Origin of the sequence: Pseudoalteromonas sp. S408, from assembly GCF_005886645.1 — a bacterium.
Classification (GTDB): Bacteria; Pseudomonadota; Gammaproteobacteria; order Enterobacterales; family Alteromonadaceae; genus Pseudoalteromonas.
The window spans coordinates 1-57,671 of sequence record NZ_PNDY01000001.1; the positions used below are offsets into that span (position 1 = coordinate 1).

The 57,671-nt window shown below is 40.1% G+C and carries 49 protein-coding genes and 19 tRNA genes (1 of these 68 running past the window's edge); 36 read left to right on the forward strand and 32 right to left on the reverse strand.

Annotated features, from left to right (window positions below; translation table 11 throughout):
- Positions 1 to 197: 197 nt before the first annotated feature.
- Positions 198 to 273 (reverse strand) — tRNA-Glu (locus tag CWB62_RS00005).
- Positions 274 to 307: 34 nt separating this feature from the next.
- Positions 308 to 383, reverse strand: a tRNA-Ala gene (locus CWB62_RS00010).
- A 735-nt stretch (positions 384 to 1,118) separates the two neighbouring features.
- On the opposite strand from CWB62_RS00010, the gene CWB62_RS00015 reads away from it, so the two are divergent.
- The 8 genes from CWB62_RS00015 (at position 1,119) to CWB62_RS00050 (ending at position 4,062) form a co-directional block, all read left to right on the forward strand.
- Positions 1,119 to 1,194 (forward strand) — tRNA-Val (locus CWB62_RS00015).
- Positions 1,195 to 1,342: 148 nt separating this feature from the next.
- Positions 1,343 to 1,418, forward strand: a tRNA-Val gene (locus tag CWB62_RS00020).
- Positions 1,419 to 1,572: 154 nt separating this feature from the next.
- A tRNA-Val gene (locus CWB62_RS00025) sits at positions 1,573 to 1,648 on the forward strand.
- Positions 1,649 to 1,684: 36 nt separating this feature from the next.
- A tRNA-Val gene (locus tag CWB62_RS00030) sits at positions 1,685 to 1,760 on the forward strand.
- 47 nt (positions 1,761 to 1,807) lie between these two features.
- A tRNA-Val gene (locus CWB62_RS00035) sits at positions 1,808 to 1,883 on the forward strand.
- Between the two features lie 33 nt (positions 1,884 to 1,916).
- Positions 1,917 to 1,992 (forward strand) — tRNA-Val (locus CWB62_RS00040).
- Positions 1,993 to 2,021: 29 nt separating this feature from the next.
- Positions 2,022 to 2,097: transfer RNA gene (locus tag CWB62_RS00045), tRNA-Val, on the forward strand.
- A 327-nt stretch (positions 2,098 to 2,424) separates the two neighbouring features.
- Entirely contained in the window at positions 2,425 to 4,062 is a 1,638-nt protein-coding gene (locus CWB62_RS00050) for a response regulator (RefSeq protein WP_138530475.1), read from the forward strand.
- Here CWB62_RS00050 and msrB read toward each other — a convergent pair.
- The 7 genes from msrB to CWB62_RS00085 form a co-directional block, all read right to left on the reverse strand.
- Positions 4,059 to 4,499, reverse strand: a complete 441-nt coding sequence (gene msrB / locus CWB62_RS00055) for a peptide-methionine (R)-S-oxide reductase MsrB (protein ID WP_058403342.1) — start codon at positions 4,497 to 4,499, stop codon at positions 4,059 to 4,061. The genes CWB62_RS00050 and msrB overlap by 4 nt on opposite strands.
- Before the next feature lie 126 nt (positions 4,500 to 4,625).
- Positions 4,626 to 5,072 (reverse strand): hypothetical protein, encoded by a 447-nt coding sequence (locus CWB62_RS00060; protein WP_058403343.1) that lies wholly within the window; start codon positions 5,070 to 5,072, stop codon positions 4,626 to 4,628.
- On the reverse strand, positions 5,072 to 5,593 hold the full coding sequence (locus tag CWB62_RS00065) for a DUF2919 domain-containing protein (protein ID WP_138530473.1): 522 nt from the start codon (positions 5,591 to 5,593) through the stop codon (positions 5,072 to 5,074). Before CWB62_RS00065 ends, CWB62_RS00060 begins: the two co-directional genes overlap by 1 nt.
- Positions 5,594 to 5,603: 10 nt before the next feature.
- Positions 5,604 to 7,622 (reverse strand): NAD-dependent DNA ligase LigA, encoded by a 2,019-nt coding sequence (gene ligA, locus CWB62_RS00070; protein ID WP_058403345.1) that lies wholly within the window; start codon positions 7,620 to 7,622, stop codon positions 5,604 to 5,606.
- A 77-nt stretch (positions 7,623 to 7,699) separates the two neighbouring features.
- Positions 7,700 to 8,467, reverse strand: coding sequence for a cell division protein ZipA (gene zipA, locus CWB62_RS00075; protein ID WP_058403346.1), 768 nt, complete (start codon positions 8,465 to 8,467; stop codon positions 7,700 to 7,702).
- 74 nt (positions 8,468 to 8,541) lie between these two features.
- Positions 8,542 to 11,946, reverse strand: coding sequence for an AAA family ATPase (locus tag CWB62_RS00080; protein WP_138530471.1), 3,405 nt, complete (start codon positions 11,944 to 11,946; stop codon positions 8,542 to 8,544).
- Positions 11,947 to 12,013: 67 nt separating this feature from the next.
- Positions 12,014 to 12,745 (reverse strand): RNA methyltransferase, encoded by a 732-nt coding sequence (locus tag CWB62_RS00085; protein ID WP_138530467.1) that lies wholly within the window; start codon positions 12,743 to 12,745, stop codon positions 12,014 to 12,016.
- 215 nt (positions 12,746 to 12,960) lie between these two features.
- Here CWB62_RS00085 and CWB62_RS00090 point away from each other — a divergent pair, with 215 nt between their 5' ends.
- Genes CWB62_RS00090 through CWB62_RS00100 form a run of 3 tightly spaced genes read left to right on the forward strand, consistent with a single transcriptional unit; the run spans position 12,961 to position 15,487 of the window.
- Positions 12,961 to 14,070, forward strand: a complete 1,110-nt coding sequence (locus tag CWB62_RS00090; protein WP_138530465.1) for a YjgN family protein — start codon at positions 12,961 to 12,963, stop codon at positions 14,068 to 14,070.
- Between the two features lie 9 nt (positions 14,071 to 14,079).
- Positions 14,080 to 15,102 carry a M48 family metallopeptidase gene (locus tag CWB62_RS00095; RefSeq protein ID WP_138530462.1) on the forward strand — a complete coding sequence of 341 codons (1,023 nt, stop codon included), beginning with the start codon at positions 14,080 to 14,082 and terminating at the stop codon, positions 15,100 to 15,102.
- Positions 15,089 to 15,487, forward strand: a complete 399-nt coding sequence (locus tag CWB62_RS00100; RefSeq protein WP_138530460.1) for a DoxX-like family protein — start codon at positions 15,089 to 15,091, stop codon at positions 15,485 to 15,487. The genes CWB62_RS00095 and CWB62_RS00100 overlap by 14 nt, the downstream gene beginning before the upstream one ends.
- A 43-nt stretch (positions 15,488 to 15,530) precedes the next feature.
- On the opposite strand, the gene speB is transcribed toward CWB62_RS00100, so the two are convergent.
- The 5 genes from speB to CWB62_RS00125 all read right to left on the reverse strand — a co-directional run bounded on the left by speB (position 15,531) and on the right by CWB62_RS00125 (position 22,837).
- On the reverse strand, positions 15,531 to 16,460 hold the full coding sequence (gene speB, locus CWB62_RS00105) for an agmatinase (RefSeq protein ID WP_138530458.1): 930 nt from the start codon (positions 16,458 to 16,460) through the stop codon (positions 15,531 to 15,533).
- 3 nt (positions 16,461 to 16,463) lie between these two features.
- The gene (gene speA, locus CWB62_RS00110; protein ID WP_138530456.1) at positions 16,464 to 18,377 is read right to left on the reverse strand and encodes a biosynthetic arginine decarboxylase; all 1,914 of its coding nucleotides are present in this window, start codon (positions 18,375 to 18,377) and stop codon (positions 16,464 to 16,466) included.
- Positions 18,378 to 18,858: 481 nt separating this feature from the next.
- Entirely contained in the window at positions 18,859 to 19,755 is an 897-nt protein-coding gene (locus tag CWB62_RS00115) for an MYG1 family protein (RefSeq protein ID WP_058403354.1), read from the reverse strand.
- A 172-nt stretch (positions 19,756 to 19,927) separates the two neighbouring features.
- A complete protein-coding gene (locus tag CWB62_RS00120) occupies positions 19,928 to 22,168 on the reverse strand; it encodes a sensor domain-containing phosphodiesterase (RefSeq protein WP_058403355.1) in 2,241 nt (746 codons plus the stop codon).
- Positions 22,169 to 22,375: 207 nt separating this feature from the next.
- Positions 22,376 to 22,837: a GNAT family N-acetyltransferase gene (locus tag CWB62_RS00125; protein WP_058403550.1), complete on the reverse strand. Its 462-nt coding sequence runs from the start codon at positions 22,835 to 22,837 to the stop codon at positions 22,376 to 22,378.
- A gap of 262 nt (positions 22,838 to 23,099) precedes the next feature.
- Between CWB62_RS00125 and cysZ the strand changes: the two genes are divergently transcribed.
- Positions 23,100 to 23,810: a sulfate transporter CysZ gene (gene cysZ, locus CWB62_RS00130; RefSeq protein ID WP_171034627.1), complete on the forward strand. Its 711-nt coding sequence runs from the start codon at positions 23,100 to 23,102 to the stop codon at positions 23,808 to 23,810.
- 74 nt (positions 23,811 to 23,884) lie between these two features.
- Here cysZ and rlmM read toward each other — a convergent pair whose 3' ends face one another.
- The 12 genes from rlmM to hemA all read right to left on the reverse strand — a co-directional run bounded on the left by rlmM (position 23,885) and on the right by hemA (position 35,302).
- Entirely contained in the window at positions 23,885 to 24,970 is a 1,086-nt protein-coding gene (gene rlmM / locus CWB62_RS00135; RefSeq protein ID WP_138530454.1) for a 23S rRNA (cytidine(2498)-2'-O)-methyltransferase RlmM, read from the reverse strand.
- A 17-nt stretch (positions 24,971 to 24,987) separates the two neighbouring features.
- Positions 24,988 to 25,356: a DUF423 domain-containing protein gene (locus tag CWB62_RS00140; RefSeq protein WP_171034626.1), complete on the reverse strand. Its 369-nt coding sequence runs from the start codon at positions 25,354 to 25,356 to the stop codon at positions 24,988 to 24,990.
- Positions 25,356 to 25,988, reverse strand: a complete 633-nt coding sequence (locus CWB62_RS00145) for an alpha/beta family hydrolase (protein ID WP_138530452.1) — start codon at positions 25,986 to 25,988, stop codon at positions 25,356 to 25,358. Before CWB62_RS00145 ends, CWB62_RS00140 begins: the two co-directional genes overlap by 1 nt.
- Positions 25,989 to 25,990: 2 nt before the next feature.
- Positions 25,991 to 26,887: a transcriptional regulator GcvA gene (locus CWB62_RS00150; protein ID WP_058403359.1), complete on the reverse strand. Its 897-nt coding sequence runs from the start codon at positions 26,885 to 26,887 to the stop codon at positions 25,991 to 25,993.
- Positions 26,888 to 27,005: 118 nt separating this feature from the next.
- On the reverse strand, positions 27,006 to 27,860 hold the full coding sequence (gene kdsA, locus CWB62_RS00155) for a 3-deoxy-8-phosphooctulonate synthase (protein WP_006794509.1): 855 nt from the start codon (positions 27,858 to 27,860) through the stop codon (positions 27,006 to 27,008).
- A 9-nt stretch (positions 27,861 to 27,869) separates the two neighbouring features.
- The gene (locus tag CWB62_RS00160) at positions 27,870 to 29,123 is read right to left on the reverse strand and encodes a DUF819 family protein (RefSeq protein WP_058428627.1); all 1,254 of its coding nucleotides are present in this window, start codon (positions 29,121 to 29,123) and stop codon (positions 27,870 to 27,872) included.
- Positions 29,124 to 29,137: 14 nt separating this feature from the next.
- On the reverse strand, positions 29,138 to 29,965 hold the full coding sequence (locus CWB62_RS00165; RefSeq protein ID WP_058403360.1) for a tetratricopeptide repeat protein: 828 nt from the start codon (positions 29,963 to 29,965) through the stop codon (positions 29,138 to 29,140).
- 145 nt (positions 29,966 to 30,110) lie between these two features.
- Positions 30,111 to 30,485 carry a SirB2 family protein gene (locus CWB62_RS00170; RefSeq protein ID WP_058403361.1) on the reverse strand — a complete coding sequence of 125 codons (375 nt, stop codon included), beginning with the start codon at positions 30,483 to 30,485 and terminating at the stop codon, positions 30,111 to 30,113.
- 26 nt (positions 30,486 to 30,511) lie between these two features.
- On the reverse strand, positions 30,512 to 32,053 hold the full coding sequence (locus CWB62_RS00175) for a response regulator (protein WP_171034625.1): 1,542 nt from the start codon (positions 32,051 to 32,053) through the stop codon (positions 30,512 to 30,514).
- 57 nt (positions 32,054 to 32,110) lie between these two features.
- On the reverse strand, positions 32,111 to 32,950 hold the full coding sequence (gene prmC / locus CWB62_RS00180) for a peptide chain release factor N(5)-glutamine methyltransferase (RefSeq protein WP_138530450.1): 840 nt from the start codon (positions 32,948 to 32,950) through the stop codon (positions 32,111 to 32,113).
- A gap of 2 nt (positions 32,951 to 32,952) precedes the next feature.
- Complete coding sequence (gene prfA / locus CWB62_RS00185; protein WP_058403363.1) at positions 32,953 to 34,038, reverse strand: peptide chain release factor 1; 1,086 nt, start codon at positions 34,036 to 34,038, stop codon at positions 32,953 to 32,955.
- Positions 34,039 to 34,045: 7 nt separating this feature from the next.
- A complete protein-coding gene (gene hemA / locus CWB62_RS00190) occupies positions 34,046 to 35,302 on the reverse strand; it encodes a glutamyl-tRNA reductase (protein WP_171034624.1) in 1,257 nt (418 codons plus the stop codon).
- 83 nt (positions 35,303 to 35,385) lie between these two features.
- Here hemA and lolB point away from each other — a divergent pair, with 83 nt between their 5' ends.
- The 16 genes from lolB (at position 35,386) to CWB62_RS00270 (ending at position 42,014) form a co-directional block, all read left to right on the forward strand.
- Positions 35,386 to 35,973, forward strand: a complete 588-nt coding sequence (gene lolB, locus CWB62_RS00195; protein WP_138530449.1) for a lipoprotein insertase outer membrane protein LolB — start codon at positions 35,386 to 35,388, stop codon at positions 35,971 to 35,973.
- Between the two features lie 2 nt (positions 35,974 to 35,975).
- Complete coding sequence (gene ispE / locus CWB62_RS00200) at positions 35,976 to 36,833, forward strand: 4-(cytidine 5'-diphospho)-2-C-methyl-D-erythritol kinase (protein WP_138530447.1); 858 nt, start codon at positions 35,976 to 35,978, stop codon at positions 36,831 to 36,833.
- Between the two features lie 88 nt (positions 36,834 to 36,921).
- Positions 36,922 to 37,869: a ribose-phosphate pyrophosphokinase gene (locus tag CWB62_RS00205; protein WP_058403366.1), complete on the forward strand. Its 948-nt coding sequence runs from the start codon at positions 36,922 to 36,924 to the stop codon at positions 37,867 to 37,869.
- A 150-nt stretch (positions 37,870 to 38,019) separates the two neighbouring features.
- Positions 38,020 to 38,637 (forward strand): 50S ribosomal protein L25/general stress protein Ctc, encoded by a 618-nt coding sequence (locus tag CWB62_RS00210; protein WP_058552648.1) that lies wholly within the window; start codon positions 38,020 to 38,022, stop codon positions 38,635 to 38,637.
- 18 nt (positions 38,638 to 38,655) lie between these two features.
- Positions 38,656 to 39,240 carry an aminoacyl-tRNA hydrolase gene (gene pth, locus CWB62_RS00215; protein ID WP_082653579.1) on the forward strand — a complete coding sequence of 195 codons (585 nt, stop codon included), beginning with the start codon at positions 38,656 to 38,658 and terminating at the stop codon, positions 39,238 to 39,240.
- A 54-nt stretch (positions 39,241 to 39,294) separates the two neighbouring features.
- A complete protein-coding gene (gene ychF / locus CWB62_RS00220) occupies positions 39,295 to 40,386 on the forward strand; it encodes a redox-regulated ATPase YchF (RefSeq protein ID WP_058403368.1) in 1,092 nt (363 codons plus the stop codon).
- A gap of 320 nt (positions 40,387 to 40,706) precedes the next feature.
- Positions 40,707 to 40,783 (forward strand) — tRNA-Met (locus tag CWB62_RS00225).
- A 127-nt stretch (positions 40,784 to 40,910) separates the two neighbouring features.
- Positions 40,911 to 40,995, forward strand: a tRNA-Leu gene (locus CWB62_RS00230).
- A gap of 40 nt (positions 40,996 to 41,035) precedes the next feature.
- Positions 41,036 to 41,110 (forward strand) — tRNA-Gln (locus CWB62_RS00235).
- A 5-nt stretch (positions 41,111 to 41,115) separates the two neighbouring features.
- A tRNA-Met gene (locus CWB62_RS00240) sits at positions 41,116 to 41,192 on the forward strand.
- Between the two features lie 91 nt (positions 41,193 to 41,283).
- A tRNA-Leu gene (locus tag CWB62_RS00245) sits at positions 41,284 to 41,368 on the forward strand.
- A 40-nt stretch (positions 41,369 to 41,408) separates the two neighbouring features.
- Positions 41,409 to 41,483, forward strand: a tRNA-Gln gene (locus CWB62_RS00250).
- A gap of 66 nt (positions 41,484 to 41,549) precedes the next feature.
- Positions 41,550 to 41,634, forward strand: a tRNA-Leu gene (locus CWB62_RS00255).
- 40 nt (positions 41,635 to 41,674) lie between these two features.
- Positions 41,675 to 41,749, forward strand: a tRNA-Gln gene (locus tag CWB62_RS00260).
- A 66-nt stretch (positions 41,750 to 41,815) separates the two neighbouring features.
- A tRNA-Leu gene (locus CWB62_RS00265) sits at positions 41,816 to 41,900 on the forward strand.
- 39 nt (positions 41,901 to 41,939) lie between these two features.
- Positions 41,940 to 42,014: transfer RNA gene (locus tag CWB62_RS00270), tRNA-Gln, on the forward strand.
- Positions 42,015 to 42,158: 144 nt separating this feature from the next.
- On the opposite strand, the gene CWB62_RS00275 is transcribed toward CWB62_RS00270, so the two are convergent.
- A complete protein-coding gene (locus CWB62_RS00275) occupies positions 42,159 to 43,340 on the reverse strand; it encodes an FAD-dependent monooxygenase (RefSeq protein ID WP_138528901.1) in 1,182 nt (393 codons plus the stop codon).
- 244 nt (positions 43,341 to 43,584) lie between these two features.
- Between CWB62_RS00275 and miaB the strand changes: the two genes are divergently transcribed.
- From miaB to CWB62_RS00305, 6 genes are read left to right on the forward strand one after another with little or no spacing between them, the layout of a single operon-like run.
- Positions 43,585 to 45,033: a tRNA (N6-isopentenyl adenosine(37)-C2)-methylthiotransferase MiaB gene (miaB, locus tag CWB62_RS00280; protein ID WP_138528589.1), complete on the forward strand. Its 1,449-nt coding sequence runs from the start codon at positions 43,585 to 43,587 to the stop codon at positions 45,031 to 45,033.
- 51 nt (positions 45,034 to 45,084) lie between these two features.
- The gene (locus CWB62_RS00285) at positions 45,085 to 46,143 is read left to right on the forward strand and encodes a PhoH family protein (protein WP_058403370.1); all 1,059 of its coding nucleotides are present in this window, start codon (positions 45,085 to 45,087) and stop codon (positions 46,141 to 46,143) included.
- A 4-nt stretch (positions 46,144 to 46,147) separates the two neighbouring features.
- Positions 46,148 to 46,606, forward strand: a complete 459-nt coding sequence (gene ybeY, locus CWB62_RS00290; protein WP_058552645.1) for an rRNA maturation RNase YbeY — start codon at positions 46,148 to 46,150, stop codon at positions 46,604 to 46,606.
- Between the two features lie 22 nt (positions 46,607 to 46,628).
- On the forward strand, positions 46,629 to 47,513 hold the full coding sequence (corC, locus tag CWB62_RS00295) for a CNNM family magnesium/cobalt transport protein CorC (protein ID WP_058403372.1): 885 nt from the start codon (positions 46,629 to 46,631) through the stop codon (positions 47,511 to 47,513).
- On the forward strand, positions 47,494 to 49,053 hold the full coding sequence (gene lnt, locus CWB62_RS00300; protein WP_138528592.1) for an apolipoprotein N-acyltransferase: 1,560 nt from the start codon (positions 47,494 to 47,496) through the stop codon (positions 49,051 to 49,053). Before corC ends, lnt begins: the two co-directional genes overlap by 20 nt.
- A gap of 17 nt (positions 49,054 to 49,070) precedes the next feature.
- A complete protein-coding gene (locus CWB62_RS00305) occupies positions 49,071 to 50,228 on the forward strand; it encodes a hypothetical protein (RefSeq protein WP_138528594.1) in 1,158 nt (385 codons plus the stop codon).
- A gap of 47 nt (positions 50,229 to 50,275) precedes the next feature.
- On the opposite strand, the gene CWB62_RS00310 is transcribed toward CWB62_RS00305, so the two are convergent.
- Together CWB62_RS00310 and CWB62_RS00315 are read right to left on the reverse strand one after the other, a co-directional pair.
- Positions 50,276 to 50,527: a type II toxin-antitoxin system prevent-host-death family antitoxin gene (locus CWB62_RS00310; RefSeq protein ID WP_138528596.1), complete on the reverse strand. Its 252-nt coding sequence runs from the start codon at positions 50,525 to 50,527 to the stop codon at positions 50,276 to 50,278.
- Between the two features lie 74 nt (positions 50,528 to 50,601).
- Positions 50,602 to 51,612, reverse strand: a complete 1,011-nt coding sequence (locus CWB62_RS00315) for an RDD family protein (RefSeq protein ID WP_138528598.1) — start codon at positions 51,610 to 51,612, stop codon at positions 50,602 to 50,604.
- 221 nt (positions 51,613 to 51,833) lie between these two features.
- Between CWB62_RS00315 and CWB62_RS00320 the strand changes: the two genes are divergently transcribed.
- Positions 51,834 to 52,358 carry a CIA30 family protein gene (locus CWB62_RS00320; RefSeq protein ID WP_058403377.1) on the forward strand — a complete coding sequence of 175 codons (525 nt, stop codon included), beginning with the start codon at positions 51,834 to 51,836 and terminating at the stop codon, positions 52,356 to 52,358.
- Between the two features lie 49 nt (positions 52,359 to 52,407).
- Here CWB62_RS00320 and bamJ read toward each other — a convergent pair whose 3' ends face one another.
- From bamJ to CWB62_RS00335, 3 genes are all read right to left on the reverse strand, one after another.
- Positions 52,408 to 52,884, reverse strand: a complete 477-nt coding sequence (gene bamJ / locus CWB62_RS00325) for a BamJ family beta-barrel-assembly machinery protein (protein ID WP_058403378.1) — start codon at positions 52,882 to 52,884, stop codon at positions 52,408 to 52,410.
- Positions 52,881 to 55,325: a Lon protease family protein gene (locus CWB62_RS00330; RefSeq protein ID WP_249310702.1), complete on the reverse strand. Its 2,445-nt coding sequence runs from the start codon at positions 55,323 to 55,325 to the stop codon at positions 52,881 to 52,883. The genes bamJ and CWB62_RS00330 overlap by 4 nt, the downstream gene beginning before the upstream one ends.
- A gap of 77 nt (positions 55,326 to 55,402) precedes the next feature.
- Positions 55,403 to 55,861 (reverse strand): zinc ribbon-containing protein, encoded by a 459-nt coding sequence (locus tag CWB62_RS00335; protein ID WP_006793402.1) that lies wholly within the window; start codon positions 55,859 to 55,861, stop codon positions 55,403 to 55,405.
- Positions 55,862 to 56,151: 290 nt separating this feature from the next.
- On the opposite strand from CWB62_RS00335, the gene leuS reads away from it, so the two are divergent.
- Positions 56,152 to 57,671: the 5' portion of a leucine--tRNA ligase gene (gene leuS, locus CWB62_RS00340; protein ID WP_138528602.1), read on the forward strand. The gene runs 1,069 nt beyond the window's last position; 1,520 of the gene's 2,589 nt are visible here — the first part of the coding sequence; the start codon lies at positions 56,152 to 56,154; its stop codon lies beyond the right edge, outside the window.

Sequence of the window (57,671 nt, forward strand, 5' to 3'; positions counted from 1 at the left end):
TGTCGCTCTTCGTATGTCGTGAAAGGGCGGTGTCCTAGGCCTCTAGACGATGGGGACACTAAAAAGTGTCACTAGGACATTTGATAAGTTTAACTCATATCGTGAGTTTCTAAGGTAATGCGTATTTTACAAGTAAAGACTCGAGCTTTAAGTGTTACGCTACTCACTTGGTATAACCACCTCTAGTATAAACTAGATGGCGTCCCCAAGGGGATTCGAACCCCTGTTACCGCCGTGAAAGGGCGGTGTCCTAGGCCTCTAGACGATGGGGACACTAAAAAGTGTCACTAGGACAAACACTAATAATTGGTGGAGCTATGCGGGATCGAACCGCAGACCTCTTCACTGCCAGCGAAGCGCTCTCCCAGCTGAGCTATAGCCCCAACTTAATCAACACTCGCCGTAATAAGTACGTCGTGTATTGCTTAGTGCGGGGCGCATTCTATGCACCACCCAAAATAAAGTCAACAGTTTTTTATCCAGCTTTATTTAAATGGTTTAATTTTCAACAAACTGGCTATCAAGCATGCTAAAAAACACAATTTGATTAAAATCATTACCCTAATGCGACTCCCCTACACTTTTATTTTATGTGGCGTTACCAGTCAGTGAATTGTAATTCACTACTCTCCCCTCAAAAGGTATACATTTATATGCAATTCAAACTTTGCAAATATAATTTAAAGAAAACTCACCTAACATCGCACTTTCGTTCCGACAGACCAATTAACTAAACGTAGTAAAACAATAAATGATTTCTATGATTGCGCTTTAAAATATTTTTCTTTGAACCGTATTTTATTTGTTAACTTCTCAAGCCGGTAACAAAAAGTATATCCCCTCATTAGGGAGCGATTAAATGGCCAACAAAAAACAATCGCTTGTACATTCCCCCTAAGAAGAACTGGATAGATGCAAATGATATTTATAAATACCACAAATGCGCCACATTTTTATACTACCCAACATATTCTGCCTATTAAATAGACGCAAGCTATATCCTGTTGTTTATAAAACCTTCATTCAGTACATTTTTATCATTCAAGTGTTGACACATTTCCAACTCTATCTATAATAGCGCCCCACAACAACGCAGCAATGTGATGTTGTTTAGATGCGGGTGATTAGCTCAGTTGGGAGAGCATCGCCCTTACAAGGCGAGGGTCACTGGTTCAAGTCCAGTATCACCCACCACTTTTTATAAGTGTTCGCATCTAAATTCTACATGAGCTATCAGCTCAGTTAGAAAAGAGAATATCACTGCTACTGACATGTAACAGCGATGTTTACTGGTTAAAGTCCAGTACTATTTATTATAATAGTAGCGCTATAAATTATATGTGGGTGATTAGCTCAGTTGGGAGAGCATCGCCCTTACAAGGCGAGGGTCACTGGTTCAAGTCCAGTATCACCCACCACATATAAAGCCTGTTATATAAACAGTCATTTAAATTGTAATATGAGTCGTTAGCTCAGTTACAAGAAAAGAGAGCATCACCGCTTTTTATAAAAGACGGCGAAGTTCACTGGTTAAAGTCCAGTACTATCTATACAGATAATAGTATGTAATATGGGTCGTTAGCTCAGTTGGGAGAGCATCGCCCTTACAAGGCGAGGGTCACTGGTTCAAGTCCAGTACGACCCACCATTCTTAGAATGGTGCATATTACAAAAATTTATATGTGGGTGATTAGCTCAGTTGGGAGAGCATCGCCCTTACAAGGCGAGGGTCACTGGTTCAAGTCCAGTATCACCCACCACATATAAACCTATTATTATATTAATAGTCACGTTTTAAATTTAATATGGGTCGTTAGCTCAGTTGGGAGAGCATCGCCCTTACAAGGCGAGGGTCACTGGTTCAAGTCCAGTACGACCCACCACTCTTAGAGTGGTGCATATTAAATATATAATTTGGGTGATTAGCTCAGTTGGGAGAGCATCGCCCTTACAAGGCGAGGGTCACTGGTTCAAGTCCAGTATCACCCACCAAATTATATTAAGTCATACCTATTATATGTGGGTGATTAGCTCAGTTGGGAGAGCATCGCCCTTACAAGGCGAGGGTCACTGGTTCAAGTCCAGTATCACCCACCACATATAACTACCTCTTTAATATCTACTCTAAATTATTTCTCTACTTTTTATAAACGCTTATCTGCATAATTAACTCAGCCATCAGAAAAAAGAGCATCACTGCCCTTTAGGCATAATAATTTAATCACCACAGCCTAATATTTAATCCCTATTAAAATTGCAAATATAACCCGTCATTACAGCACTGAATAAAAATGACACTTTATGACCATATAAACGTATTAGTTAAACCTAATTACCTAATAAATACAGCTAACATTTAAATTCCCTTGTAAGCAGCTAAACTGTTGATTATAGTCTGTGTTAAAAGTGATAACGCTTAAGCCAATGCCAACTAAGATATTTTCAAAAGCCAAAATACTAATAGTCGAAGAGCAGCCACTTGCTCAAAGCTATATGAAACAATCGTTAGAAAGACTTGGCTTTCGGCAGTTGAGCTTTGCTGATCATGCCAATTCAGCAAAAGAGCAATGTTTAAATGAATCGTTCGATTTAATTGTGTGTTCCTTCAACTTAAATAAACACCAAGACGGTTACCAGTTATACGAAGAGCTAAGAGTTAAACAACTCATAAAAAACTCTACTGGCTTTATCTTTATTTCAGCTGAAACAAGTGGTTCATTAGTACACAGTGTACTTGAGCTTCAACCCGATGACTTTTTGGTTAAGCCTTTTACAGCGCAAGAACTAAAGACCCGAATTGAACGTATATTAAAGCGTAAACACGATCTTCAAACCGTATACACGCTCATCGATGATGGTAACGACTCAAAAGCCATAAAATATATTAATGCGGCACTTGAAAGAAAAGACAATAATTACAGCCCTATTCTACTTCGTCTGAAAGGTGATGCTCTTCTTCGGTTAAAACGCGCCCAAGAGGCCAAAGACTTTTTTAAATCTGTGCTCGATATTCAAAAATTCGCCTGGGCTAAAGTGGGGCTAGTAGAAGCGCTTATAGCCAATAACGAGCATATTTTGGCGCAACGCATGTTAAAAACCATGCTAGGACGTCAAGAAACCCGTCTTGTTGCATTAGACTTACTTGGCCGGTTAGAAATTAAACTGAATCAATTTGAATTGGCCCAAGACTTTTTGAGCCAAGCAGCCACAATTGCGCCACGAAATATATCGCGTCAAAAATCGCTAAGCACGGTCTCGTTAATTAATCACGACTACGAAAAAAATTACCTAACACAAAAAGATATAGCAAACTTTGCTAAGCACTCTATTTACGATCATCCCGATATTTACTTAAATGCGGCTCGAGCAGGAATTGACTTTGCATTAACGACAGATCAAACCGATCAGGTGCAGCGCATTTCTAGGCAAACAAATAAATATATAAACGATTTAAAAACCCAATTTCCTAACAGCACTAATCAATCGCAAATTGATGTGCTTAATGCGCGGCTTCATTATTTAAAAGATGAACATCAAAAAGCTAAGAAGCTCATTGAGCAATTAGAAGATGACGACTCAATAATCCGTTCAGTCGATGGCGCACTTGATAAAGCAAAAGCCTTTCATGAGCTAGGGTTTCATCAAAAAGCACAAATGTTATTCACGCAAATAATTAATCATTGTGAAAGACACCCGACTACGAGCGAACCCACCTATTTACGTTATATACAGCAACAGCAAAGTGAACGACGTGATATTAAAATGGGGCCAAAAGAACTTAATAACCATGCTGTGACCCAGTTTAACAAAGGCCAATTGAATACAGCACTAGAAGCATTCACACATGCGTTCAGAGTGATGCCACGGAATCAAAGCATTGCACTTAATTTATTACAATGCTTATTTGATTCAACCAAACAAAGTGGCAGTTCATTGAATATCGGGCTTGCTAAAAAGTGCTACACCTTATTAGACAAATCCGATTTGCCTGCCGATCAAGCGCAGCGTTTAGATAAAATTATGAATCAAGCAAAAGAGATGAAGCTAAACCTCAAAGACTAAAGCTTTTTCATTGCAGCGCCATTAACGCAGTATCTAAGGCCCGTTGGTAATGGGCCATCTGGAAATATATGCCCTAAATGCGCATCACACACATTGCATACAACCTCAACACGCTCCATGCCATGGCTAACATCACGTACATAGCCAATTGCTTCTATACTTGCCGGCTGAGTAAATGAAGGCCAGCCAGTTCCGCTTTCAAACTTTTCGTCAGCATCAAACAATAAATTATCACAACACACACACACATATTTACCGGGCTCTAACAATGTACAACTACCAGACATATCAGGGCGCTCTGTTCCTTTCATACGCGTTACATAGTATTCGTTTTCTGATAATTGTTTACGCCATTGTTCATCTGTTTTAGTGACTTTTTTACTGGGTGTCGGATTGCCATTTTTGGCAAAATTAATCACATCGTTCCATTTCAACATAGTAACCTCATGAAAACCTGTATTACGAATAGGGTAAATAATCTGAGCTCTGGATAATTAACGTTTATAAATCAAAGATCAAGTTATATAACTACACCTTTATTACGTGGTGAAATGATGCCTCGATCAAGCTTGCTCAAAGGTAATCGTTTGCTTTTCCGCAGTAGTAAAAATCCGCTGCATGAACGCCTCTAACTCCGCTTTTTTAACTGGTAAGCTAACGCTTAGTTGCCGATCATTATTGCTACAAATAATAAGCTCATCATCTTTGCTTACTACGCGCTCAATACTTTGTATAACCAGCCAATTAGGACCATGTTTTTTATCAAAAAAGCCCATTAAGCTAAACACTAATAAGTGCTGCGCATCGCGTTGAACAAAATGCTCTAAGCGGTTTCGCGCTTTAAATAATGGAGTAAGCCTATACATGCTAGAACAAAACACAAACACCCATACACCTATCAGCACTTTAAACCACATAACGTCTGATAACTCATAGGCAAGCATTAAACCAACAAGCACAAAACCAATAATTGCAATTATTAATGCTATTTTTTTGTTTACTGCGTCCACTATGAATCCTTTTTAAGCTGTTTTTTTTCATCTGATGCTTTTTCTGTTGGCTCAGGCCAATCTTTAAAAAACACAGTTAAATACCGACTTTTAACTAAATACCAAAGCACCCAAAACACAATAACCATTTGCACTGCTAAAAAAAGCGAAAACCGATAATGGCTATTTGCCGCTTGTACTATTAACCATGTTAAATCTATCAGCGCACAAACAATTAATGGCCAGCGCATATGCCGCCAAATACTTGCCAACCGGTCAGTGGCTTTATGTGAATCACGTGGACGGCGCAAACAAAAAAACAATGTAGGAATTATCGCAATACTGCCAATAGCAATGGCAATAAAAAAGTCGCTTTTAGATCTAAAAAATAACGACATTAAGTCAAGCTCTGGTCGGCGGCTTAGTGCAGCAATAACCCAAATAAAATAAGCACGCAGCAACACCACTACACTTAAGTGAAACGCAACAGGCGTACGATAACTCCCGTATTTATCCCAGTATTGGGGTCCGTATCGGCTCATTACTACTTCCCTAGCCGTTATGCTTTTTAAGCAGCTCGATTAAATCATCCTCTGTCAGGACATCTATTCCTAAATCTTGAGCTTTTGTGAGTTTAGAGCCCGCTTTTTCACCCGCTACTAAGGCATCGGTTTTAGCAGATACACTGCCTGACACCTTCGCACCTAGCTGTTGTAAGCGCGCTTTTGCATCATTGCGATTAAGTGTGTTAAGCGTACCTGTAAGTACATAAGTAAGCCCTGCTAGCGGTTGGTCATCCTTCGATGGTGCACTCAGCGCAGGCCAATGTATGCCTTGCTCAATAAGCGCATTGACGACCGCTAAATTGTGCTCTTCGTCAAAAAAACCTCGCACATGCGATGCCACAATATCACCTACATCGCTTACTTGTGTCAGGCTATCGACACTGGCACTAATAATATTCTCAAGCGTTAAAAAGTGATTTGCTAAATTTTGTGCCGTTGCCTCACCTGCCTCTCGTATACCCAATGAATATAAAAATTTAGCAAGCGTGGTGGCTTTTGCTTCGTTTAAAGCAGTGACTAAATTTTTAGCCGATTTTGGCCCCATGCGTTCGAGTGATTCAAAATGGCCTTGTTTTAGTATAAATAAATCAGCGGGTGTTTTTATAAGCTCACGGTCCACTAATTGATCAACAATTTTATCGCCAAGGCCATCAATATCTAATGCTTTGCGAGATGCAAAATGCTTTATAGCTTGCTTACGCTGTGCCGGGCACACTAAACCGCCAGTACAACGAGCTACAGCTTCACCTTCGACTTTTTCTACATGGGAATCACAAATTGGGCAAGCTGATGGAAACACAATATCTCTTGCATCTGCGGGTCTGCGATCGAGCACTACCTGCGTTATTTGCGGAATTACATCGCCAGCACGGCGAATAATCACCGTATCACCAACTTTAACACCTAAGCGAGCAATTTCATCACCGTTGTGAAGCGTTGCATTAGACACCGTTACACCGCCTACAAATACAGGCTCTAAACGAGCAACAGGCGTAATTGCACCCGTGCGCCCAACTTGAAACTCTACATCAAGTAGTTGAGTAACTTCTTCTTGCGCCGGAAACTTATAAGCAATAGCCCAACGAGGCGCACGCGCCACAAAGCCCAAACGCTCTTGTAAGGCTTTATTATTAACTTTTATTACCACGCCATCAATTTCATATTTAAGCTCACTACGACGCGTTAAAATATCACCATAGTAATCTAAAGCAGCTTGTGGCCCTTCCACCAGCTTTGTTTCTGGGCAAAGGGGTAAACCCCAATCAGTTAGCTTTTCTAATTGCTGAAAATGATCATCAGGAATTGAGCCATCGGCAACCAAACCAGTGCTGTATGCATAAAACATCAGTGGGCGTTTGGCGGTGATTTTAGAGTCTAGTTGACGCAAGCTACCTGCGGCTGCATTACGTGGGTTTACAAATACTTTTTCGCCACGCTTTTGCGCTTCACTATTGAGCTTTTCAAACCCTGCGCTATCCATGAATACCTCGCCACGCACTTCAAGCTCTTTCGGGAAGTCTCCACGTAATTTAAGAGGCACGTTACGAATTGTTTTTACATTTTGAGTGATATTCTCACCAGTAAAGCCATCACCCCGCGTTGCAGCTTGTACCAACACCCCATCACGATAAATGATCGACACAGCCAAGCCATCTAACTTGGGCTCACAGCAAAAAGTAAGCTCATCGGTGCTCATTAAGCGCTCTTTGATTCGGCGATTAAAGCCTGTAAATTCGTCTTCGCTAAACGCATTATCGAGCGATAGCATGGGCACTTGGTGGGCGACTTGCTCAAACTTGCTAAGCGCTGCGCCACCTACTTTTTGAGTCGGTGAATCGGCAGATAAAAATTCAGGGTTTTGTGTTTCAAGCGCACTGAGTTCGCGTAATAGCCTATCGTATTCAGCATCTGGAATGCTTGGGGTATCAAGCACATAATAATTATAATTGTGCTGCTCTAATAGGGTACGAAGATGATTAATTTGCTCACTAATGCTGCTAGACATTTAAACCTCAAAAAACATAAAAAAGCCACTTTGACGATATCGCCCAGTGGCTTATAAAAATTATATATTACAAATTGTTACGCTGAAAAAGCACGAACCTGCTCAACATACTGTCTTACACGCTCAACACTCATTTCTTCGCGCTCTGCGTCTAATATATGCGCGCCGAATTCGTCGGCTATTTTTTTAGCCGCACTGTGCAACATATTAAACGCTGCTAACCCGTCGCCGTCACACGGTAAGGTCATGAATAAGCTGACCCCAGCGGTGCTAAACTGTTCCATATTATCTATATCGAACGTCCCTGGGTTGTACATATTAACCAATCTAAACAGCACAGGCCCTTGGCCAGCAGGGTCTAAATGACGGTTAAAAAAGCCTTCCTCTGAGTATTTAAAACCGAGCGTATTTACAGCGGGTAATAACTTGCTGCCTTGCATAGTTAACCCTTCAGGCATTTGTATATGTACAATAACAAAATCCGGTACTGGCTCTTGTGGTTGTTGATCAGTTTGCTCAACCGACTCTAAATCATCAACAACACTTAGATCGTCCTCAATAGGCACCTCTGGCACGCTAGACTCTATTTGAGGCTCATTAGCATCAAAGTTAAGTTCCCCTAACTGTGGCTCGTCACGCTCACTAATAACCGGTTCTTTTTGCTCAGTTTTTTGACTATACGAATGAGATGAAGCTGCGGGGCTTTCTTGGAGTGGTTCAACCCGTTCTTTAACAGACGTATCTGGGCTGTCTTTTTTTCTTACAGACCATAAACCATGGACTAATAAGCCACCAATGACAATCACACTGATAATGATTAAAACCCATCTTAATTGTTCGGCCATCCCCTCACCTTTTATTATTTGTTATGCCTAAACTCTGTATAGTAATAAAAAACTAATACACGTGTTATAAAAATTTATGCGTGTGCAAGTTGCACCGCTTGTTCAATATCTACAGCAACCATTCGTGATACCCCCGGCTCTGCCATGGTAACACCGGTTAAACGACCCGCCATCTCCATTGCAATTTTGTTATGGCTTATATAAATAAATTGCACTGATTGTGACATTTCTTCTACCAAACGGCAAAAGCGTACAACGTTTGCGTCATCTAATGGCGCGTCAACTTCATCCAGCATACAAAATGGCGCTGGATTTAGCCTGAATATAGAAAACACTAATGATAATGCCGTCAGCGCTTTTTCTCCACCACTTAACAAGTGAATGGTTGAATTTTTCTTACCTGGCGGCCGTGCCATTATACTAACACCACTTTCAAGTAAATCGTCACTGGTTAATTCCAAATACGCACTACCGCCGCCAAAAACTTTAGGAAACAGCAGCGCAAAATCTTCGTTTACTTGATCAAACGTGGCTTTAAAGCGTGTTTTTGTCTCGGTGTCAATTTTTCGAATAGCACCTTCAAGGGTATTTAACGCTTTAGTTAAATCCTCTAACTGGTTATCTAAATAATCACTTCGCTGTTTTGCAACGTCAAACTCTTCTATAGCTGCTAAGTTAACCGCACCAAGCCTGTCTAGCTGATTTGTAATACCTGTTAATTGGTTTTGCGCTGCATTGAAAGTTAAGTCGTCAGGTAATGTTTCAAGTACTGCTTTTAGGCTTTGTTTAAGCTCATCTAATGGCTCAAGTGAAGCTTGCGCCTTTATTAATAAGCTCTGCTCTTCAAGTGTTAATCTTTGATGTTGTTCTTGAAGTCCTTGCAGCTCACCCTGAGAATTTTTAAGACTAGCTTGCTTTGTATTCAAGGCGTCTTTGGCTTGTGATAAATCGTTTTGTAATTGCGCTAGTAATTGCTCGCCATGTTGATGCGTTTCTAATAACGTTAAAATTGATTCACTGAGTGTTTCTTCTGGAATAAGTAGCGTCTCAATTTCCAAAACTAATTCTTCAGCTCCTTGTTTTGCCTCATTATAGGCTTGCTCTGCATGGCTTAGTTTTGTTTGGCTTAATTGCCACTCACTGTGTGCTTTTTGCTGTCTTAAACTTGCCTGATGAGCCTGCGTTTTGTATTGCTCTAGCGCACTGAGTGCTTGGCTATAGTTTTTATCGCTTTGCATGCGCTCATCATTAGCAGCCTCAGTTTCATCTATTAAATTAAATTGCTGCTCAGCAAATAGTTCATATTGCTCTGTTTGTTCTTCAAGCTGCTTATTAAGGTGCAAAAGTGACGCACTTATCGTTTGCTCTTGAGTTTTTATTTTTAATAGCTGGTGTTGATATTGAGTGACCTGCTCTGTGAGCATATCGCTTCGGGTACTTGAAATAGCAATCTGTTGGGCAAGCTGATGAATAACCTCTTTAAGCGCTTTTTGCTCGGTATTAAGCTCTGCTTGTAGTGCAATGTATTGTTCAAGTTCGCTTGTTACCTTTTCAAGTTCACTTTTAGTCTGTGTGATCTCATGGGTGTACTCGTGAAGTTGCTTATGTTTAATTAGCAATGAGTTGTTTGTGTTGCTATCCGCGTTTACGTGCCAATTACGGCCATGCAACGCGCCATTTTTATCCATCACCGCAATGTAATAGTCATCGTTTAACACCGTTAAATCGGCGTGTTCACTGTAAACAATTCGTGTGAGTAAATCTGGGTATACGCCAGCGGTAATATAATCAGCCAGGCTTGGCTTAAGTAAAGACTGACCGCTTGGCCATACGCTATTAGGTGATGGCTGCTCTGTTACACTTAAATGTGTAAGCGACTTAAGTGCTTGCTCTATTAATGGCTCAAAACCATCTTGCACTATTAGTTGACTTAAGAGTCCTGCTAAATCAGTGACCTCTTCATCTAACCCCAATGCACTTTTAAGCCCCGCAATACGGGCGTTTAGTTCATTTTCTTTCTGTGCCAGTGCTTTATGATTGTCTTGAGTTTTATTAACCTGCTTATTTTGTTGGGTCAGTGTAACTTCACATTGGGAAAGCGCACTTTGATTTTTTGCAAGCTCCTCAGTAAGTGTTTGGCGCTGGCGTTGTTGCTCGACCAGCTGCTGTTCTATATTATTATTTTTTAGTTCATCAAGCTGCGAATTTAACTGGCTGAGTTGCTCATTGACATGGTTTATTTGCTGTTGCGTGTGCTTTATTTCACTACTTTGCGACTGCACCTGAGTATTAAATTGCTGCTGTTGTTCGTTGAGTGTTTGCCAATGCGAATAACTCTGCTGCTTAGCGGTCTGTAGTCCCTCAAGTTCAAATGACAGTTCATCCACTTGCTCTTCGCACATTACACTGCTTTCTATTGCCGCTTGCAGTGCTTCATCAAGTTCTTCGCATATATGCTGCTGTTGCGCTTTTTGATCAAGGCTGTCTGTTTGACGTTGCTGTAATTTTATTAAGCTTTGTTTAAGTGATTGTATTTGTTGTTTAATACTGATTTTTTGCTGTTCGGCTCGAGTTAACTCGGTATGAGTAATATGTTGCTGGTGCTGCGCATCACTTAATTTATCTTGCTGAGCTTGTACTTCGCCTTCAAGTGTTGCAAGCACATCATCGTGCCCTGAGTGGGCCGTTTTAAAAAAGCTAATTTGCTCATCAAGCTTTTTTATTTGCTCGCTTTTGTCTATTTGTTGCTGATGAAGTTTTTGCCATTTTAAAACAGCTATTTGACTTTTTAATGTGCGCTCTGTTGCTTTAAGTTCACGGTATTTTTTAGCGTCAAGTGATTGAACTGCCAATTTATCGAGTTGACTTTGCAGCTCTTTACGAACATCTAATAAACGTTCTAAATTTTCGCGGGTACTTTTGATCCGCGTTTGCGTTTCGCGGCGGCGCTCTTTGTATTTAGATACGCCTGCGGCTTCTTCTAAAAATACGCGCAGCTCTTGAGGTTTACTTTCAATTAAGCGCGATATCATCCCTTGCTCAATAATCGCATAACTGCGAGGACCAAGCCCAGTGCCCAAAAATATATCAGTTATGTCACGCTTGCGGCATTTACTGCCATTTAAAAAGTACAACGATTGACCATCACGTGTTACTAAACGCTTAATCGCTATTTGGTTTCTATCGGCAAAGGTGTTTTTTAATTCTTGCTCGCCTAATGAATTATCAAAAATTAGCTCTACTGAAGCTTGCGAAATGGCTTTACGGTTAGTTGACCCATTAAAAATAACATCAGTCATGGCATCGCCACGCAAGTTTTTAGCTGAGCTTTCGCCTAGCACCCATCGCACTGCATCAATAACGTTAGATTTGCCACAGCCGTTTGGCCCAACAACGCACGTCATTTGATCTGGAAACGGTATTTTAGTGGGCTCTACAAACGATTTAAAGCCCGCTAATTTAATAGTGCTTAAGCGCATCTTATTGTTTTACCAATTTATTATTGTTGTTATTCATGGGCAATTTAACTTAAAAAACATGCGTTTGTTAAGCTTGGCGCTTAAAATTATCTAAAATAATCCCTGTTGCCATGGCAACATTGAGCGACTCGGCCTCGCCAAATGCAGGAATTGTTATTTTATCGGTCACTAAACCTGCACAGGCTTCGCGTATCCCATGCGATTCACTGCCCATTAGCAAAACACCCTCACCACTGAATTGTGTTTTATGCACACTTTCACCATCTAAAAATGCGCCATATATTGGCAAATTTAAAGTCTGTAAATATTCAGGTAATTCAACTTGGCTTACAGATACTCTTACAAACGACCCCATAGTGGCACTAATTGTTTTTGGGTTATAGGCATCTGCGCTGTCTGTGCTAGTAACAATATGTTTAATCCCATACCAATCAGCAACTCTGATAATAGTGCCTAAATTGCCTGGATCAGACACGCCATCAAGAGCCAATATTAATCCATTCATATTGGGTAAGTCGGCTTTGGGCATATCAACAATTGCAATAGCCGCATTATTACTTACAAGGGTGCTCGCTTTAGTCAACGCCTCTTCGTCTGCTTCAATGATGTGAGTGTTTGGAAAACGGCTTTGATGAGCATTTATAAACGCCTGCGTAGCAAATATAACAACTGTGTTTAAAGAACTATTTAACAACTCAAGTACGTTTTTTTCGCCTTGTACAAGGTATTGATTATATTGCTTTCGGTACTTTTTTTGGCCAAGTTGGCGAATAAGTTTGAGTTGGTTTTTTGAAATCATAGCAGCCCCATAAAATTATCCGCTCAGTATAACAGAGTTCATTATAAAAAATGTATCACCTAGATTGAACACACCTTATAGTGATAAAAAACAGCTCAATTGGTCAAACAAACGTCATACTTTGTATGTATTAAAAGCGCTATTGCTGTGATAAATATTGAGTTTTGCACTTAAAATCGGTAAATTAACAAAAAAACAACATGGAATAGCTTTTAATGGAATCAATACACCCAACCCCTTCACAATCAAACGAACTTAACGGTCAACCACTTACCCCACTATCTAGCTCCAAAGTGCAATTTAGTGGTAAGGGCGGTGAATTTTTTGGTATTTGGATAGTAAACATATTACTTAGCGTACTAACATTGGGCATTTATTCTGCCTGGGCAAAAGTGCGTACAATGCGCTATTTTTATGGACATACTCGTATTGACGGCCACAGTTTTGACTACTTAGCCACTCCAATGCAAATTTTAAAAGGTCGTATTTTAGCGGTTATTGTGTTTTTAGTTTACACCTTTGCTGTCAGCTTTTTTCCACTCGTGGGCTTTTTATTTGCGATTGCTTTTATTTTTTTAATGCCGTGGATCATTAACCAAGGCCTGCGCTTTAATATGCGTATGACCCGTCATCGTAATGTGCGTTTTGCATTTAAAGGCAATTACGGCGAAGCCTTTGTTAACTTTATACTGTTACCTATAGCCAGTGTTTTTACACTTTATTTATTAATGCCGTATGTTTTAAAGCGCATAGATACTTACATTCACAGTAATATTAGTTACGGCAATAAACCATTAGCCGTAAAGCTCAAAGGTGAAACTTACTACTTAACAGCGCTTATTTGTTTTGTAGTGAGCTCTATCACTATGGTGATATTTATGGCTATTTTAGGACTCTTTGGACTTGATTTACTCAATGTTGAAAATCAACAAGCGGCTCAAGACCCAGCCAAAATGGGAATTATGTTTGGTGGATTAATGATTGCCTATGTTGTGATGATTGCCATAGTAACCGCAGTGTGGAAAGCGGCCATTCGAAATCATATTTTTAATAACAGCCAATTTGAAGATGTTGCATCGTTTAAATCTGAACTTAAACCTATTCCTTATGCCATTTTACTTTTGACGAACATGCTAGCTATTGTGTTTTCATTGGGGCTTGCTTACCCCTGGACACAAATTCGTACATCAAAAATGCTTGCCGAGGCCACAACTGTTGATATATACCCTGGCGCATTAAACTTAATCGATACAACGCAAGAGCAGCAGTCATCCTTTGCCGAAGAAGCGGCTAATGTATTTGATATTGATTTATCGCTAACCTAAGAGCTTACTATGCACGTACAGGGACATTACTTCCCCAAAGCATCAAGTAATTATCAACAGGGTGTCGCTAATATTCGCGACACCTTGGTTGAAATTAGCCACGATGATCAGCTTATTTCAAGCTATGCAATAAGCGATATAACACTCACCTCTGGCCTAGCCGGGCTTGCTGATGAACTGCGTTTTAATGATGGCAGTCGCTTCATTCCAAGTGATGTAAATTATCGCTGGCCTTTTAAAACCGATAAGCACGACCTACTAGAGCGCCTTGAAAAAAGTAAATGGGCTATTATAGCGGCAATTGTAGTTACACCACTTTTTATGTGGTTAATGCTATACAAAGTTGTGCCCGCAATTGCTGTGTACAGTGTTGATACCCTACCGCATAGCGTTGTTGAACAAATGGGTGAGCAGAGTTTTACTGTAATTAAAAAATTAGCCCTCGACCCAACCGAGTTATCTGCCGAGCAACAAGCCACAGTGCAGCAGAATTTTAATACCATGCTTGATGCGCTTGCACTTGAAAAGTCGGTGTATAGACTTTCGTTTTATAAATCCCAAAGCTTTGGGGCTAATGCGTTTGCACTCCCTCATGGCCGTATTGTGGTCACTGATGAATTAGCTAATTTACTAGCCGATAAACCCAATGCGCTAAAGGCTGTGTTACTTCACGAAATAGGTCATGTCGTCCACCAGCATAGTGTCCGCATAACAGCACAATCGGCTGCCAGCACAATTGTACTTGCCGTTATATTTGGTGATTTAGAAGGGATTGCAGAAGTCGCTTTAGGTACGGGGGCATCGTTTGCTCAACAAGGGTTTTCACGAGATATGGAACGAGAAGCCGACAGCTATGCATTGACTCAATTGGAAGACTTAGGCTATTCAAGCAACGATTTTGCAGATGCAATTGAAGCATTACAGGGTGCGCATACCACTGAGAACGAACACCTTAAAAAGGTGAATAACTTACTCGAATATTTATCGAGCCATCCCAGCTCACAGGAGCGAATAAACAATGCGAGGAAATAACCGCGGTTATATACAAATGGCACGCTATATCGTGGGGCTGAGTTGGATGTATCATGGCTTTTTCCCAAAGATTTATCATATCGCCCCTCTTGAAAAATTAATGACTGGCAGTGCAGGTTATTCTGAACAGGTGTCTGATTTAATTACACGTAGCGCGGGTATTGCCGAGGTTATTTTTGGGCTGTTATTAATAATATTTTATAAAAATAAACAGCTGGTTTGGTTAAATATTTTGGCACTATGCGGCCTGCTAGGAGCCGTTGCTGTCATGCAGCCTAGTTTACTCATAGAAGCATTTAATCCAGTTACTACCAACGTGCCACTTATTGCCTTAAGCTTTATGTGGCTAAAAGAAATTAAACAGTTAAGTAATCGGTACCTCTAAATAATAAAAGAGGATTTTATCCTCTTTTATTATTGGGGCATGTTTAGAGTGAGTACTTGTTTTTGTGGGTCCACAAATGCAGTAATTCGCTCGCAATGGTTGCTGCCGCAATTGCGGTAAGCTCACTTTGATCGTACGAAGGTGATACCTCTACCACATCCATACCCACCATATTTATCCCTTTTAGCGCGCGCAGTACTTTAAGTACTTTATCAGATGTTAAACCACCGCATACAGGTGTTCCGGTGCCTGGTGCAAATGCCGGGTCGAGGCAGTCTATATCAAACGTTAGGTAAACGGGTAAGTCACCTACTCGCTCACGTATTTGCGCTGCAATGTCATTGGCATGCAAATCGTTAGCTTGCATTGCATCAATCACTGCAAACTCATGCTTTGATTGGTCAAAGTCAGTGCGAATACCAATTTGTATACTGTGCTCTACATCAATTAGCCCTTCCATAGGTGCATGATAAAACATAGTGCCGTGATCAAAACGCGAGCCGTTGCTGTATGTATCGGTGTGCGCATCAAAATGAACCAAAGCCATTTTGCCGTGAATCTTTGCATGTGCCCGCAGAAGCGGAAGCGTTACAAAGTGATCGCCCCCAAGACCTAACAGCGTTGCACCTTGGTGAAGTATTTGCTCTGCGGCCATTTCTAGCTGTGCAGTAAAATACTCTGGATCGCCTACTGGATAAGTAAAGTCCCCTGCATCTGCAACCGTTAAACGCTCAAACAAAGGAAATGTCCACGGGTATTTAGTGTCTTCCCAGGCTAAATGTACTGACGCTCTACGAATAGCATCGGGTCCTAAGCGAGCACCGGGACGGCCCGATGTTGCTAAGTCAAACGGTAAGCCTAATACAACGACATCTGCATCAATGGCATTAATATTTTGCACCATAGGACGACGTAAAAACGTCATCCCGTTTGAATACAACGAGTGGTCAACATGACCAAACAAGCTAGACATTGCTTATAACTCTTCTAAATAAGTGTAGCCATTAAGGCCGCTTTGCAACTCGTCTAAAACGCTTTGCTGTTCATTTTTATCTATTTTTGCAGACACTAACTGCGCGTACGACTGTTGAAAGCTCTCAACATCTAAATGTACATAACGCATCATGTCAGCTACCGTATCACCCTGATTTATTTCGCTGATACTGGCAACGCCTTGCTCATCCATATTGATAATGGCGCTATGTGTATCGCCAAATAAATTATGCATATCACCTAAAATTTCTTGGTATGCACCCACTAAGAAAAAGCCCATTAGATAAGGTTTATCAGCACTGTACTCAGGCACCGGTAATGTGCTTTCAATGCCTTGGCCATCAACATAGTGCTCAAGTGCGCCGTCTGAGTCACAGGTTATATCAAGTAATACAGCACGTTTTTTTGGTGCTTCGGTTAAGCCACTTAATGGCAATACCGGAAACACTTGATCAATCCCCCACGCATCAGGCAATGATTGAAAAAGCGAAAAGTTTACAAAAAACTTATCAGCTAAACGCGCATTTAACTCGTCAATAATCGGGCGATGAAAACGGTTTTTGTTATCCATGTGTTTGTTAAGCTCATAACAAATACGTAAGTTAACTTGCTCTGCCCACGCACGCTGCGTTAAATCTAAAAGCCCAAGTGCAAACTGGTTATGCGCCTCTGCTAAGTCGCCTTGGCTATCGTGATAAATTTCAATCAGTGCACGGTCGTCAGTTAAATCGGTTAGCTGAACAAATGACGCCCACATATTATTTAATAAAAGTGGTGCATCTGCTGCAGGCGCTTTTAGCTCCTCTGGTACGTAGCTTTCTGTGCCTATCACGTTTGATATAAGTACCGCATGGTGCGCCGTTAGTGCACGCCCCGACTCAGAAATAATAGTCGGCATGGGCTGCGCGTACTGCTTACACGTATCGCCTATGGTGTACACAATATTATTTGCATACTCTGCTAAGCTATAGTTCATTGAGTTATGAGATTGGCTGCGTGTACCATCGTAATCAATCGCTAAACCGCCCCCTACATCTAAGCACTCAATACTTGCGCCTAATTTGCGTAACTCACAATAAAAGCGCGCGGCCTCGCTTACACCTAAACGCACATCGCGGATGTTTGCCATTTGCGAGCCTAAGTGAAAATGCACAAGTTGCATTAAATCAAGCTGGTCGGCCTCTTTTAAACGGTTCACCACATGCAGTACTTGCGACGCAGATAAACCAAATTTAGATTTTTCGCCGCCACTTGCTTGCCACTTACCTTTACCTTGCGATGCTAAACGTACACGAATACCAATACGTGGTTTAACATTTAGCGCTTTTGCTTGGCTAAGCACCATGTCGAGCTCAGAGAGCTTTTCAAGCACTATGTATACTTTGTGGCCTAGCTTTTCGCCAATAAGTGCTAAGCGCACATATTCCTTGTCTTTGTAGCCATTGCATACAATCACTGCACTGGTTTTTTCTGCCATTGCCAAAACAGTTAAAAGCTCTGGTTTGCTGCCTGCTTCTAGGCCTAATTGTTTTTTTTCTAACTCGGCTTGGCTTGCTACTATTTCTTCAACTACTTCGCGTTGTTGGTTTACTTTAATTGGGTAAACTAATAAGTAGTCTTTTGGGTAGCCATAGTTTTCAATCGCAGTATTAAATGCAGCACATAAACTGTGCACACGATGATGTAAAATTTGTGGAAAGCGCACTAAAGCCGGTAAGCTCAAGCCTTTTTCTTCTAGTTGTTTTGCAATATCTGTCAGTGCAATAGTTTGCTCTGGGGCGTGAGCCTTTGGCGCAACATACACATCACCTTGATCATTAATACCAAAAAAACCTTGGCTCCAATGACGAACATTGTAACTCGTGCGAGCTTGTTCTAGTGATGTTGTCTCTTTCATTTATCTTTCTCTTTTATTTAATGAATGCCGGTTCGGCTGATTGGGCGCATTAAAAGAAAAATAGACTTTTAAGTCCAACAAGTATTTTTACTCGTAACGAGTGATTTTTAATATTATCAGTAAATAGTACAGAGCATGACCCACAAGCCCTTATTTAATGAGGCCTAGTTGCAAATAATAATCAGGTTAGTCACACGTTTTTTATAAGGAGAAATATAGGTCTGGTTTTAATAAAAATGTATTCAACATATACACATGGCTAAGGGGCTGCTAATAAAAACTTTTTTGTATTCATTATTTAATTTTGCTACGTCGAGTTTTTAACCGTTAGCGTGAAAATTTAAATCTTCAAATTGATTAAGTATTATTGGGGATGGGTTTTAACAGCTAAATAGCAGCAAATTAATTACTTAGCCTGAAATCTGCTTTAGCCGTTTGCTATTCAGAAATCAGGCTAATTAGCTATTGAAGCTAAAATCAATTATTCAGCTAAAGCCACTTCGGCTAACTTCATTGTACTTTCGAACGACTTAGTGCCGGCTATAAATAACCCATTATGGCAAAATACAGCGTCGTCTAAGCCTGTTTCAGCTTGAAACTCTTCATCAGATAAACCAGCCCATGCTTTAGGTAAAGACTTTCTATCTTCAAACGATCCTGGCTCTACAGGTACTGTTTGTAGTATCCATTGACCTGAGTGTGAAGGATAAACCATGTACAATGCTTCACTTGACAAGATATGCACTGTTTTTTTCCATGGCGTGTATTTTTCAAGCACAATAACGCGTGGGTCTTCTGCACTTTCTATAGCTTCAGTCACAATTGCTTTTGCATTAACACTGCCACTGGCTGACGCTATAAATCGAGTCAACATACGAGAGGCAAATTCAACAGCCTCATCAAAGCACTTATCAAACTCAGGGCTCTCTTCCCACGTTGGGTTATACATTGAAATTGTTTGACTTAAACTTATGCCTTGCTGCACCCCTTCAACATGGCCACAATCAATTGCATCAATGGTTGAGACCAACCCGGCATCTACTCTGTCTGCAATTGCTTGGTTATTGCCACACAGTGATAAACCATACTTTTGCCACACCAAACCAAATGACGAATACGGTATTCCATTTTCACGCTCCCCGGCGCCACCGCGCTGGTGGTGATCAAAACGCCCGGTATCAGGATCGTATTGCCCACCTACATCAATCACGATATCAGCATTATCCATAAGCGCTTTGTCGCGGGTACGTACTAAATTAAACGAAGGAAGTACATGTTTGAGCACCGCGATGCTAAATACATCATCGGCATGAAAATTACCATTGTGGGTAACTACTGTTAAATCGGTCGTTGAACTGGTGTCTTTATTAGAAAGGATAAGGAAATCTCGCTCTATATTGCGTTAATTATGAAAACTAAAGGACGTTATGTGGTGAATTTTATATGAATGCGATTAACAAGAACAGGGTTCTTGTTAATCGTTTTGATATTGCGACTGAGCCTAGCCTAATTGCTAAGGTATGTTAATTTTGTATTTACAGTATCTACCTCTAAAAAGACTGATGCCAGTGTAAATAATCTTCAAAATGCATTGGTTTAGCAATTAAATAGCCTTGAATCATGTCAACGTTCATTGTTTTAAGTATGGTAAATTGCTCTTCGGTTTCAACACCTTCAGCAACAACTGTTAAGCTAAGGCTTTTACCAAGGTTAATAATGGTTTGCACAATGCTAAATCCAGTGCCTTTGTCTAATATTTTATCTATAAAGCTTTTATCTACTTTTAATTCATTCACCGAAAACGAGCTCAAATGCGTTAAACACGAGTAGCCTGTGCCAAAATCATCTATCGAAAAAATAAAACCTTGCTGTTTTAATTCATCAATTTGCGATATCACGCTGGCAATATCGCCGCTAAGCATAGACTCTGTGATCTCTAACTTAATATTCGATGGGTTAACGCCATAATCGTTAACAACATTTAATAATTCAGTTTTTAACGTCGTTGAATTGAACTGGACCTGACTTATATTTATAGACACTTTAAATGAATCATCAATCAGCTTCTTGCTGTTAAGCTCATTTATTAAAATACAAATATCACGCAGCACGGTGTTTTGAAGTTTTTGAATAACCCCATTTTGCTCAGCGATTGGAATAAAGTCATTAGGCGCAATCAATCCCTTACTTGGGTGCTGCCATCTAATTAGAGCCTCTGCCCCCGTAATTTTTCCATTAGCGTTTATTTGCGGCTGAAAATAAGCACTAAATTCATCGTGTGCTATCGCTCTGACAATATCGGTTTCAAGTTCTGCCTGATTTTCTAGTAGAGCTTGTAACTCTGGATCATAAAAGCTGCAACTGTTGCCATTTTTCATTTTAGAACGGTACATGGCCGTATCAGCAAATTTAAGAATGTTATCGGTTAAATGATTACTTTTATCTATTAAACAAATACCGATACTACAACTAACCTGAAAAGCTAAACGACCCACTTCAAATTTATCATAAAAGACACTTTGTATTATTTTAGCCTTTTTTTCTGATTCTAAAATCGCGCTTTCGGTGTTATCACCAACATATTCAAGCAATATAATAAATTCATCGCCGCCAACACGCGCTAATGTATCTTTTTCACCAATAACACCGTTAAATCGTTTTGAAAGCTCTACAAGTACTTCATCACCTGCACTGTGACCAACTGAGTCGTTAATTCGCTTAAAATTATCTAAGTCTAAAAATAATAATGCACCGGTCACATTGCTTTGGTGTATATTCTCAACATAGGCTGCTAATTTGTCATTTAGCATTCGCCTATTTGGTAAACCTGTTAATGGGTCATAGAAGGCGAGTCTTTCTACTTCTTTCTCTGCTTTTTTTCTTGTGGTTATATCGCGGGCAACCCAAACAATATAACGCTGAGATGGGTTATCTGATTGGTAATCTTTAATTGGCGATGTACGACCTTCAAAAACCATTATTTTGCCGCCAATATCTAGCTCATATTCAAATACTTGCACATCATTTGTCAGCAATGTTTTATCTATTACCGCCATGATTGATGCGGCATCTTCTACAGGCAACACATCGCTAATTTTTTTATTTATCAAGTCAGATTGTGATTTGTATAAAAGTGCATCAGTGGTGCCGTAAATATCCATATACTCACCTTCTTCACTAATAATGAGGGTCAAATCAGGCATCACTTTCGTAAATGCCTCAAATTTTTCATTACTTTTTTCCAAATCATTGATCAGTTGATTAGCTTTTATGTACTCATGGTTTTTTTCAAGCGCAATACTGGTAAAGTGAACAAAGTAGTCGATTAATTCAAGTTCGAAAGATGAAGGCTTTTTAGGTTTATCGTGGTAAATAGCAAAAGTACCTAAAATATTTGATTTAGTTGAAATAATAGGAGTAGACCAACACGACTGTAGTCCAAACTGTAAAGCGATTTCTTTAAAGTCTGCCCATAAAGGCGACTTAGCTATATCTTCAACAATCACGCGTTCACCTAAATACGCAGCAGTACCACACGAGCCAACATTTGGACCTATATGAACCCCATTAATTGCTTGGCAATATTCATCATCAATATTGGGCGCAGCACAATGAAGTAGTTTTCCTTTATTTAGTGATAGGATTGAGCATTTAGCTGAATTTTCATCAATAAGTTCTTCTATAGACAAACATATCTCATCTAAAACGTCTTCAAAGGGAAGCCCTAGCGCTATTTTAGATAAGATATCTTGCTGATGGGATAACAACGTGTTTAACCTAACTGCTTCCATTTGACACCACACACTTTCATTATTGTTTTTAGCTTAAATATGTTTTTAAAAACAGTACAGTATTAAGTACCGAATAAAATAATTCGCTTAAGTAACGTAAAGTATAGTTGTAAATAATCGACTTTTACTGTTAATTAATGTTTTTTATACAATAATAAACAGCACAGCGTTAGCCTATAAAAACATAGGCGTTCAGAAATCTGCTTGTTATTGGCTTAAGCCAAGCTCCATAAACACACTTTGCGGGTTATCTTGATAAGAGCCAAAACAACCACAACACTTAAACCCTAAATTTTCATATAATTTAATCGATTCAATTTGTTTAGGGCCGGTTTCTAACCTAATTAATGGGATCTCTTCTTCACCTGCGTAATGCAAAAGAATTTGCATTATTCTACGAGATAGCCCTTTTCCACGGTAACTTGGGTTTACATAGAGGCGCCTTATTTCTGCGTAAGATGGCTCCCCTGATTGCATCACAATTGCCCCACAAGCAACAATCCCATCATCGTTTTTTAAACCAATTGCATAAACATTAGGTTTATCAAGCTCACCTAACGTGAGAGATTGTGCGGTCGCTACTGGGTACAAAGAATTTATAAGTCGGTCGATATCAGCAAAAACATTAATCACATCCTGGTCATTCGGTTTTAAATCAACTAACTGCATTGAGTATCTCAAATTTATATTAATTATATGTTGTGAAACTATACCGAATTGTAACAAATGAACAACCTCTGCGTGTTGTTTTAACACAATTACAGGTTTAAATAACTCAGACTCAGTGCTTTCAAATTAAGAACTGATAAAAATACGTATACCTGGCTTTAAACACTTTGTTACGCAAAATAGCTGTTCAAAACTATTAAGCTATTTATACTAACTTGAGTTGTAAACATTGATTGAGGTTGTTGTGCAGATCATACAAGGTATGGAATATTTTTTTTCAGGGTTTAAATTAATAAGCCAAAAAGGTTTAAAGCGCTTTGTGCTCATTCCGCTTTTAATTAATATTTTATTATTTGGTAGTTCGCTCTTTTTTTTATTTGGCTGGCTTAGTGAAAGCTTTAGCTACATCAATAATATGCTCCCTGATTGGCTGAGTTGGTTAGAGTGGCTAATGTGGCCGATTGCGGTATTGGTCGTACTATTTAGCTATAGTCTGGTATTTACAGTAATAACAAACTTTATTGCCGCTCCATTTAATGCACTTTTAAGCGAAAAAGTAGAGTTATACTTAACTGGTCAAAAAATTAATGATGACGGCTTTGCCGAGTTAGTTAAAGATGTACCTCGCATGCTTGCCCGCGAATGGACCAAGCTATGCTATTACTTACCGCGAGCTATTGGCTTTTTTATACTGTTATGGATTTTACCGGTAATAGGTCAAATATTATGGGTTTTATTTACGTGTTGGATGTACGCGGTGCAATATGAAGATTACGCGTTTGATAATCATAAAATTAGCTTTAATGAGATGAAAAACGACTTAAAGTCTAAGCAAGGTCTTTCATACGGGTTTGGTTTTGCTGTTATGCTGTTAACAGCCATTCCAGTTGTTAACCTAATTGTTATGCCTGTCGCGGTATGCGGTGCTACGCGTTTGTGGGTAGATAATTACCGCCCTAAGTACCGAAGCTAACTCTTAAATGAAGTTATTGCCTTAGTAACTGTGTGTATATAAAAATGGGCCTAGTGGCCCACTTTTATCGTTAATCAACTGTATAAGCTTTGAGGGACTTTAGTCACATTTAAATGTACCGTGATCTCTTCTCTATCATGGTATAAATGCTTAGCTTGTAATTCGTAGCTAATACCGTACTTAGCGAGCTCTTCTCTTATCATTGCTAAACATTCATACACACTGTCAAAGCGCTTTTTCATTGGTAACTTAAGATTAAAAATAAGCTCTTTTGCATAGGCATTAACAGCCCAATCAATCATTAGGCTTGTTACTTTGGTTGGCTTTTCTACCATGTCACATACAAGCCAAGTAATGTTTCTTTTCTCTGGGCGGTATTTAAAGCCATCTTCTCTAAAGTGCTTAACTTGGCCTGTTTCCATTAAGTCATCATTCATTGGGCCATTATCTATTGCATTAACAAACATCCCTCTGCGCACTAGCTGATATGTCCAACCACCTGGGCATGCACCTAAGTCTACACATCGCATACCTGCAGCAACGCGTGTTTCTCTTTGTTGCTCAGGTATAAACACGTTAAACGCTTCATCAAGCTTAAGTGTAGAGCGGCTAGGCCCGTCACTTGGCATGCGCAAACGTAAAATACCCATAAAATTGGCTGAATTGTTATAGCTGTATGAATAGCCAACATAAGCGGTATTATTTGCCAAAAATAACACATGCATAACAGGCCGGTTCGCTTTTGGCTCACGCAACACGGTGTTTTGTTTCTCTAGTGCTTTTTTAAGCGGTGTCGATATTTTTTTACAAAAGGTAAGTAGTTCTTTTCCTTCGTTTGTATCGGGTGTCTCTACTCGCAGTTCAGAGCATAACGGAAAATCCTTAGCTGCTTGCACAACAGCACCTACACGGTCTTCCAATGGCATATTTTCTAACAATGTGCCAGCAAACCATTGGCGAGCAAACACCATGTTTTTAAAATCTATTTTTTTGATTATTTCGTCACTATGCTGGGCTTCAAAACATTCATATATAACGTAACCTGTATTTGGTTTTGCTTTTACATACCCTGCAAACCCCTGCTCCGCAGCATGAAATGTTATTTCAGCAGCTGCATCGTTTTCAAACCCACTGCGACAATAAATCACAACACTAGACATAATAACCCTTAAACTTTTTAAAACTTAAATCGTGCAACTTGCACTAAAATGATAATCCAACCAACAATAAAGCACATTCCACCAAGAGGCGTAATTGGCCCTAGCCATTTCATTCCTGTCAATGCTAATAAATATAAGCTGCCACTAAACAGCAACGTCCCTATTATAAAAAAGTGACCAGCCCAATTTAGGTTAATACCCCACTTTATGAGTAAAGCCACTGAAATTAATGCTAAACCATGCACCATTTGATACTCAGCAGCAGTTTTAAACACACCTATCGAATATTCTGATAGACGGTTTTTTAGTCCGTGAGCGGCAAAAGCCCCCAACATAACCGAAAGCATACAAAATAAGCTTCCCGTCATTAAAAATAGTTTTGTCATTATTTATCCAATAATTTTTTTATAAACTGTACTGTGCTTGAAGCTGCTATTTGGCGGTTTTCTAATTCAGTAATTCCACTTTTTTTACGCGGTTTTAATGAGTGATCACCGTCAGTTAGCCATACAAAATTTGGCTGCTTTGGCATAGACAGGGTTTTTAGCTCTTCACGAGTACCAAATGTATCTCGCTCACCTTGTAATACTAAAAAAGGACAATTAACATCAGCAAAGTGCTCTGTGCGCAGCTTTTCTGGTTTACCAGGTGGGTGAAATGGGTAACCAAACGCAATAACCCCTTTAACAGGCTGATTTGTTGTGCATACGAGCATAGATGCCATTCGCCCGCCCATTGATTTACCGCCAATAAACAATGGTAATTTAGACTGAGCATGCGTTAATACTTGCTCGTAGTAAGCAAGTAACTTGGGTGCACGCTCCGGCGGGCGTCGCTTATTAGTTTGTTTGGCAATTTGCATATATTCAAAATCAAATAAACCAACATCAACACCTTGATCACTGATCAGTGCAGCCACGTGCTGCATAAAATCAGAATCACTTCCAGCACCAGCACCATGAGCAAAAATAAACTGTGCAATTGCGGGTTGGCTTTGACTTTTAAACCATTCAATCATGATTAATACTCTTGCTCTTGTTCAACCAAACTTAGCATCCATTCTTTAAATGACACTATTTTCCCCAGTTCAATTTGTGACTCACGAAGCACCAAATAGTAAGCGTTTTTACTTTCTAGACTATGGCTAAATGGAATAACTAATCGTCCTGCATCAATATCTGGTTTAGCTAACACACTATTCCCAATTGCAACGCCTTGGCCATGAACAGCGGCTTGCAGCACCATAGAAGAGTGGCTAAATATAGGCCCCTGATTTACTTGTACATTACGTACACCTGCAGTTTTCATCCACGTTTTCCAATTTTTACGTGTAGTGTCATGTAATAAGGTGTGCTGTGCTAAATCACTGGGTTGATCAAGCGGTTTAGGGCCACTCAATAACATAGGGCTACACAATGGCACTAAATACTCTGTATGTAGCTTATAAGCTTGCACCCCATTCCAGTGGCCACGCCCGTAGTAAATAGCAATATCAACATCATCGCTTAACGAATTTTCGTCTTGGTCTTGTGCTTTTATTCTTACGTCAATTTCAGGGTGTAATTCATTAAATAAACTTAAACGAGGCACTAACCATTGAATAGCAAAACTAGGGGTTAAACTTACCGTTAATGAGCCTTTAGCCCCTCGCGCAAGTAACTTTTCTGTGGCATCAATCAATTGCGTAAAAATTTCTTTAATATCTAAAAAATAACCTTGGCCTTCTTCCGTTAATAATAACGAGCGATTTTTTCGTAAAAATAGCTTTAAACCTAAATGTTCTTCTAGTGTTTTTATTTGATGACTAACAGCTGCTTGCGTTACATAAAGCTCTTCTGCGGCTTTAGTAAAGCTTAAATGCCGCGCTGCAGCTTCAAATGCTTTGAGTGCGTTTAATGGGGGGACTCGTCTTGACATAATAACCAAGCTTTGAATTAGTTTTTCTTATGCATGAATTATATACCCATGACGAGAAAGAGTATATTTAAGGTGTAAAAAAAGCGACTAATGTCGCTTTTTATTATGCGGTCACTTTTTATAAGTCGCTAGCGCTGGTATCTAACGGCGCAAAACTCTTGACCAAATCATCTACCGCCTTCATTTGTGATAGGTAGCCTTCTAATTTACTTAGGGCTAATGCACATGGTCCATCACACTTTGCTTCATTAGGGTTTGGATGTGCTTCTATAAATAAACCAGCGATCCCCAAAGCCATTCCACTTCTGGCTAACTCTGCCGCTTGAGCTCGACGCCCATCCGCTGAGTCTGCGCGACCACCTGGGCGTTGCAGCGCATGCGTCGCATCAAAAATCACTGGTGCCATTGCTTTCATGTCATCCATACCTAACATATCAACAACCAAGTTATTATAACCAAAGCTAGAGCCACGCTCACAAAGTGCAATATTATTATTACCAGCCTCATTAAATTTAGTAATGATATGGCGCATTTCATGTGGTGCTAAAAACTGCGGCTTTTTAACATTAATAATGGCACCTGTTTTTGCCATAGCAACAACTAAGTCTGTTTGACGAGCTAAAAAAGCAGGCAACTGAATAACATCAACCACTTCAGCAACCGGCGCCGCTTGATGCGGTTCATGAACATCGGTGATAAGAGGAATATTAAAGGTGTTTTTAATTTCTTCAAATATTTTTAACCCTTCTTCCATTCCCGGACCACGGTACGAGTTGATTGAAGAACGATTAGCTTTATCAAATGATGCTTTAAACACATATGGTATGTTTAGTTTAGTCGTCACTTCTACATAATGCTCTGCAATGCGCATGGCTAAGTCGCGCGATTCTAAAACGTTCATACCACCAAATAAAACAAACGGTTTGTTGTTTGCTAATTCAATATCATTAATTTTGATAATTTGATCTTTCATTTTAATTCCTTAAGGTGCAACTGCTTGCAACATTAATCCACAAATATAAGCCATGTATGTACCCACTCCGTAACCTAATACAGCCAGTAAAACACCGACAGGCGCAAGTGAAGGATGAAATGCTGACGCAACAACAGGCGCAGACGCAGCCCCTCCCACATTAGCTTGTGAGCCTACTGCCATATAAAAAAGCGGTGCTTTAATTAATTTTGCAACAAGCAACATTAAACCAGCATGTACTAGCATCCAAATAGCGCCAACTAAAAACAAGCCCGGGTTATCAAAAATAGCGGTTACATTCATATGTAAGCCAATTGAGGCCACTAAAATGTATAAAAAGCTTGAGGCGACTTTAGATGCACCAAATGCTTCAATCTGTCTTACTTTAGTAAAAGACAAACTAATACCAATGGTCGTTGAAATGACTATTAACCAGAAAAACTTACTGGTTAAACTGTACTCTTTTGCCCACGCATAATTATTAGCGAAAAACGGCCCTAAAAAGTCTGCGCAAAAATGGGCTAAACCAGTAATACCAAATGCAATAGCAAGCAATGTCATGTAGTCATTCAGTGTTGGCATGCGCGCATGCTCTGCATGGTATTTTTCAACACGCTGCTTTAAATCTTCAATGGCGCTGGTGTCTGCTCCCGTAGCAGCATCAATTTTCTTGTGGTTAGCTGCCATTAGTAACAAAACTGCCATCCAAATATTAGCCACTATTACATCAACGGTGACCATTACTGAAAAAATATCACCACCAACCTCAAACATTTCTTTCATTGAGGCTTGGTTTGCCCCACCGCCAATCCAGCTTCCAGCTACGGTTGTCATACCGCGCCATACGGCATCTGGCCCATGCCCACCTACAATTGTGGGGTCTACCGCGCTCACAACTAAAATTGCGAGGGGTCCGCCGATAACAATACCGAGCGTTCCGACTAAAAACATAATAAGCGCTTTAGGCCCTAAGTTTAAAATTGCTTTTAAATCAATGCTAATAGTTAACAGTATTAAGCAGGCCGGTAATAAATAACGCGAAGCCACGTAATACACATTCGATTTATTGCCATCAACAATACCAAACGTATTAAGCAAAGAAGGTAAAAAGTAGCAAAGTAATAAAGCCGGTACATATTTATAGAACGTTTTTAATGCTGGGCGCTCGCTGTTTGAGGTTTTAAATATAAACCCCAAAATAACGGCGAGTAAACCAAGCACAACTGCATCATTAGTGATTAATGCGCTTTGTGTTTCAACCATGGTATTCCCTAATATTAATGGTGAGTTTTATTATTATCTTCTAATTCTTCAATTTGGTGCTGGATGATTTCTATTGCTGGATCATCTGGGCATTCATCTACAAAAAATTGTAGGTCATCTCGGGCCATTTTAGGGCAATCGAGCTGATTTAATAAATATCCTCTGTCACGTCTTTCGTAAGGGTCGTCGCCAATTAATTCCATTAACATTTCAACGCATGTTAATGCATGGCCAAATTTGTTCTCGCTGATGAATGACCACTTTTGTTGTGCTAAGAAAAGCTTATAAACTTCATCGTCAAAAATAAGTTCCAATGGCTCTTGTTCTTGCCCGTCTGCTTCATCAGCATTTTCAGGAATAATATACCAGCTTTGTTGGCCGCTACTTGGCTCAACCAAATAGCCTTCTTCATCGCTCATAGCAATATGTACACCTATATCGCCTTGATTTAGGCTCATACTGGCGTCTAGCTTAGCCTGCTGTAAAAAATGACAAAGTAAAATTGCCAGAGTGGTTGGCGAGCCGCTACGCATAGTTAAAGTGTAACTTAAGCTATTTAGTTTATGCTCAGGTACTTTTAAACTCGAAGCGCTAAATAGCCATGCACTGTAAAAAGTGTCTAGTAACTTATCTAAGCGTTCATGAGAGTCGGGTACAGCAATACATAATGCATTAATTTGTTTTTCAAAATCAGCAAGAACATCTAAAGCGGCTGTTAAGTCTAGTTGAGGATCCCATTTCGATTCAGCCTTAATGCAGCGATAAATTGCCGCAGGGGTAAAGTCATCGTAAGCATCATCAATATAAGAGTCATCGTGTTCATCAAACCCAAAAGTGGTCATCAATACTGCAACATTTCTAGAAAACGAACGCGTAGTTTACCTAATTCTACCAATATATTCCAATAACGAAATCTACTTGATGAAATCAATGGAGGAGGATATTCGAGCCTCAGAGATACTGAAGCTCGGTAAATTTATTTTAGGTTTAAAGTAACAATGCTGACTTAGCTGTTGCCAAGTAACCAATAGCTAAAATAACAAACGTATTTACAGTAAGGTACGATATTTTAGCCAAAAAGTTAGTTTGTTTTGCACTAATAACACCGATGGCAATATACGCGATAACCAATATAATTTTTTCTAGTAGCCAAAATTGCTCAAATGGATTAATTTTACCCATGAACATCAGTGTAAATGCAGAAATCAAAAGTAGCGTATCTATACCGTGACTGCCAATAAATACTATTTTGTTCCGAGCTAGCTTACCACTTCCAATTCTCGAAAAAGATCGAATATAAAATAAAACGACACTCAGTACGGCTATCGCCATGTGTGAGTGTTTTACTGCTAAATAATCCATATGCCTCTATTCTTCTAGTTATAAAGTTAATCGGGGTAACGTTTAATAATTGTTTCAAGTTCATTGAGGTTTTCGTTAAAAACGTCAACTAATTTTGGCTCAAAGTGCGAGCCTTTTTGCGAGTTTATTTCTTCTACTACGCGTTCAAGTGTCCATGAGTCTTTGTAACAACGCTTATGCCTTAATGCGTCGTACACATCAGCCAATGCTACAATACGACCAAATATGTTAATTCGGCTTCCCTGTAAGCCTTGAGGGTAGCCTGTGCCATCCCACTTTTCATGATGTTCTTTGGCTATGGTAGCCCCTGCACTCACAATTTCGTGAGCAGACCCTTTTAAAATCCCGTACCCTTTGTCTGTGTGAGTTTTCATTACTTCCCATTCGGGGGCATCAAGCTTTGCAGGTTTATTTAAAACCGAATCGGGTATACCTACTTTACCTACATCATGCAAGGGCGCAGCCAATCTAATTAAGTCGGCTTGTTGTTTTGATAACCCATAGCCAATAGCAAGTGCGTGGCAAATATGTGCAACACGTTTTACATGATTACCTGTTTCAGTAGAGCGTTGCTCAACCGCCTCACTTAATCTGTAAACAAGTTCTTGCTGGGTGGCTTCTATTTCGCATTGTAGCTGAACATTTTCAAACGCTAATTGCACATTTTGGGCAAAAATTTCAACTAAGTTTCGTTGTGTATCTGTCAAAGCATTTGGAATGCCAGTAATGAACAACATCGAACTATGGTTATATTCACTGCTGCAATAAGCAAATAAATAATTGTCTTTGTAGATAATAGTCTGATTAGCTAAAGCTTCTTGGCATGCACTTAGTTGTTCTGCGTGAAGAACCTCTTCTAAGTTCTTACCTTCGCTTTTTTCAAATTCACCGGTACCTGAGCAAATAATCATTTTATTATTTTGAGATGCCGGGTTTTGTGCCACAAGCGTTGTGGCATACATAGCTTGATCTGAAATGCCCAGTAAAGATGTAAGTTGCTGCATTACACCTTCAATAAAATGCTCAATTGAATGCGCAGAAAATATATTACGCGAAGCGGTTATTATTTTTTCAAGACCAATTCGCGACTGCTCTATTGAAATAATGTCGCGGTAAGAACGAAGGCTTGACATAATCACAGTAAATAGCTTTTGTGCTGTCAACTCGGTTTTCGATTTGTAATCGTTAATATCATAATTAACAATAACTTGGCGTTCTGGTGCCTGGCCAGGTTGGCCGGTACGTAAAATAATACGAATGTGGTTATTTTTTGCGGTTTCACGAATATATTTTACAACTTGTAAACCTGCATCGTCCGTTTCCATGACAACATCAAGTAGTACGATTGCAGCATCCTTGTGCTCATCGATTAGTTTTTTAGCTTCTACGCCTGAATAGGCACTTATAAATTCTAGACGTTTATTTTGAAACTCAAAATCACTCAATGCTAATTTTGTAACTGCATGAACTTCAGGTTCGTCATCAACGATTAATACTTTCCAGGTGCCCAAATCGGTATTGTCTACTGGTACTTCTGGCTCATCTGAAAATAAAAAGTCACCCATCATAATTAGAAATTCCTACATGACACATTTAACACACGGATGCAGTAATAATTAAACTTATTATGGCCACTGTGCGAGCGTTACACGGTCATTTTCACCAAGATCTTTTATCGTTTTAACATTAACAAAGGCCATCGTTTCAAAAAAATCACGTACAGCAAAACCTTGGTCATAACCGTGCTCTATTAGAAGATAGCCACTAGATAGCAAATAGTCACGTGATTGTGTAATTATTTGTTTAATATCAGACATTCCTGAATCTTCAGCAACTAAGGCAGATAAAGGTTCAAATCGCACATCGCCTTGAGCCAAATGTTCGTCACTACTTTCTATATACGGTGGGTTGGTAACTATAAGATCAAAATATTCATTACTAAGTGAGCTAAACCAATTGCTTTGTTTAACACGCACATTACTAATTTCTAAACGCTGTTGATTACGAGTTGCAAGCGCTACAGCATCACTTACTCTATCTACCGCTGTAATATCCCAAAGAGGCATTTCACTGCCCAATGCCAATGCAATGGCGCCCGTTCCCGTGCCTAAGTCTAGTACTTTGGCCTGCTCTGGGATCCCTAGTTCAAGCGCTACTTCAACTAAGGTTTCTGTGTCTGGGCGCGGAATTAACGTTGTTGCATTCACTTCTAAGGTTAAACTCCAAAACTCACGTTGCCCTGTAATATGCGCGACAGGCTCGCCGTTCAATCGCCTAGCGCAAAGAGTGTCAAAGGTGTGTTGTTGCTGTTCACTAAGCAACCTTTCTGGCCAAGTAAAAAGGTAACTACGAGGTTTATCAAGAACATGAAGAAGTAATACTTGTGCGTCTAATTTTGCACTATCGCTGCTTTGCACTAATAATTTAGTGCCAGCAGCGGCAGCTTGCTCAAGGGTTTGCGTCACGATTACTCATCGCCCATTGCAGCAAGTAAATCAGCTTGATGCTCTTGCATTAACGGATCGACAATCGCACCTAAATCGCCAGCAACAACTTCATTTAAGCGGTATAACGTTAAATTAATACGATGATCGGTAATACGACCTTGCGGGTAATTGTAAGTACGAATACGCTCAGAACGATCACCACTACCTACTAAATTACGGCGTTCAGACGCCTCAGCAGCATGACGCTTTTCATCTTCTGCTTGCTGTAATCGTGCAGCAAGGACTGACATCGCTTTTGCACGGTTTTTGTGCTGAGAGCGCTCATCCTGACACTCAACAACCACACCTGTAGGTAAATGCGTAATACGAATTGCAGAGTCGGTTTTGTTTACGTGCTGCCCACCCGCACCAGATGCTCTAAAAGTATCTACTTTTATATCGGCGGTGTTAATTTCAATTGCTTCAGCTTCTGGGATTTCTGCCATTACTGCCACGGTACAGGCCGAGGTATGAACACGACCTTGCGACTCAGTTTCTGGTACACGTTGAACACGATGAACACCAGACTCAAATTTAAGTTTACCGTAAACACCTTCACCACTAATGTTAGCAATGACTTCTTTGTAACCACCATGTTCACCTTCATTAGTGGTTACAACTTCTAATTTCCACTTTTGTGTTTCGGCAAAACGGCTATACATTCTAAATAAATCACCAGCAAAAATAGCGGCCTCATCGCCACCTGTGCCCGCACGCACCTCTAAAAATACATTGTTATTATCTTTAGGATCTTTAGGTAGCATCAACACTTGGATTTCATCTTCAAGTGTTAGTATTTGTGCTTTTGCCTCTTTGTACTCTTCTTGCGCCATTTCACGCATATCTGGGTCTGAATCTTTTAACATTTCTTCAGCACTGGCTAGGTCATCTTTTGTTTGTTGATATGCTAAAAAAGTTTTAACAATTTCTTCAAGCTCAGAATATTCTTTTGAAAGACCACGAAAGCGATTTTGATCGCTAATAACCGATGGGTCGCTCAAAAGTGCTTGTACTTCTTCGTAGCGTTCTACTAGCGTTTCTAATTTATTATAAACAGACTCTTTCATTTAACTGTTATTCCTGGTCAATACCTAACATTTTTTTCAACTGATTTAATTGAGCAACTTCACCTTTTTTAGCCGCATCTTGGATTGCACGTGTAGGCGCGTGCATTAAGCGGTTGGTTAATTTGTTGGCCAATTCTAAAATTACTTTTTCTGCATCTTTACCATTAGAAAGCTGGCTAACCGCTCTTTCTACTAATTCAGACTTAATTGTTTGAACATCATTTCGATAGTGGCGGATTAGCCCCACTGAATCGAGTGAGCGCATCCACATGCAAAACTCTTTGGTGCGCTCAGTAATAATTATTTGTGCTTGCTGTGCAGCTTGTTCTCGTGCTGCCATATTTTCACTTACAATCGTTTGTAAATCATCAACCGAGTAAAGATACGCTGCATCTAAATCCCCCACTTGGCTTTCAATGTCGCGCGGTACCGCAATATCAATAAACAGCATAGGCTTATTCCTTCGCTGTTTAAGCGCCTGTTCAACAACACCTTTACCAATAATGGGTAAGGTGCTAGCCGTTGAACTTATTATAATATCGGCGTTATGCAAACGCTCTGGCAACTGCGCGAGTGCAATAACGTCTGCAGATACTTCATCGGCTAAATTGCGGGCTCGTTCAATGGTTCTGTTTGCTACGGTAATATTTTGGGGCTCGTTTTGATACAAATGCTTAGCCACAAGCTCTATTGTTTCGCCTGCACCTATTAATAGTACATTCGTTTTATCTAGTTTACCGTAAATGTGTTTGGCTAAGTTTACCGCCGCAAATGCAACCGATACCGCACTGGCGCCTATATTAGTTTCAGTTCGGACTTCTTTAGCAACCGAAAATGTTTTTTGAAACAAACGATCAAACGTAACACCCACTGCATCATGAGTTTTTGCACTATTATAGGCTTGCTTAATTTGTCCTAAAATCTGCGGCTCACCTAACACAAGTGAATCTAAGCCACAGGCTACACGCATTAAGTGATTAATTGCTTGATTGCCCTCGTGGCAATAAATGTTCTTACTCAGTTCTTGTTCATCTAAACCGTGGAAACTGGCAAGCCATGCTAACAGTGTTTGGGAATTTTGCTGAGCAAGGCTACAATAGATTTCTGTTCGGTTACAAGTCGACACAATCACAGCTTCATTAAAGTCGGCATGCCCACTTAATTGCTGTAGCGCCTCTGAAATTTGCTCAGGCGAAAAAGCCACTTTTTCACGTAGTTCTACGGAAGCGGTTTTGTGATTTATACCTAGTGCTATTATGGTCATATTTGCCAAATATTGCTGAGCCCTACTTTAAAGGCGGCAATTTTACCAAAAATCATCGGAATATGGAAAGTAAGGAACAACATTTGATTCGACATTATGTAATTTTAATCATAACATTTTTGTTTTTAGGCGGTTGCGCGCAACAATTATCAGATAAAACAGCTATTTATGATAATTGGAAGGGTCAACTTACCAATCAAAAAACTTGGCGTGTGCAAGGCAAACTTGCTTTTATCAGCCCCGATGAGCGTCAATCTGCAAACTTAAATTGGCAGCAACAAGAAAATAGCAATAATTTAGTGCTAACTTCGTTTATTGGCACACGTATTTTACAGCTTAAGCAATCACGCGATATTGCCGAACTTGAATTCGACGATAAAGTTTACGTCGATAGCAACGCATCAGCCCTACTAAAACGTTTAACGGGTTTTGCAGTACCTGTTAATAATGCAAGCGATTGGCTTAAAGGAACCATCGATTCACACACTTTACAGGTAGACGAGCTTGGCCGAGCCAAACAAGTACTATGGATTGATAACGAAGGGAAGCAATGGCAAATAAATTACGCTAATTATATACAAAGTGCAGGCTTTTGGTTACCCACAAAATTGACACTCAAGCACCAAAAAATAAGAATTAAAATTCAACTTTACGACTGGCGATTTAATTAATTATGAATAGCAACACGTCTTTTTCACTCATTGCACCTGCAAAACTCAATTTATTTTTACACATTAATGCACGCCGAGATGACGGATATCACGAATTAGAAACCTTATTTACCTTCTTAAACTTTGGCGATGAGCTCTCTTTTGAGTTGATAGATAAACCGTCAATTTCAATCGATGGTGATACTAAAGACATACCACTTGAAGATAATCTAATCTATAAAGCTGCTTTAATGTTGCAAACCCACTCTAAAACAAAGCACGGTGTAAAAATAAATTTAATAAAACGATTGCCAATGGGAGGTGGCGTTGGAGGTGGTTCGTCTGATGCGGCAACCACACTATTAGCGCTGAATAAATTGTGGAATATTAATTATGACATTAATGAACTTGCCCGTTTAGGATTACAGTTAGGGGCGGATATACCTGTTTTTATACGTGGTGAAAGCGCCATAGCGCATGGCATTGGAGAAGAACTACACCGTGTAGAGCTTGAACAGAAATGGTACTGTGTTGTGCACCCAAATCAGCATGTAAGTACCGCTGAAATATTTACCCATCCAGATTTAAAACGCGATACACCAAAAATTTTAGGAGATTGGAAAGAGCACGATTTACACAACGATTGTGAGCCTTTAGTTAAAAAGCTATGCCCCGAGGTTGAAAAAACCCTCCAGTGGTTGCTAAAATACGCCCCGTCGAAGATGACCGGAACAGGTTCATGTTGTTTTGTAGAGTTTGATACACAAACTCAAGCAAACGATGTGCTTGCAAACCTCCCCCATACTTGGCAGGGATTTGTTGCGTCAAGCGCTAATACTTCTCCTGCTCATACGGAGCTTACCGCCATATTCGATCAATGAAGTAACGTAAAAGTAATCATAAGTTAACTTGCAATGCTTTTTATCATTGCTTGTTAGTCCAAAATTTCAGTGCCTGAGGAACCCTACCGTGCCTGACATGAAGCTCTTCGCTGGTAACGCAACACCTGAGTTAGCTCAAAAAGTTGCAAAACGTTTATATATTGAATTAGGCGATGCTGTTGTTGGCCGTTTTAGCGACGGTGAGATCAGTGTTCAAATTAATGAAAATGTTCGTGGCTCGGATGTTTTTATCTTGCAATCAACCTGTGCCCCTACAAACGATAACCTTATGGAACTTATCGTTATGGTTGATGCTCTTCGTCGCGCATCTGCGGGTCGTATTACTGCCGTCATTCCTTATTTTGGTTATGCCCGCCAAGATCGTCGCGTACGTTCAGCTCGTGTACCAATCACTGCTAAAGTTGTTGCCGATTTCTTATCGAGCGTAGGTGTAGACCGAGTACTTACGGTTGATTTACACGCAGAGCAAATCCAAGGCTTCTTTGATGTACCAGTAGATAACGTATTTGGTAGCCCAGTATTACTTGAAGATATGAAAGAGCGTCATTTTGATGATGTTGTTATTGTTTCTCCGGATATTGGTGGTGTAGTGCGCGCACGTGCAATTGCAAAACTACTAAACGATACTGATTTAGCTATTATTGATAAACGCCGCCCACAAGCAAATGTTTCTCAAGTAATGCATATTATTGGTGATGTAGAAGGCCGTGACTGTATCATTGTCGATGACATGATTGATACTGGCGGTACTCTATGTAAAGCAGCAGAAGCACTTAAAGAACATGGTGCTAAACGCGTATTTGCTTATGCAACTCACCCTATTTTATCAGGTAAAGCAGCTGAGAATTTACGTGATTCTGTTATTGATGAAGTTATTGTAACCGACTCGATTCCATTATCTGATGAACTTAAAGCACTTGATAAAGTAAAAGTGCTAACGCTTGCTGATATGTTGGCAGAAACTATTCGCCGTATTAGCAACGAAGAATCTATTTCAGCGATGTTTGAACACTAAACACAGATATTTGCTGAAGACAAAAGCGCCTTTTGGCGCTTTTTTTGTATGCTATGTATATTTTACTGAATCACAGTGGTATGATAGCGCGCCTTTTGGCTAGGGACCTTGGTCGCAAAGGCCCTAAACTTTTAAATAATTGGAGACATCATGTCTAACACAACTTATACATATGACGCTGAACTTCGCGTAGAAACTGGTACTGGTGCGAGCCGCCGCCTACGTCGCGAAGACAAAGTTCCTGCAATCCTTTACGGAGCTGACAAAGAAGCTTTATCTCTTACTTTTGCTCATAAAGATATGATCAAAGCACAAGAAGACGAAGGTTTTTACACTCATATTCTTACACTTAACGTAGGCGGCGAGAAAGTTGAAGCTATCTTAAAAGATATTCAACGTCACCCATTCAAGCCTAAGCTTACTCACCTTGATTTCCAACGTGTAGACGCAACTCATAAATTAACAACTAAAGTTCCTCTTCACTTTATCGGTGAAGAAATTGTAACTAAAGCTGGCGCAACTGTTGTTCACCAGTTAACTGATGTTGAAATTTCTTGTCTTCCAAAAGCACTACCAGAATTCATCGAAGTAAATGTTTCTGACTTAGTAGCTGGTGATTCAATCCACATCTCTGATTTACAACTACCAGCAGGTGTTGCATCTGTTGAATTAGGTAAAGGCGAAGGCCATGACCTTTCAGTAGTTACAATCAAAGCAAACAAAGCAGCTCCAGCTGAAGACGAAGAAGCTTCAGACGCTGCAGAATAATATTTAAGGTCTCGCACCTTGAATTCTATTCAAATGCTTGTGGGCCTGGCTAATCCAGGCCCCGAATACGCAAATACACGCCACAATGCAGGTGCTTGGTTCATCGAGCAACTCGCAGCACGCTACAACTGTACGCTAAAACACGATCCTAAATATCACGGCTTAACTGGCAAAGTGATAATTCAAGGCCAAGAATTCAAATTATTGATCCCCACTACTTACATGAATTTAAGTGGTAAAGCGGTCAGTAGTTTAGCCAATTTTTTCAAAATCCCTGTTGAAAATATCTTAGTCGCACATGATGAGATGGATTTAGATCCCGGTGTCGCCAAATTAAAAAAAGGGGGTGGACACGGCGGTCATAATGGCCTAAAAGACATTATGGCAAAAATGGCAAATCAAAAAGATTTTATGCGTTTACGTGTTGGCATAGGTCATCCAGGACATCGTGAAATGGTTACCGGCTGGGTGCTTGGAAAAGCGCCGAAAGTTGACCAAGAAAAAATGGATGCAGCTGTAGATGAAGCAGTTCGTTGTATGGAAATACTTGCAAAAGACGGCGTGCTAAAAGCACAAAACAGACTTCATTCGTTTAAACCCTAGTAAACTTGAGTGCAAGTGCACAGTTTAAACGAATTCTAAACAAGGTATCTTACTATGGGTTTTAAATGTGGCATCGTTGGCTTGCCTAACGTTGGTAAATCAACGCTTTTCAATGCACTAACTAAAGCGGGTATTGAAGCCGCTAACTTTCCTTTTTGTACCATTGAGCCTAATACAGGTGTGGTACCTGTGCCAGATCCTCGCTTAGACGAGCTTGCTAAAATTGTAAATCCACAACGTATTCTTACTACTAGTATGGAATTTGTTGATATTGCTGGCCTTGTAAAAGGCGCATCAAAAGGTGAAGGTCTAGGTAACCAGTTCTTAGCAAACATTCGTGAAACGGATGCAATTGGCCATGTAGTTCGTTGTTTTGAAGACGAAAACGTAATACACGTAGCCGGTACAATTGACCCTGCTGACGATATTGACGTGATCAATACTGAGTTAGTACTTGCCGATATGGACAGCGCTGAAAAAGCCATGTTCCGTAATGCTAAAAAAGCGAAAGGCGGCGATAAAGACGCAAAAGAACAAAATGCAGCACTTGAAAAAGTAAAAGCACACCTTGATGAAGGCCTAACACTTAGATCGTTAGAATTAACTAAAGAAGAAAAAGCGGCTATTAGCTCTGTCAACTTCTTAACTATCAAGCCAACAATGTATATTGCAAACGTAGCAGAAGATGGTTTTGAGAATAACCCACTACTTGACCGCGTTCGCGCTATAGCTGAATCAGAGGGCGCTGTTGTAGTGCCTGTCTGTGCAGCAATCGAATCGGAGTTATCTGAGCTTGATGATGAAGACAAACTTGAATTTATGGCTGATCTTGGTTTAGAAGAACCAGGTCTCAACCTTGTTATTCGAGGCGGCTACGAGTTACTTAAACTACAAACTTACTTCACAGCAGGCGTAAAAGAAGTGCGTGCTTGGACAATTCCTGTAGGCGCAACTGCACCACAAGCAGCGGGTAAAATTCATACCGATTTTGAACGAGGGTTTATCCGTGCACAAACCATCGCATATGATGACTACATTAACTGTAAAGGTGAAAGTGGTGCAAAAGAAGCGGGGAAAATGCGCCAAGAAGGTAAAGAGTACATTGTTAAAGATGGCGATGTAATGAACTTCTTGTTTAACGTATAAGATTTTATTCCCTCTATTATGGGAAATAAATTTTAAAGGCTCGTTTTTACGAGCCTTTTTTTGTTTTTCAAACGTATATAAGCTGTAATCTATCAGGACAGTTTATAACGCAGGGTTAATTCTAAAAAGCCAAACCTCATACACTTAACTTATAATAGGTGTTAAAAAAACAGCATTTATATTAAAATTTAGCCTGTTAGCTTAATTTTCCTGCAAACAAACACAGTTAAGTGTTTTTTTGCAAAAAAGGTGTTGACGAATTTGGGTCATGTCAGCATAATACGCCCCGCACTCAGCGATGAAGTGCTAACAAAAAAGATGGCTAAGTAGCTCAGCTGGTTAGAGCACATCACTCATAATGATGGGGTCACAGGTTCAAATCCCGTCTTAGCCACCATTTATTTTTTGTTGCTCAATGAAGAGTTTAAAATAACTACCTTGTGTACGGTAGTTGCGGAATTAGCAGTTGTCTTGAATTAGACGCTGGATTTAGGTTCCAAAACAGTATTACCTGTACGCTCGATGCGGGAGTGGCGGAATTGGTAGACGCGCTGGATTTAGGTTCCAGTATCTTAGGATGTGAGAGTTCAAGTCTCTCCTTCCGCACCATTATTCTTGATAAGAATTAAAACTATCAATTGTTTATTGTTGGGATATCGCCAAGCGGTAAGGCACCAGGTTTTGATCCTGGCATTCCCAGGTTCAAATCCTGGTATCCCAGCCAACAATGGCTAAGTAGCTCAGCTGGTTAGAGCACATCACTCATAATGATGGGGTCACAGGTTCAAATCCCGTCTTAGCCACCATTTCTTCTCAGGAATGGCTCTGCAAGAGTTAAATTGCAACTCAATGAAGAGTTTAAAATAACTACCTTCTTTGATTATTCAAAGTGAAAATGCGGGAGTGGCGGAATTGGTAGACGCGCTGGATTTAGGTTCCAGTATCTTAGGATGTGAGAGTTCAAGTCTCTCCTTCCGCACCATGTTCTAGATTTGAACTAAACTAATCAGCTAATTCTTTGTTGGGATATCGCCAAGCGGTAAGGCACCAGGTTTTGATCCTGGCATTCCCAGGTTCAAATCCTGGTATCCCAGCCAACTTCTTCTACCGAAGAGCGTTGTTAAAGAATAACTCTGTTATGAGTATAAATATAAAAATTGTTTGCGGGAGTGGCGGAATTGGTAGACGCGCTGGATTTAGGTTCCAGTATCTTAGGATGTGAGAGTTCAAGTCTCTCCTTCCGCACCATGTTCTAGATTCGAACTAAACTAATCAGCTAATTCTTTGTTGGGATATCGCCAAGCGGTAAGGCACCAGGTTTTGATCCTGGCATTCCCAGGTTCAAATCCTGGTATCCCAGCCAACTTCTTCTACCAAAGAGCGTTGTTAAAGAATAACTCTGTTATGAGTATAAATATAAAAATTGTTTGCGGGAGTGGCGGAATTGGTAGACGCGCTGGATTTAGGTTCCAGTATCTTAGGATGTGAGAGTTCAAGTCTCTCCTTCCGCACCATGTTCTTAATTAGAACTAAAACTCATCCAAATTTAAAGTTGGGATATCGCCAAGCGGTAAGGCACCAGGTTTTGATCCTGGCATTCCCAGGTTCAAATCCTGGTATCCCAGCCAATTTTATAAAAGCTATCTCTATCCCCCCATCACTCACATAAACTTCATAAAAACATCAAGTAAAAATTAAAAACATATAAATTAGTCGCCTTATCACGTAAAAAAAAGACTCATAAAAGAGCCTTTATATTACTTTACTGTTTTCTAACCAATTTCACCGCTAATTGCATATTTTAATACCCAGTTTTTTACCACTCCAGTACTGTTAGCCATTTTCAAAAATTGGCTACGCGCCCATTTTAGCGGCGCTATTTGGTTTGAAAAACCAAAGTAACAAGCATCCATCATACTCATCATTAATAAGTTGGCCTTTCGACGGGTGCGTTCGTACTCTTGCAGCGTTAACGCGCAACCAACGTCGCTTGCATCGTTCAATGCAGTAGCTAAAGCGACTACGTCTTGGAAACCCAAATTAACGCCCTGACCGGCAAGTGGATTAATGGTATGCGCAGCATCACCAACTAATACTAAACGACCACTAGAATACGTATTTGCATGCTGGCGGGTAATTGGAAACACAGCATGACTTTGTACTTCAAAATCACCAGCAAGCTTTGGAAACTGTTCAATAATATTGGCTTTTAATGCGCTAGGCGATGGGTCTTTAAATGCCTTGAGGGTATTTGCATCGTCGTACCAAATTAAATTAGCATAAGGTGCTTGCATAGGTAGAAAAGCCAGTGGGCCTGATGGCGTAAACTGTTGCCATGTTTTAACCTGTTGAGGTGCATCCAATTTAATCAGTACTCCCATGCAGTGCTGCTGATACTGCCAACCAGTTACACCAATATTTGCTTTAGTTCGTAATTGCGATTGTCCACCGTCGGCTGCAATCACTAAGCTCGCGGTATAACGTTGCTCGCCATAGACCAAGGTAATTGAGTCAGCATTTTGCTCTATTTTACTCACAGCCTGTTTTTGCTCGATGACTTCAATATCGTACTGCTCAAACTGCACCCATAAACTAGCTTGTATTAAACTGTTTTCGATTAAGTGGCCCAAATGCGTGGTATTAATGTCGGCACAATCAAATAACAAGTTATCGTCGCCGCGCTCGAAAGCTTCTAACTGTTGGTATGGTGCAATCCGGCCTTTTCTTAAAATGGGCATGGCCCCTAACTCATCAAGTAAGTTTTCTGAAAAACGATTAATAGCCGACACTCTTATATCAACCTTGCTATTGCTCAAAATATGAGGCGGATCTATTAGGTGCTTTTCTATGATACGCACTGACTTTCCTTGTTGCGCTAACTTTATTGCCATTGCCGCACCAACCATGCCGCCGCCAACCACTATCACATTATTTTGAGTCATGTTTTTCATCATTTTATTAATACGTGAATATATTTTTATTGTACCGTAACTCGCCGCTTTAGTGCGAGAGTATATAACTATCAAGCCATTAAACTCGTCTGAGTTTGATTTGAGATCACAAACATGAAAACTATACTTGGATCTGGGCGGGTATCCAGCTAAAATACGCGTCCTTTAAGTGAGCAAGCTTGCTCCTTAATTCTGTTTCAAGCACATATTTGTGCCATTATCGAATTGAACACGAGGCTAAATTTCAATGAGCAAAAAGCTGCATATCAAAACCTGGGGTTGTCAGATGAATGAATACGACTCTCAGAAAATGGCTGAACTTTTAGATGCCACCAATGGCTACCAGCTAACTGAAGATGCAACAGATGCCGACGTAATCTTACTTAACACCTGTTCAATTCGTGAAAAAGCACAAGAAAAAGTATTTCACCAATTAGGCCGTTGGAAGTTGTTAAAAGACGACAAACCAGAGCTGATTATTGGTGTAGGCGGCTGTGTTGCCTCGCAAGAAGGTGACTCTATTCGCCAACGTGCACCATTTGTTGATGTTATTTTTGGCCCTCAAACACTGCATCGTTTACCTGAAATGATTAAGCAAGTGCAAGGTAATAAAGGCTCATCGGTTGTTGATATTTCATTTCCAGAAATTGAAAAGTTTGACCGCCTACCTGAGCCAAAAGCAGAAGGCCCAAGTGCATTTGTATCAATTATGGAAGGGTGTTCTAAATACTGTACTTTTTGTGTTGTACCTTACACCCGAGGCGAAGAAGTAAGCCGCCCCGTTGATGACGTACTCCTTGAAGTGGCACAACTTGCAGAGCAAGGCGTTCGCGAAGTAAACCTATTAGGCCAAAACGTAAACGCATACCGTGGTGATACTCACGATGGCGACATTTGCTACTTCTCAGATTTAATTCGTTTAATAGCAGCTATTGACGGGATTGACCGTATTCGTTACACCACCTCACACCCAGTAGAATTTACGCCAGACATCATCGACGTATACGCTGATGTGCCAGAGCTTGTCGATCACTTACACTTACCAGTGCAAAGTGGTTCAGACCGTATTTTAAACTTAATGAAACGTGGTCATACCGCGCTTGAATACAAATCAACAATTCGCAAGCTGCGCAAAATTCGCCCTAATTTAAGCATGTCGTCAGATTTCATTATCGGTTTCCCGGGTGAAAGTAAAGCTGACTTTGAAGCTACTATGAACCTTATAAACGATATTGGTTTTGATATGAGCTTTAGCTTTATTTACAGCGCACGCCCGGGTACGCCTGCGGCCGATTTACCAGACGATGTAACTGAGCAAGAGAAAAAAGAACGCTTATACCTGTTACAAAACCGTATTACACAAATGGCACAACAAATTAGCCGTCAAATGTTTGATACAGAACAGCGTATTTTGGTTGAAGGTCCATCTAAAAAGAACCCAATGGAATTACGCGGTCGAACCGAAAATAACCGTGTTGTTAACTTTGTGGGCCCACATACGGTGATCGGCCAGTTCGTTGATGTACGTATCACTGAAGCACTGCCTAACTCTTTACGTGGTGACTTAATTCGTACAGAATCAGAAATGAACTTACGACGTGATATCGCTCCTTCAGCTATTTTAACCAAAGCAGCAAGCAATGAGCCAAAACCAGAGACTGTTAACGAAATTGGCGTAGCTACTTTCGTTCCTTAGTCAATATACCCAGCGCCAGTAAATACTGGCGCCGTTCTATAGGAAGCAATTTTGAGTAATCAGTTAAAAACATTAGAGATTTATTTAGAACCTGCCGATAACAAACGCCTTTCTTCTTTATGTGGCCCGTTTGACGAAAACATCAAACAAATTGAACGTCGCCTCGCTGTTGAAATTATTCACCGCGATAACTTTTTTAAAGTAACCGGTAAATTAATCAATAGTGCCTCTGCGGTCGAAATCTTAAAAAATCTCTATGTTGATACTCAACCTGTGCGCGGTGTTATTGGTGAAATAGAACCCGATAGTGTTCACTTAGCAATTACTGAATCTAAAGCCCTAGAACAAGATGCTTCAAATAGTGCATACGGTAAAGAAATGGTTATTAAAACGCGCCGTGGTGTTATTAAGCCACGAAACGACAACCAAGGCCTTTACGTCGCCAATATATTAAATCACGACATTACGTTTGGTATAGGCCCCGCTGGTACAGGTAAAACTTACCTAGCAGTAGCTGCCGCAGTAGATGCCCTTGAACGCCAAGAAATTCGTCGTATTTTATTAACGCGCCCTGCAGTAGAAGCCGGCGAAAAACTCGGTTTTTTACCTGGTGACCTAAGCCAAAAAATTGACCCATACCTTCGCCCCCTTTACGATGCACTGTTCGAAATGCTCGGCTTTGAAAAAGTCGAAAAACTCATAGAAAAAAACATTATTGAAGTGGCACCACTTGCTTACATGCGTGGTCGCACATTAAATGATGCGTTTATTATTTTAGATGAAAGCCAAAATACCACCGCAGAACAAATGAAAATGTTTTTAACCCGTATAGGGTTTAACTCAAAAGCGGTGATCACCGGCGATATTACACAAGTTGATTTACCGCGCGGAACACGCTCGGGTCTTCGCCATGCCATTGAAGTGCTCGACAATGTAGACGAAATTAGTTTTAACTACTTTAAGGCACACGATGTAGTGCGCCATCCTGTTGTTGCGCGTATTGTTGAAGCATACGAGCGTAACGATGAGAGCGAGCGTCTAAAGCGAATTGAAAAGCAAAAAGCAAAAGACGAGCTAGCTGCTCAACTTAACGCTACTACTAAAGAGTAATACTTTGACGACCGAACTTGATTTACAAATAGCCTGTGAGTTTGACAATCTTCCAAGTGAAGCCCAATTTGCTTTGTGGGCCGATAAAGCCTTAAGCCAATATCGTGATGAGTCAGAACTCACCATAGTAATTAGCGACGAAGCGCAATCACAGCAGCTTAATAACGATTACCGTGGTAAAAATAAACCCACTAACGTGTTGTCGTTTGAATTTGAAGCGCCACCTGGAATAGACCTCCCTCTTGTTGGTGATTTAGTTATTTGCCCAGCCATTGTTTTGGCTGAAGCAGTGGAGCAAGAGAAGTCATTTCATGACCACTTTGCCCACATGGTCATCCATGGGTGCTTGCATTTACTTGGATTTGACCATATAAAGAGTGAAGACGCTCTGCAAATGGAAAGCATAGAAAAGCAATTACTTGCAGAACTAAATATAGCAGACCCATATCGGGACGAAATTTAAATTAACGGAGCAATTAGACGCAATGAGCGACGGTAACTCGCAATCTAGCCAGGGTTCTTCTGGCAAAACGTGGTTGGGTAGAATAACCCAAATGCTGCAAGGGGAACCCCAGAATAGAGAAGAGCTGGTCGAAGTGATTGCCGATGCGCAAGAACGAGACGTAATCGATCCAGAAACAAAAGAGATGATTGAAGGTGTGCTTAGCGTGTCTGAGCTTAAAGTGCGAGACATCATGATCCCGCGCTCACAAATGGTCACTCTTGAGATCGACAGCCCGCTTGAAGAGCTAATACCCATGATGGTCGACTCAACTCACTCACGCTTCCCTGTGGTGATTGAAGACAAAGATCATGTAGAAGGTTTTTTACTTGCTAAAGATTTGCTTCCACTTATCTTAAACAAAGACGAACATTTACCTTCAATTCGTGATTATTTACGCCCAGCCATGGTCGTACCTGAGAGCAAACGTGTTGACACCCTGCTTAATGAATTTCGTCAGCAACGCTACCATATGGCTGTTGTCATTGATGAATACGGCGGTGTATCGGGACTAGTAACCATTGAAGATATTCTTGAAACCATTGTTGGCGAAATAGAAGACGAGCATGACGAAGAAGAAGAACAACAAGATATTCGTCAACTTGCTAAACACGTACACGTGGTTCAGGCGTTAACGCCAGTAGATGACTTTAACGAACATTTCAGCACAGGATATAGCACAGACGAGGCAGACACCATTGGTGGCACGGTATTGCATGCATTTGGTCATATGCCTAGCCGAGGTGAAACTATAGACATAGACGGTTACCAATTTAAAGTAACCAATGCCGACAATCGTCGTATCTTGCAACTGCAAGTCACCGTACCTAAGGCTGATGATAACGACAGTGAAGAAACTGCTAACTAGACTTACCCTATTAGCAAAAGATATAAAATCATGGCTCGCATTTATTGCGGGCCTTATTTTAACTTTTAGCTACTCCCCTTTTGAAATTTGGCCTATTGCATTTATTAGTATTGCAGCTGTCATATTTTGTATCAATCCCAACAACACCGGAAAACGCCACGCTAAAAGTGCCGCTAAATATGGTTTTATATTTGGTTTAGGCTGGTTTGGTGCAGGTATTAGTTGGGTACATGTGTCTATTGCTACCTTTGGCGGTATGCCGCTTGTAGCCTCTTTGTCGTTAATGGCGCTATTGTGCGCCTATTTAGCGCTTTACCCCGCCTTAGCGTTTTATTTAACAACACGTTTTGCCACCAGCTCAAATAGCTTCGGTTTACTGCTTATTTGCTTTTTTGCCATCAGTGAATATTTACGGGGAGTAGTCCTTACCGGATTTCCGTGGTTAAGCTTTGGGTATACCCAAACCGATGGACCATTAAATATACTGGCCCCTTACATTGGTGAATTTGGGCTAACCTTAGTGTGTATTGCCATTGGCTTTGCTCTTTATCGGTTAACGCAAAAAGACATAAAGACCCCGCTTGTTACACTCATCACATTTACTGTTTTATGCATTGGTTCGCGCGCAACAAGCACAATTGAGTATTCAGGTAAATCAATGTCAATCTTAATGGTGCAAGGCAATATAAAGCAACACCTTCGCTTTGAGCCTAGCGAGTTTTGGACCACCATGAGCAAATACCAAGACATGACACGCCCACATTGGGATGCTGACTTAATAGTATGGCCAGAGGCTGCGGTTCCTGAAATAGAAGCCCTTGCCGATAGCTACTTAGCTGGGCTTGATAGCGCTGCATCATTCAATGAAACCGCCCTTATTACAGGGATTGTCGACTACCAAATCGATACTAAAACCATATTTAATACACTGATAGTACTGGGTAACAAAGAGCGCGGCGACGAACATGGCCACTATCAATACTTAGGTAAAAATCGCTATCAAAAACATCAGTTACTACCGATTGGTGAATTTGTACCGTTTCAAGATTTTCTGCGCCCTATCGCGCCTTTGTTTGATTTACCTATGTCGTCGTTTACCCGAGGCGATAGAGAACAAAACAACTTACGCGCTAATGGTTTTAACTTACTACCCGCTATTTGCTACGAAATAGTGTTTGCCGATTTAGTACGCGGTAACTACAAAAGCAACTCAGATCTACTTTTTACCGTAAGTAATGATGCATGGTTTGGTCAATCAATTGGGCCCTTGCAACACATGCAAATTGCCCGCATGCGCGCCCTAGAACTTCAACGCCCACTGGTACGTGTTACCAACAATGGGGTAAGCGCCGTATACGACCCAATAAGCCACACACAACAAACCATGCCACAGTTTGAAGCCGCTATATTAAAAGCTGATGTAAGGCTGATACAGGGCGACAGTATGTACAGCCAACACGGCAATGTATTTGTGTGGGGTTTTGTGGTGTTGTTGGGGATTTGTGGATTTGGGGTTAGGTTTAGGGGTAAGATTTGCTAAAGAATATAGATGAATATATGGATAATTTAAAATCACCTTATTGGGAGGTGTATATATTTATTTTAATTTTATCACTCATCTTTTCCGCTTCGATTTTATTAATATTGGCTACACCTTGGTATAATAATATGACATTAGATATGATTACTAAAATCTTTGCTGCCGCAGGTAGCTTGGCAACTTTCCTAACTTTCATTTATTTAATCATACAAAACTCCAATAGAATCAAATTTGAAGAACAGCAAAGTAATTCACTCGAAAAACAGAATGAGATGCTTAACTTTCAAAAATATCAACTCCATCGAGCTGAATTCTACTCTTTATTAGAAACTCTTGAAGATAGAAACAACGGTTTACTGATGTTCCAACATAAAGATAGACTTTATAAAAGGTTATTCCCTGAAAACTCTTTCTCTTATTTAGTCTATGACTATAGCAATAATCCAATCGCTGAAGAAAACCCACTAGAGTTGTGCAAAGACGCTATTAATAGATATAAAAACGACACTATTTTGCTTAAAGATGAAAACTGTGAATACGAAACTAATATCCTAAAACAATCGATAGAATCAATACGGTTAAATACAAATAAATTACAAAACCTATTTAATATCATTGATAATTCAAAACCTGAATTTGGATCTGTTTTATCAGAAAAGCACATTTTAATGAACTGTACTGATGTGTTCCGTAATATAGAAACACTCATTAAGCTAATTAATGAGATTAGAATGTTTACTAACCTACCAGAATACTATGGCAATAAAACTCAAGGTAATATTTATTATCCAATTCCTGTATCACTAAAGGTAATAAGGTATTTAACCGAAATAAATTCTGAGTTCTCAGTTAATGGACTTGATATTTTGAAGGCAATTATTGAACTAGATGATATTTTAAAAATCTCAGACAACGATAAAATTAACAACGTTGCATTTAAATCCCTTAAACTTTCATCATTTTTAAACTACACAACTTTAAAAAATGAATTTAATTGCAACGATGAAGAAATTATTAATGAACTCAAAAGTCGACTCAACAATTTTAAAGAAAAGCATACAAAAGAAATCAGTATTAATTCAAGTTTAAGAAATTCTATTCAAGAGCTAGAAAATAAACTATCAAATAGTAAGCCTTTGAATAACGAAAATAGCCCATTAAGTTTAATGTTTTAAGAATATATAAAAACTCTACAGGTTCCTGAATACTACCTCGATTTAATTTATAATTTCTTTACATCCACATTAATCATTAGTGATAGACCGGTTCTACGACTTTCAACAATTTTAGCTAATTCACAGTCATCAAGCTGATCCATCAGTAACTCATATAATTGTGCTGGAACTAAATAAGCAACTGGCTCATTATATTTCAAAATCTCAATAGCCCCTCCATCAGCTTTATCTAAGAGCGAAATTGGATTTTTCTTCAATTCTGAAATACTTGCTGAACAATCAGCTAATAACGCTTTCATAAAACACCTGATAAAATTAAACCTGTATTTAATTTTAAGTTTTTAAACTCAACCTGTATATTTTTATAATTACTTTACTCTTCCAATGTATCTACAACGGTTTCAACATTGACAACTTGGTTAACACTGCCTTGAATAACCACAGTCGCTGATATTTTATCTTGAATAGCTTGCCTGTTCGGATCCCAATATATCTGCAGAAACCCTAATAGCCCAGTGGCAAAACCTGCACCGTAACCGCCGTATCGGCCAAAACAATCCAGCAAGCCTAGTGGTTCGCCATTTAAGGCAACAACACGTATGTTGCACACCTTTTTTCCGGGAGTTTGACCACGCCAAAGTAATGAGAATAGCGTAAAGTAAACAGCAGCCCAACCAAAACCCAAACCCAAGTCTTGAATAATACCTTTGCCCCACTGCAAAATACTGTGTGTAGTTGTGTGTGCCGGTTTTTCTTCTAATAACTGCAAAGGTTTTATTTCGTTATCCTCACTGAGCACTAATAATTGTAATAGTGCTTTAGCAAGTTGTGGGTTTTGTAGGTCGTCCATGTCTGCTAATTTGGGTACTTGCCCTATCAAATTATCAAGTGCATTTTGCTGACAAGATTGCTCACAGCGTTCGTCTGCTGTTTGCACAAAAAAAGCATTTACGTGCTGCTTTTCTGTGGAGGTAAGCTTAATCTCATCCTGGATTTTTAGGCCCTGAGCGGTTAAGGCTTGATCGACGCTATCGCCTTCTAGGTAATCTATGCCAATTGAAAGCACCGCAAGAGCGCTTACAAATAAAATACCGGCGGCTACTATTTTTAATATTCTTCGCCACACACTCGACATTTTAGGAAGGTATTGTTGTGCCGTCCCTTTATAGAATGCCATAGCCGCAACAAAGGCAATTAAAGTCGCGCTAAGTTTTGCAGCCATAAATATTAAGGCTACATCGATTACTATTGCTATAGCTCGCTTTAGTGGCGTTGCTAAGGGTAAACCTAGTAGGGCGTTATCAATTTTAAACGCGTAAGGGGTGATGACTTCTCGAGTTTCGGTTTTAGATAGCGCTAATTGTTCTATTTCTTTTGCTTTCATTTTAATTCTTGTTATTAAAATAGGTAACGCGGTTAACTTACGCGCTTTTTATTTTTTGCTCAAGCTAATTCAAACCAAGGCCAGTTTATCTTTCGAGGTTAAAAATTTTTATTCTGAAAGTTTACAAGCTCTAGAATATTGTTAATAAATTAGTTTTATATTAAGTGAACAATTCATGTATTTAATCGTATTAGTTAACCAAAGCCTTTAGGAGCAACCCAATGACCACCAAACAACTATCATCTGTTTTTGTATTTAATGCTTTGCTGCTGAGCGCAGAAGTAAACGCCAATCAGCGTTGGTATGTGGTCAACGATTCGGTTATGGGCGGTGTATCTAATAGCCAAGTAAGTCATACAAAAGATGCTTTGATATTTGAAGGTAATGTATCGCTCGAAAATAACGGAGGGTTTGCTTCTATCCGCACTGAGCTAAATATACAAAGCCAAAACACACGTACTATTAATTTACGTGTTAAAGGTGATGGGCAAACCTATCAACTAAGGCTGCGTACATCTAACTACCTTGATGGGCCTGCGTATACACACTCATTTAAAACAATAGAAAATGAGTGGACTAACGTTAATTTTACACCAAGTGATTTTACACTTACTTTTCGTGGGCGTACGCTAACAGAGCAACCAGAAATTGATTTTAATGATATTAAGCAACTTGGTTTTATGATTGCAGGAAAGCAAGCGGGGAAATTTAAACTTGAAATAGCACATATTGAATTTGCAGATTAGTATAACTTGCTCACTCTAAATCGGTTCAAAGTGAGCAAGTACCGTATATTTATGACTCTATTGCAAGTAGTTCTACTTCAAAAATAAGCAGTGATGCCGGCGGAATACTCCCTACCCGCTTTTCGCCATAAGCTAGTTGATGCGGTATATAAAACTGAAATTTATCACCCGGACTCATTAATTGAAGCCCTTCGGTCCACCCTTTAATAACTTGGTGCAAACCAAAACTAATCGGTGATTTGCGCTCTACTGAGCTATCAAACACGGTGCCGTCGATAAGCGTACCGTGGTAATGCACATTGACCATACTTGTTGAACTGGGCGTGTTGCTGTTTTCTCCTTTGTGCAATACTTTGTATTGCAAGCCAGAGGCAGTCTCAAGTACACCGTCTACTTTAGCGTTTGCTACTAAATAGTCGCTTTCAATTTGCGCATTAGCAATCGCCTGTTGTTTGGCCTTTTTACTGTTTTTAAATATTAAAACGCACAAAATGGCGATGACAACTGCCAAAATAATGTTGATCATAACTCCCCTTTTTCATCTTCTGGTTTTTCATTTTCTAACTCATCATCTGCATCGTCTTCGTTGTCGCCATTAACAATATCAGCAATCTCCTTTAGACGCGCAAGTGCGATGCCATTTACTGAATTTTCAGGGTATTCATCGTCGATGAGGTCGCCTGCTTCAATATCCATCAGTAAGTTTAACGCCTGATCCACCGTCTCTACGGCGTATATGTTAAATTTACCTTGCTCTACGGCGTTGAGTATTTCGTCATCTAGCACTAAGTTTACTTGGTTTGATTTAGGAATAATAACGCCTTGCTCACCTGATAAACCACGCATTTTACACAACTTAAAAAAGCCTTCTATTTTCTCGTTTACACCACCGATAGCTTGTACATCGCCATGTTGGTTTATAGAGCCGGTAAGCGCAATTGATTGGCTTATTGGTAAGCTTGTAATAGCCGAAATTAACGCGCAAAGCTCAGCCAACGAGGCACTATCGCCGTCTATGTAGCCATAGCTTTGTTCTATTGCAATGTTTGCGCTGAGCGTAAGGCTAAACTGCTGGGCATATTTATTACCTAAATAACCGGTAAGTAACATCACGCCTTTAGAGTGAATGGCTTTACCCAGTTCCGCTTCACGTTCCACGTCTATTACGCCATCAGCGCCGGCGTATACAGTGGCAGTAATTCGCGCCGGTGTACCAAACGACGTATCACCAATGTGCAGTACCGTTAAGCCATTTACCTTACCAATGGCTTGTCCGGTTGTAGCAATTAACGTATGACCTTCTTTGATATCACTGAGCATATTTTCACTAATTTGACCGGTGCGGTATTGCTTACCCTCAATGGCTTCATCAATATGATGCGCATCAATAACCTTTAGCTTATCTTGTTTTGCGTAGTAACTTGCCTCAGCCACCAGCTCTAACACATCAGCAAAACGCGCTGAAAGCTTATTATGATGCTCAGCTTGGCGATAACTAAATTTAAGCAATCTCACCATAGCGGCTTGCGTTGTAGTGCACTTAAGCGTTTTTTCGCAGTACTCTGTCACTTTAGTAATAAACTGATACTGTAACTTATCACTGCTTGGTAAGTAGTAATCAAAGTCTGCTAGTACTCTGAATAGCTCTGCGAATTCTTCATCGTATTCACCTATGGTGTAATACAAATCGCGCGAGCCCAATAAAATAATTTTTACATCAAGTGGGATCAATTGCGGGCGAAGCGTAAAGCTCGTGCCTACTGTACTATCTTGATATGGTAAGTCATTTTTAATTTGGTGCATTTTCAGCGATAACTTTAGCCCATCCCACACTTGTGGGTTAGCCATTACTTTTTCAGCATCCATTATCAAATAACCGCCATTTGCACGGTGTAATGCACCGGGCTGAATTGAGCGGTAGCTGGTGATTAGTGTACCTTGTGAAGTGGCATACTCTATTTTGCCAAATAAATTACCAAAGGTAGGGTTAGGCTCGTACACCACGGGGGCTGCATCGTCTTCTTTAAACTCGACTAAAATATTGGGGGCAAAAAAGTCAGTGAGCATGCCTTTACGATCAAAGTCTTCCTTATTTTCTTCGTTTTCGTCTTCATCGTCTAGCCATTCAAGTACAGCATCTATAATTTCTACACGTATGTCTTTTAAATAGCGAAGCACGCCAATATGTGTGGCGTATTTATGTTCTAAATCTTTTAACAGTGGTTTAGTTGCTTGCTCAGCGGTCGACTTTTTAAGGTTGCGGAGTTTTTCTTTTGATTCACGTTTCCAACGCGGCAACTCTATCAGAGCTTCAATTAACGCATCTTCTAGTTTTTCTATTTTCTCAAAAAACGCTTCGCGAAGTTCATCTTCAAGTTCTGCAAACTCGCTATCACTCAATTGCTTGCCATCTATAAGCGGCGCAAAGCCCACTGAGCTTTTTTCTTCAACAAGTGCAACGCTTTGCTCAAGCGCAGCCACTTCAACGGCGGTAATTGCGCTGTCGTAAGCATCATTAAATTCACGATCAATAGATTTTTTCTTACGCTGATAAGCAGGGTTATCAAATGCGGCTGGAAACGTGTCGAGCACCTCATCTAAAAATGAGTCTATATCGTCACTTAATTGCTTGCTTTGCCCTGCCTGCATAAACAATGCTATTGGCTCGCGATGATCGTCGTAGTTATTAACATACAACCATTCGTTTGGGGTTACTCGGCCTTTGGCATGTTGTTTTAGTTTGTCCTTTACGAGTGTGTAACGCCCATGTGCGGCTTCGCCCATAACGTAAACGTTATAACCAGGTAATTCCATCCCCAGCGAAAAGTCCAGTGCGCTTTGTGCACGTTGTTGCCCAATAAAATTGAGTTGCTCTGGGTAAGGATTATTCATGCACGTCAGTACGTGATTAGCAGAAATACTAGGTGCAAGCGTTGATACAGGTAGTGGCAGCAGTTTTTTCGTCATTCTAACTTCTTTATATACCAGCATAATCGCTGGCTTTTGGGCGTATTAAGTGGCCTGCAGCCACTTAATACATATGCTTAAGGGTGCAGTGCCTTACGACTAAAATAGATTCCATCACACTCAATACACGGTAAAATTTGTGTAGCGTGATAAACATCGTAACTATGAGTGCAATTCTTACATACTAATGTGCCCATGGCTATCCATTCACCTGCGTGATACACCCCATTATGTTTAAAATCTTGGTTTAAGGATTGCCATTCAAGCTGAGTTTTGTCTTCTATATGTGAAAGTTCAAACCATAAAGACTCTTTAAGCTCTTGCCATGCAAGCGAATTATAGTGGGAATCGTTCTCGCTAAGGTGCGCTATGTCACGTTTTAAGTAGTTGCGGTAGAGCTGATATTTTTCCTCACCTAAATTTTTAAGTGCTTGCTCTGATTCAACAAAACGAGTTACCGCATCTTTTACCTCATGATCTTTGATGTCTTTTAGCCACGCGCTTAAATCACTAAGCCATGCTTTATAATCTGCCATTATGTACTCCTTCAAAATTGCTAATAAACGAGTTGGGTTGACGCAATATTTATGAATCTTTACTCAGGCCACTAAGTGACATTTTATACTGTGATTAGAAAACCCTAAACTGAGCAAATTTCAATCTACACAGGTCAACACGCCTGACGTTTAACATAGATAAGTATAGGTTAACCTGACATGAAGGTTACAATTTAGCAAAACGGTGTTTTTGACGCTGTGAATAGCACTTTATTTGAGTTATCCTATCGGCAATTTTTTATTAGTTTGCAAGAAGTCTGGAATCGTAGATGCAAGAGCAATATAACCCGCAAGATATAGAGTCAAAAGTACAAAGCTACTGGGAAGAAAACCAAGTATTTAAAGTCACTGAAGATGAGAGCAAAGAAAAATATTACTGTCTTTCTATGTTCCCTTATCCGAGTGGTCGACTGCATATGGGTCATGTGCGTAACTACACCATTGGTGATGTTGTTTCTCGTTTCCAGCGCCTGCAAGGCAAAAACGTAATGCAGCCTATGGGTTGGGATGCGTTTGGTTTACCAGCAGAAAACGCCGCTATTAAAAATAAAACAGCGCCTGCAAAGTGGACTTACGAAAACATTGATTACATGCGTAACCAACTTAAGCAATTAGGTTTTGGTTACGATTGGGATCGCGAAATTGCTACCTGTCACCCAGAGTATTACAAATGGGAGCAGTGGTTTTTCACTAAGCTTTACGAAAAAGGCCTAGTGTATAAAAAAATGTCAACGGTTAACTGGGATCCGGTTGATCAAACTGTACTTGCTAACGAACAAGTAATTGACGGCCGCGGTTGGCGCTCAGGCGCTGTGGTTGAGCAAAAAGAAATTCCACAGTGGTTTATTAAAATTACCGACTACGCACAAGAGCTTTTAGACGATTTAGACAAGTTAGAAGACTGGCCTGAACAAGTTAAAACCATGCAGCGCAATTGGATTGGCCGCTCTGAAGGTTTAGACATTGAATTTACGCGTACCGATAACAACGAAAAGTTTAGCGTATACACCACTCGCCCAGATACCTTCATGGGTGTTACTTATCTCGCCGTTGCCGGTGGCCACCCTATTGCCCAAGAAGCCGCTAAAAACAGCGATGCGGTAGCAATGTTTGTTGAAGAATGCAAAAACACCAAAGTAGCCGAAGCAGATATGGCAACAATGGAGAAAAAAGGCATTGCAACAGGCTTTTACGCAACTCACCCATTAACAGGCGAGCAAGTGCCTATTTGGGTAGCTAACTTTGTGCTTATGCATTACGGCTCAGGCGCGGTAATGGCAGTACCTGCCCACGACCAACGTGACTTTGAGTTTGCAAATGCATACGGCCTAGATATTAAACAAGTTATTGCGCCTGTTGAAGGCTCAGACCTTGAAGTAAACCTAGCGCAAGAAGCATTCACCGAAAAAGGTGTATTAGTAAACTCTGGCGAATTTGACGGATTAGACTTTTCAGCAGCGTTTAATGCGATTGCCGACAAACTAGAAGCACTAGGCGTGGGTGAGCGTAAAGTAAACTTCCGTTTACGTGACTGGGGTGTTAGCCGCCAACGTTATTGGGGCTCTCCAATTCCAATGCTGAGCGACGAAAACGGCAACGAGCTTGCTGCAACAGAAGATATGTTACCCGTTCGCTTACCAGAAGACGTGGTAATGAATGGTGTAACATCACCAATAAAAGCAGACCCTGAGTGGGCTAAAACCACAGTAAACGGCGTACCTGCTACTCACGAAACTGACACCTTCGATACTTTTATGGAATCGTCTTGGTATTACGCACGTTACTGTAG

Bases quoted from the DNA above. Each gene is read 5' to 3' on its own strand.
- CWB62_RS00120 (WP_058403355.1), bottom strand. From the start codon at position 22,168: ATGGAAGCAGTTAGGTTAAACACGTTGTTATCCCATCAGCAAGATATC.
- CWB62_RS00050 (WP_138530475.1), top strand. From the start codon at position 2,425: ATGCCAACTAAGATATTTTCAAAAGCCAAAATACTAATAGTCGAAGAG.
- zipA (WP_058403346.1), bottom strand. From the start codon at position 8,467: ATGGCCGAACAATTAAGATGGGTTTTAATCATTATCAGTGTGATTGTC.
- CWB62_RS00210 (WP_058552648.1), top strand. From the start codon at position 38,020: ATGTCTAACACAACTTATACATATGACGCTGAACTTCGCGTAGAAACT.
- CWB62_RS00100 (WP_138530460.1), top strand. From the start codon at position 15,089: ATGCGAGGAAATAACCGCGGTTATATACAAATGGCACGCTATATCGTG.
- CWB62_RS00310 (WP_138528596.1), bottom strand. From the start codon at position 50,527: ATGAAAGCGTTATTAGCTGATTGTTCAGCAAGTATTTCAGAATTGAAG.
- CWB62_RS00145 (WP_138530452.1), bottom strand. From the start codon at position 25,988: ATGATTGAATGGTTTAAAAGTCAAAGCCAACCCGCAATTGCACAGTTT.
- cysZ (WP_171034627.1), top strand. From the start codon at position 23,100: ATGGAATATTTTTTTTCAGGGTTTAAATTAATAAGCCAAAAAGGTTTA.
- miaB (WP_138528589.1), top strand. From the start codon at position 43,585: ATGAGCAAAAAGCTGCATATCAAAACCTGGGGTTGTCAGATGAATGAA.
- kdsA (WP_006794509.1), bottom strand. From the start codon at position 27,860: ATGAAAGATCAAATTATCAAAATTAATGATATTGAATTAGCAAACAAC.
- ychF (WP_058403368.1), top strand. From the start codon at position 39,295: ATGGGTTTTAAATGTGGCATCGTTGGCTTGCCTAACGTTGGTAAATCA.
- ligA (WP_058403345.1), bottom strand. From the start codon at position 7,622: ATGTCTAGCAGCATTAGTGAGCAAATTAATCATCTTCGTACCCTATTA.
- ispE (WP_138530447.1), top strand. From the start codon at position 35,976: ATGAATAGCAACACGTCTTTTTCACTCATTGCACCTGCAAAACTCAAT.
- CWB62_RS00275 (WP_138528901.1), bottom strand. From the start codon at position 43,340: ATGATGAAAAACATGACTCAAAATAATGTGATAGTGGTTGGCGGCGGC.
- CWB62_RS00090 (WP_138530465.1), top strand. From the start codon at position 12,961: ATGGAATCAATACACCCAACCCCTTCACAATCAAACGAACTTAACGGT.
- hemA (WP_171034624.1), bottom strand. From the start codon at position 35,302: ATGACCATAATAGCACTAGGTATAAATCACAAAACCGCTTCCGTAGAA.
- CWB62_RS00065 (WP_138530473.1), bottom strand. From the start codon at position 5,593: ATGAGCCGATACGGACCCCAATACTGGGATAAATACGGGAGTTATCGT.
- CWB62_RS00160 (WP_058428627.1), bottom strand. From the start codon at position 29,123: ATGGTTGAAACACAAAGCGCATTAATCACTAATGATGCAGTTGTGCTT.
- bamJ (WP_058403378.1), bottom strand. From the start codon at position 52,884: ATGATCAACATTATTTTGGCAGTTGTCATCGCCATTTTGTGCGTTTTA.
- CWB62_RS00335 (WP_006793402.1), bottom strand. From the start codon at position 55,861: ATGGCAGATTATAAAGCATGGCTTAGTGATTTAAGCGCGTGGCTAAAA.
- speB (WP_138530458.1), bottom strand. From the start codon at position 16,460: ATGTCTAGCTTGTTTGGTCATGTTGACCACTCGTTGTATTCAAACGGG.
- msrB (WP_058403342.1), bottom strand. From the start codon at position 4,499: ATGTTGAAATGGAACGATGTGATTAATTTTGCCAAAAATGGCAATCCG.
- CWB62_RS00125 (WP_058403550.1), bottom strand. From the start codon at position 22,837: ATGCAGTTAGTTGATTTAAAACCGAATGACCAGGATGTGATTAATGTT.
- CWB62_RS00315 (WP_138528598.1), bottom strand. From the start codon at position 51,612: ATGAAAGCAAAAGAAATAGAACAATTAGCGCTATCTAAAACCGAAACT.
- CWB62_RS00140 (WP_171034626.1), bottom strand. From the start codon at position 25,356: ATGACAAAACTATTTTTAATGACGGGAAGCTTATTTTGTATGCTTTCG.
- CWB62_RS00095 (WP_138530462.1), top strand. From the start codon at position 14,080: ATGCACGTACAGGGACATTACTTCCCCAAAGCATCAAGTAATTATCAA.
- CWB62_RS00320 (WP_058403377.1), top strand. From the start codon at position 51,834: ATGACCACCAAACAACTATCATCTGTTTTTGTATTTAATGCTTTGCTG.
- CWB62_RS00305 (WP_138528594.1), top strand. From the start codon at position 49,071: ATGGATAATTTAAAATCACCTTATTGGGAGGTGTATATATTTATTTTA.
- CWB62_RS00330 (WP_249310702.1), bottom strand. From the start codon at position 55,325: ATGACGAAAAAACTGCTGCCACTACCTGTATCAACGCTTGCACCTAGT.
- CWB62_RS00175 (WP_171034625.1), bottom strand. From the start codon at position 32,053: ATGATGGGTGACTTTTTATTTTCAGATGAGCCAGAAGTACCAGTAGAC.
- speA (WP_138530456.1), bottom strand. From the start codon at position 18,377: ATGAAAGAGACAACATCACTAGAACAAGCTCGCACGAGTTACAATGTT.
- CWB62_RS00085 (WP_138530467.1), bottom strand. From the start codon at position 12,745: ATGATTTCAAAAAACCAACTCAAACTTATTCGCCAACTTGGCCAAAAA.
- prfA (WP_058403363.1), bottom strand. From the start codon at position 34,038: ATGAAAGAGTCTGTTTATAATAAATTAGAAACGCTAGTAGAACGCTAC.
- CWB62_RS00165 (WP_058403360.1), bottom strand. From the start codon at position 29,965: ATGACCACTTTTGGGTTTGATGAACACGATGACTCTTATATTGATGAT.
- CWB62_RS00150 (WP_058403359.1), bottom strand. From the start codon at position 26,887: ATGTCAAGACGAGTCCCCCCATTAAACGCACTCAAAGCATTTGAAGCT.
- CWB62_RS00080 (WP_138530471.1), bottom strand. From the start codon at position 11,946: ATGCGCTTAAGCACTATTAAATTAGCGGGCTTTAAATCGTTTGTAGAG.
- CWB62_RS00170 (WP_058403361.1), bottom strand. From the start codon at position 30,485: ATGGATTATTTAGCAGTAAAACACTCACACATGGCGATAGCCGTACTG.
- rlmM (WP_138530454.1), bottom strand. From the start codon at position 24,970: ATGTCTAGTGTTGTGATTTATTGTCGCAGTGGGTTTGAAAACGATGCA.
- corC (WP_058403372.1), top strand. From the start codon at position 46,629: ATGAGCGACGGTAACTCGCAATCTAGCCAGGGTTCTTCTGGCAAAACG.